Genomic DNA, 54,547 nt, shown 5'->3' with positions numbered 1-54,547 from the left:
GGAACGGATGCTGCTGGCCAGCCACAAGGTCGACCGGGACGCGGCACAACGCCTCCTTACCCGCGCCCTGTACTCCTTTGACGACGCCGCCATCTTCACCATCCACGGTTTCTGCCAGCGGGCGCTGCTGGAGAACGCCTTCGAGAGCGGTTCGCTGTTCGACAGCGAACTGACCGCCGACCAGTCCGCCCTGGTAACCCAGGTGTGCGACGACTTCTGGCGGACCCGGATCATGGCCGACGAAGGGCCATTCCTGGAACGCCTGGTCAGGGCGGGATACACGCCGGACAAGCTGGCCGAACCCTTTGAGGGGCAGTACCAGAACCGGGACCTGAACGTCATCCCCGCAGCGGAGGATGTGGACCTGGCCCGGCTCATGGAGCAACGGGACATCCTGCTGCCGCCGGTAGCGGCCATGTGGGCGGCGGAACGCGCGGCCATCGTCCAGATCCTCAACCGGGCCAACCTGAGCCAGACCAGCTACAAACCGGACCAGATCGAGGCAGCCGCGGCAAAACTCGACATCTGCCTGGGACGCGGGGCTCTGGACAAGGGGGGCGACGGCCTGGCGCTGTTTACCCCGGCCCGCATCGAAAAAGGCATGAAGAAGGGGTCCACCCGGCCGGAGCACCCGTTTTTCGGGCTCTGCGGCAGGCTGCACGATGCCGCTGTCCGGGTCGACGACGGGTTCACCGCGAAACTGATCCATCGCCGGATCGAACTCAAAGGGTGGTTGCGGGACGAACTGGCCCGGCGCAAACAGACCCTCAACCTGCGCTGTTACGACGACCTGCTGCTGGATCTGCACCTGGCCCTGGAGGGGCCGGGCGGGACGCGGCTGGCGGCCGGACTCCGCGAGCGCTACAAGGCGGCCCTGATCGATGAATTCCAGGATACCGACCCGTTGCAATGGCGGATATTCGCCCGTCTGGCCGGGCTGCCGCCAATAACGGGGCTGGGAGCTCACGGCGGGGTGAGCGCCGGGAGCCCCCCCGGGACGGCGCCATACCCGCTCTTCCTGATTGGCGACCCCAAGCAGGCCATTTACAGTTTCCGGGGTGCCGACATCCATGCCTACCTCGCCGCGGCCCGGGCCACGGACGGAGACCGGCGCTGGACCCTGGCCACCAACCGCCGCTCCACCCCGCCCCTGGTGGCCGCCGTCAATGCCCTGTTCGACGCGGACAACCCGTTCCTCAATCCCGATATCCAGTTCGGTGCGGTGCAGGCGGGCCGGGACCGGCGGCAGCAACTCCTGTGCAACGGCAGGCCGGTGGAGAGCCCGCTGCAGTTTTGGGTGTACCAGCGTGCAGACCGGTCAAAAGCGGCAGGCAAAGGCGCGGCCCGTGGGGCAACGGTCACGGCGACCGCAGCGGAGATCGCCCGTCTGCTGGACGGCAGCTACGAGGTCATAGCAAAGGACGGCATCCAACGGCCGCTCAAACCGGGGGATATCGCCATCCTGGTCAAGGCCCACTACCAGGCCGACCAGATGCAGAGCGCCTTGACCGCTCGCGGCATACCCGCGGTCCAGCACGGCAATGCCACCATCTTCGAGACCCGCGAAGCGCTCGACCTGTTGCGCATCCTGCGGGCGGCGGCCGATCCGGCCCGCAGCGCCCTGGTGCGCGAGGCTTTGCTGACCTCCGTCATCGGGCTGTCGGCGAACGAGGTCGTTGCCCTGCGACATGACGAAGGCGCCTGGGAGGTATGGCTGCTGCGTTTCCGGGCGTTGCACGAGGCGGCCCGGGCAGGCGGCGTGATCGCCCTGGTTTCGCGCCTGCTGGGTGAGTGCGGCGTCCGGCGGCAGGCGCTCGCCTCTGCCGAAGGCCCCCGGCGCATGACCAATATCCTGCACTGCTGCGAACTGCTGCACCAGGCGGAGCGGGAGCAGGGCCGCGGCCTGGAGGGCTCCATCGCCTGGCTGGAACGGCGCATCACGGGAGAGTTGCAGGACGACACCTTTCTGTTGCGCCTGGAGACGGACGCCAACGCGGTCACTCTCTCAACCATCCATGCCAGCAAGGGGCTGGAATACCCGGTGGTGTTCCTCCCCTTTGCCTGGGCCCCCCCTTCCGCCACAAGCAGGCAGGTACTCTTTCACGATGCCAGCGGCGGGTTGACGCTCGATCTGGGATCGGACCAGCGGGATACGGACCACAAACGCTTGGCCAGGGAGGAACAGGATGCCGAGGCGGCGCGCCTCCTGTATGTGGCCCTCACCCGGGCCGAGTTTCTCTGCTATGTCACCTGGGGCGCCATCAAGGGCGCTTACGAATCGCCGTTGCGCAGGCTGCTGCACGGTGAGAACTTCAAGGACGCCAAATCGTTCGGCGCCGCCGACGATCAGGAGATTCTGGATGCGGTCGCCGGGCTGGCCGGCAAGGCGGTCCATACCGATGGTCCCAGCCCCATTGCCGCCCGGTTTATGCCGGCGGAGATAGCCGCCCCCCCCTATACCCCAGAACAGGATGCCTCCGGCACCTTTGCCTGCCGCGAGGTGCAGCGGACAATCTCCACGGAGTGGCGCGTCTCCAGCTTCAGTGCCATTACCAGTGGTTCCGAACGCCACCTCCAGCCGCACGATTACGATGCCGTCGCCACGCCCGGCGCTTCCCCGGCCACCGGCGACAGCCCCGTGGCCGGGTTCGGAACGGATCTGTCGATCTTCGGCTTTCCCCGCGGCGCGGCCGCCGGCACCTGCCTCCATGAACTGTTCGAGCAACTCGATTTCAGCGCCGTGGAGGGTGCGTCCCTGGAGCGGCTCTGCCAGGCCGTTCTGCTGCGCAACGGCTATGACCGGCGCTGGCTGCCGGCCGTGCAGCGCATGGTCATGGACATCATCTCCGCCCCGCTCCTCCCCGCCGATCCCGGCTTCTCCCTCTCGCACCTCAAGCCGGGCTCGTGGCAGGTCGAGATGGAGTTTTTCCTCCCCCTGAACCGATTGAGCGGCAGCCGTTTGACCGAACTGTTCGCCGGGCTGCTGAGTTCCGACCGGCATGGCGAGTTCCCGGAGGTCCTGGCCGCACTCCACGTCCAGGAGACCCGCGGCATGCTGCAGGGCTTCATGGACATGGTCTTCGAGCACAACGGCCGCTACTACATCATCGACTGGAAATCCAACCATCTGGGGAACCGGCACGAGGACTATCGCACCGACAGGCTCCCGGAACCCATGGCCCGGCACGCCTATATCCTCCAATACCACCTCTACACCCTGGCGCTCGACCGGGTGCTACGCCTGCGCCTGCCGGGCTATGATTACGCCACCCATTTCGGCGGCGCCATTTACGTTTTCCTGCGGGGGATTGCGACCGGTTCGGTCGAGTACGGCATCTACTACGACCAGCCATCGCCCCTGTTCATCAGCAGGGCAAACGAGCTCTTGCTGGCGAACGGCGAGGCGGGCTTGCGGTAGATGACCGTTTCGAATTCCGCCACAAAGCCGCACAGGCACAGGGAAAACCGTGAGCGAGGTGGACATAGGCGGCACATCCGATATCAGTTTTCCCCAATGTTGTGCCGTTCTCTGGGGCTCTGTGGCGATTTTTCCGGGCGGGAAGGCTTTTCGGGGACTCTGGGCATAAAAAAACGCGAGCCGGGACGGTATCCGTCCGGGCTCGCGCCGCGTTCACGACAGGATCAAAAATTATTTGAACCTCTCCAGGTACTTCCTGATCCCCCCCTCGAAGATCTCTTCGATCTCGTTTTTGGGGTGCCCCTTGGCATAATGCCTGAAATAATCGGCGATGAGCATGGTGATCAGCAGAAAGACGAGGGCATAGACAAGTCGCCTGCCGAAGCGGCCCCAGTTGAACCGGGACGCCTCATCCTGTTCTTCCCCCCCTACCGGACGGCCGTCACGGAAGATGAACTGTTCGCGCAATTGGCGTATCCGCTTGAGCTGGACGTTTGAAATGTGGCTGATGATGGCGTCCCGATCCCGCTCGTCGATAAAGACGAATTGCAGGCCGGTATTGAAGTATTCACGGTCATTGCCGGCGGCGAAATTGCGGTTGGCGGTGATGACCCGCGCCACGATGTCCACGATGCGGCGCGGCATGGGGACAAGGATTTCCAGCAGCACATAGACGCCGCTTTCAAACTGCTGGTGGGTGATGATACGCACGCCGCCGCCGCTGATGTTGGCGGCCAGCGGTATAATGGTATCCCATGAGTCGGCCGGGGCTTCTTCCCCACCCTCGGGCTCTTCGCGCTCCTTTTCCAGCCCGTCGCGCTCCGCTTCCCCCTCATATTCTTCGTCATGTTCCCCGTCGTGCTCTTCTCCCTCGTCCTCATCGACTTCTGCTTGTTCGAGCCGCCGCTCCGGAGGAAGTTCCGAACGCCCCAGCAGCAGGTTGCTGTCCCAACGTTTGTTCCTGAGTTCGGCATCGACGGCCTGACGCTGCTCGCGGCGCTCCACCCACTCCTGCTTGAGAATGTCCACGTTCTGTTCAGAGGAAAGGTAGTACTTGATCGGCAAAAAAGCATCGATGCGGTAGAATTCCCGCAGTTCGTCGGAGACGATCTCGCCGATCAGGCGGAGAAGTATCTCCCGGGCAGGACCTTCGGCAACGATGATGGCCCGGCAACTGTAGCCGCTGTCATCCTTGCCGCCGCGCAGATCGAGGATCTGCCCGACGTGGAGGGAAGCGCCGAGGGGGAGTTGATCGCGGGAAAGCTGGAGGGAGACGAAATCCTCGTCGATCTCGAGAATTATGGCCCAATCGCGGAACACGCCGGCATTCGCCAGGGGAATGCCGACGTTGACCTTCATGCCGGCGGGGAAATAATTGGCGTAATTATCAAAATCATTCATGGGGTGAAATCCGCCAAGGAAATAACCTGCCGGTGATCGTGAGCCGTGGTATTCATTCCAGAGATTTGTTCAATGCTTCGATAAGTTCGGCGATGGCAACCTTGTGAACGCCGGCCCCATGCTCAACGGTTTCCAGATCGGCGATCTGGCATTCGTAACAGTCAAGATGATAGCGCTGGAATACCGACACTGTTTCGGGGTGCTGTCTGATAATATCGGCGATAATCATGTCCCGTGTGATCATGGTACGCACCTCGCTTGCTTGCAAAAAAGGATGGGCTTTGGAGCGCCTGGGTCGTTTTGCTTCGTTGCACGCTTGGTTCCGTTTGGCACCGCCCATTGGCGGTCGTTCACTCGAGTCCGAATTTTGCCCTGAGGGCGGCCTTTACTTCCGGCGGCACAAACCGGTCGATGTTCCCGTTCAGCAGACAGACCTCCTTGACGATGGAGGAGGAGAGATAACCGTATTGCAGCGATGTCATCATGAACAGCGTCTCGACGCCTTGGCCGATCGTGCTGTTCATCTGGGCGATCTGAAACTCGTACTCAAAGTCCGAGATGGCGCGCAGCCCCCGGATGATGACATGTGCCCGTCGTGAGGACACATAATCTATCAGAAGGCCGCTGAAGGTGTCAACAACCACCCGCGGTTCCTCCCTGAACACATCGCGGATCAGGGCGACCCGTTCGTCGATGGAAAACAGGGGGTTCTTCTGGGAGTTGGCGGCCACCGCCACCACCACCTGATCGAAGATCTTCAAGCCGCGGTTTATGATATCCACGTGGCCGTAGGTGATGGGATCGAAGGAACCGGGATAGACAGCGATCTTTTTCATGCGTCCTCCAACATAAAGAACTCCAGTGCCGTGTCACCGTAAACCCGGCGATCGCACTTGATAAGCGTCCCGACCCGTTCGGGCAGGGGCTTGCGCGCCGCGCATTCCACGATCAGCACCCCGTCATCCGCCAGCAGGGACAGGCCGCCTACCGCCTCCGGCACGGTATCGTAAAGGGCAGAGGCGTAGGGGGGATCAAAGAACGCCACATCGAAGCGCCGCCCTTGTGACGCCAAGAGACGCAAGGCTTTGAGACAATCGAAGGTAAGGACCTGAGACCGGAAGGCAAGGCCGGTGGCCTCCAAATTTTTTTCCAAAACCGCCTGTACGTGCCTATCATGCTCCACAAAACAACAAAAGGCCGCCCCCCGGCTGAGGGCTTCGATCCCCAGGCTCCCGGTTCCTGCACAGATATCCAGCACTTGGGCCTCTTGAAGGTCGCGACGGCTCGAAACGATGCTGAAAAGTGCTTCACGGACCCGGTCGGCTGTAGGACGGGTTTGCATCCCTCGGGGCGCCGCAAGCTTCATTCCCCGCACACTACCCGCAATTACGCGCATTTCCGGCGTCACCTTTCCTGTATACTCTATCTGCCGAAAGCTACCTTAAAACAGTATAGGCGTCAAGTCGGAAGCACTCCAGGCAAAAGATGAAACGCCGCGGAAAAAACAGTTGAAAACAAACCATGCTCCAGTACAATGGCGCAGTCGGGCCTATCCTTGAAAATGCCGGGGAATTCAATGTGAACAGAGGACGAGCACTACCATACCGTTTCGTGCGCCTCATGGTGCTGGCGGCCTCCCTGGGCGTTGTTCTTCAGGGAACGGCGGCGGCGATCCAATGGCGCCCCCTGGCCCGTACGGCGCGCCATGACGTCGCCGTTGACATGGATTCCCTGAAACTGACCCCCCTGGGCAGGGTAACCGTCTGGCTGCGGTTCACCCCCTTGGGCGAACCGCAGCGCAAACTGGCTGCCGGCGAATATGGCGAAAAACAGTACCGCCTCCACCTGGAATATTACGAAATAGATTGCAGCGAACAGACGGATGTTCTGGAACTCATCGACATCATCGGACCGGACGGGAAACGATTGGCGAGAATGAAGGGGGGAGGCCCGCTGGCAGCCATCTTCCCCGGCTCGGCTCTCGACCTGGCCGCCAAACAGGTCTGCCCGTCATTTGAGGATGAAACCGTTTCGGACGATGAGGTGGAAACGCCGGACAGCAACGACACGGAGGAGGCCAGTACGCAACAGGTCCCTGAAGAGGTACGCGCACGTATTGCCGAGGCACTCCAGAAAACACAAAAGTCACCGGGCAATCAGGCAGCCTGGCGCGAACTGGGAAATGCCTATTACGACGGCGACCAACCCCAGCAGGCCATTGAGGCCTACGACCGGGCACTGGCGCTCGTCCCCGACGATGCGGACATACTCAACGACCAGGGGGCTATGTACCGCCAGTCAGGCGATTTCACGCGAGCCCTGGCAAATTTCGAGAGGGCGCTCAAGATCGCGCCCTATAACCTGGAAAGCCTGTATAATGTCGGATACGTCAATGCCTTCGACCTGAACCGCATGGACAAGGCGCGGGAGGCGTGGCGCCGTTACCTGGAGCTGGACCGGACCAGCGAGACCGCTCTCCAGGTTCAGGGGTTCATCGAACGTTACGGGAAATAAATCACCATCGCAGTGGGTGGTAAAAACCGGGCAACGCAATCATTTCCGCGCTGTTGCCAATTTTGCATCATGTGATATCTTAGGGCTTTCGAATATGCAGGTGCATGACTCACCACGTGCCATCCTGATACCTGGAGCGACCATCAGCATGGCGGTTCAGTTGTCATAATCTCAGTATGCGCCCGTAGCTCAGCTGGATAGAGTCCCTGGCTTCGAACCAGGTTGTCGGGAGTTCGAATCTCTCCGGGCGCGCCACTTAAACCATCGTTTTTACGGTGGTTTTTCTTTTAAAAAAGGCCAGCAGAAAACCTGTTTATCAATTTTAACAAGTATTATGCATAGTTAGATAAAATGAACGGCCACAAGGGTTTACCCGCTTATGATCGCCTTTCGATTCGTACAAGCACGTCGAACAACTTACACTCTTTTTTGCACTCTGAAACAGATTATCTGTCGACCGAAGACTGAAAAAACACCCCCTCGAATCGGTCTATTTCCTTTTTTTTATGCTCAACGCAAAGGTGTCCGTAGCGGTCCTTAGTGATCTGGATTGAAGCGTGATCAAGCAGTTCCGAGAGTGTAGCAAGGTCGCCGCCGTTCATCAGGAAGTGCGAGGCGAAGGTATGCCGCAGGGTATGAAAGCACACATCTGAAAAGTCGGGCTTTCCCTCCTTCTGCAATTTTTTATTGCATGCCTCCATTAGCTTTTCCCAGCTGGTTTGCATATCAGCCATGTGCTGGCCCTTCCGCGTGGGGGATTGAAACACGAAGGGGCTGATTTTCTTTTTCGCTTGGAGCTTGCGCCATTCGGTCAACAGCACAGAGATTCCCCCCATCAACGGGGCCACGAACACCCGGCCCGACTTCATATCTTTTGGCTGAAATGTGGCAGTGCGGTTAATAAAATCGATCTGCCGCCATTCAAGCCCCATAATCATACCATGGCGCCAGCCAGTAGCGAGGGCAATCTGAATCGCCAGTTTCAGGTGCGGGGCAGTGCAGTTGTCCAACAGTACTTTGGTTTCCTCTACGGTGAGGAACCGCAGCCGCTTATTGTTGTAGTCTGGCATTTCCATCTTAGCCAAGTCGGCGGCCACGGCATGGAGTTCGGGATTTGTCCGGGCAGAGTGCCAACCGCACTGCAACGAATACATCCGTTTCAGCAGCTTGACAGTCTCACACACGTATTTTGTTGATAGAGTGCGGGAAAGTTCGGTGATCATATCCGCAACCTGCTTGACGGTAATGGATTGCAGGTCGTCGTTTAAATGGTTGTCGAGATGGCGCAGACAGAGGTGGTATATTTCCCGCGTCTTGAATGATAGGGCGTATGTATCGTCTTTCTCGTTGAAACGGTCAATCCAGTCTGAAAAATCTTTCTTGGCAGACTCCCAGGTAATGGGTTTTTCTTCCCCCGGCAGTAGAGCCCCGCGGCGGACAGCATCCTTTGCTGCGTGCAGATAATCTATTGCATCTTGTCTGCGGCTGGAAACGGCCTTTACAGACGTTTTCCCGTTTCGGGTAATACGGACATGCCACTTAACGGACGGTTGCATCCTGACGCGGCATTTAGGACATTCCTGTACGGCTTTCCCTGTCGCGTCCGGTGTCCATTTTCTACAATTGGGGCATACCAGTTTTTTAAACACTGATTTGTCGTTCATAACGACCTCACCATCTCCGCTACAAGCTTGCGCTTGGCATCATCCAGCTTTCGTATTTTTTCAATAAGATCCTGCTCATCCCGATTTAGATCAATAGGGGCAATCAGCTTTTTGAGGATGGCCGTTTCGGCAGCTTTCTTCGGCGCATCCTTCGCGTACTGGTCTAAAACCGCCACTACTTGGGCATTCGACAAACCGAGGCAGTGGGCCAAATAGGCCAGAGTTGAAGCGTCCACAACCGCATCTCGGTATAAAACAGCATTGGCTGTTTCCATGGTTTTTGGAAATTTGGAAGTTTTGTGCCAGTGTACCGTTGATGTGTCCATTTTGCGGAATGCGTCCTGTAGTGGTTTATAAGCCTTCATGTAACCCTCCATTTTCCTGTCATAACAGACAACTTACCTGTCTTGAAAGACATTAAACAACATAACTTAACGTTGTCAAGCATATTTTTTTAATGCATTACAAAAATGCCTCGTTTTTTAACTGCGTCGAAAATGCTATTTTCCTGCATGTCTTCTGGTAGGGGGGCGATACTGACAAGGTGATCATCCTTGAATCCCACGGCGTAAAAATTATCGCTACGGCCAAAGGCGTCGTCATTCACCTTGAATATCAGGTATCTCATATTGTCCACCAGCGAGGCGCTGGTGGGCTTTCCCAGTTTCTGGATTACTTCCTGGCTGGTCATGCCAGGGGCAAGATCCGTGGTGGTCATGTGCGGGCCACATCCGGCAAGGATGATGGTCAAAGCAGCCAACAGCACCAAATTCATTGGCTTCAACATAAACGCCTCCTTTATTTTTACCGGCTCATGCTGTATATACATACGTTATGCGCCTCAAGACCGAGCCCGTACAGGTCAGATTCACTCCCATGGAAAAGGCGGATCTCGAAAAAGTTGCTAAAGCGTATTCAATGAACCAATCCGAGCTGATACGCTGGCTTGTATCGAGAGAAGTCGCCCGCCTGTAATCCTGCACAAAGCCCCTCCCACTCTCTTTTTTACTTTCATGTAATGCCACATGGCATTACATTGGTTACCTCAAAATAATAACCATACTGCCCCATGTGGGCCTATTCTGTCAGGCTTGTATGCTACAAAAAATACCATCTTGCACTTAGGAGGCGGATTGTGTCTGCTAAACGTGATCTGATGATTTTTTTGGTTTCTCGTTACGGCTACGATCAAGGATTGCTTGTGCTTCGGCATCAGATAGACCTTTTACGAGATCAACCAGCTCCCGGGCCGCAGGAGAAAGAGAGAACATACCCCCCTTGCCCGTCTTAACCCAATCTTCGGACACCCCAAGCGCCAGGCAGAAAATTTTGATGAACTGGGGAGTGATCCCTACTCCGCCATTTAATATTTTGCTTACTGCCCCCTGAGTGTATCCAGTGATATCAACAAGTTCATTTCTGGATATCTTACAGGCTGCAATCGCCTGTTGTATCCGGTCGTAGACGCTTTCCATAAAAATTCCTTGATATCTTCTTTTTTATTATTGACAGGTCGTTTCCATAGGAATATACATAAAGCACAAATTCACAATAACACATTCTGAACATATTTCTACCAAACGAGTTAAAAAGGGGGTGATCAATTGATTGATTTAGTAGAAACACGAAAACGTTTCGATGAAACCGGCCGCAAAATGGCAACATGGGCAAAACAGCGCAATTTTGACCCGGTACGGTTTCGAAACACGCTGAATGGTACAGTTAAAATCAACCAGGAAGAAATCAATGCTCTCAAGGAAGACAATTTACTTGTGGAAAGGGGCAGCGTGTGAACATTGAAGCACTTATCAGTAAACTTGAGGCGCTTAAAACTATTCACGGCAAAGATATTGAAGTTTTGATCAACCACACATCGATGATAGAGCCGCAGCATATCCCCGCTGATAATGGTTGCCCTGCGTACATTTCATTGGAAAGCGAGTAGATTATGGCAAGAACAGAAGTGCAGAAAATAACCCTGACACAGTTTCAGAACATGGCCCGGGCCAGATCGGGAGCAGTGGCCCACCTGTACGGGCTTGCCCCTCGATATCTTTCGTTGGAATGTCTGCGGGGCAATGTACCAGGGGCCGTCAAGCGCGGAGGGGCTTGGTGGGTCACTCCCGATGGCATGGGCCGACTGTTCGGAGACAAGAAGCGGAAAGCGTAGCGCTATTTTTTTACCTTGTGTAACAGGTATTCTGTTGGAGGCGACAGACATGAAAAGCCAAATGCTGCAAACCCTCGACCGCCGCACCCGCCGGCAGACGGCCCGCGAATACGCCGAACAACTCCGGGGCCTGTTAATCCTGATCGCCCTCGTCGTCTCCTGTGGCACTATCTGCTTTTGCTCAACCGAAGATGCCCCGGTGCTGTCCCCGCCCTCGTCGCTGGCGAAAGCAGCCACCCATGACGAGGCTGAGACAATCCTCATGCACACCCGGGAGCGGAAGGACCGGGCGGAGATGGAAGCGAGGGTACGGCGATGAGCTACGCAGAAGACATCTTCAATAAATGGCTGCATTCAGACCAAAGCACTTCCAACGCTATGGAAGAGCTTGTGGCTTACGCCAAAGGGCTTGAGCATCAGCGGACCACCTTGCGGGACCAGTTTGCCATGGCGGCGCTGGCAGCAATTATCCCCCTCTGCCCAGACGACTCCCGCGGGAATCATTGCCAGGATGCTTACGCTTATGCAGACACCATGCTGGCCGCCAGGGGGCCCAATCCGAAAAATATTGAACGCCCATGACCACATTTATCGTCTTTGGGGTTTGTTGCGGTATCGCGGCCCTGATCGTCTGCATGGGGAGGATGAACGGACGATGATCGCAAATATCACGTACTTCGACGTGCCTCTGGTGGTCGAGTTCGAGTTTACCCCGGCGGACCGCGGCACAAAAGATGGTTACGGCCTACCGATCACGCCAGACAGCCCGGCGGAAATCGACATTGCAACGGTGAAGCACAACGACGGGGATATCACGGAGATGCTGTTGCAGAACCAGCTTGACGGGATCGAACGACAGGTGTGGGCGTTTCTGGCGAAGCAATAGAAAAGCCCCTTTGCAGGGGGGCCACTCCTGAAACGGTGATCGAAGGGATCACAGAAAGGTTACAAGCAAATGGCTAAAAAAACAAGAGTAATTCGACACGGGGATTTAGCGCTGGTGAAAATCGACAAGTTACCGGAAGGGTTACAGGCGGCCTCCACTCAAACCCTTATGCAGGGCAGCGGCGGTAATAACCACGATGTCCGCAATGGCACGGTGTACCTCAAGGGTGTTGACCAGTTCGTCTTTGGCTATCTGATGGCCACTACAGGTTGCACGCTCCTGCACCCGGACCATGGCGCGGGGAAAGGCGCCATCAAGACCGCGAAGCTGCCTGCGGGTGTTTACGAGCTCCGCCGCCAGTTCGAACACAAACATGAGTCCATGACCCAGGTCGTCGACTGAAAGGAACCGACATGCCAATTCGTATCGATAAATTGACGGAAAAACAGAAGGCCGTAATGCCAGCGTTCGCACAGGAATGGATCAATATCGGTCTCAAAACCGGCGAAACCGACTGGGCTACTTTCGACAAACACATGCCGATTTGCTACGAAAAAGCCGGCCTCCCATACCCGTCCCGCGTGATTCGGGTTTCCTCCCCGCTCGTTGGCGCTTTAGCCGCAGCAGTTGCTGAGGGGATTTGGCGTAAACGCCGCGCAAGCGGCGTTTACGCGGTCGGTGGCGCGGTCCGTGACGCGGTCCGTGGCGCGGTCGGTGTCGCGGTCGGTGGCGCGGTCGATGTCGCGGTCCGTGGGGCGGTCGATGGCGCGGTCGGTGTCGCGGTCCGTGACGCGGTCCGTGACGCGGTCGATGGCGCGGTCCGTGACGCGGTCCGTGACGCGGTCGATGGCGCGGTCCGTGACGCGGTCGGTGGCGCGGTCGATGGCGCGGTCGGTGTCGCGGTCGGTGGCGCGGTCGATGTCGCGGTCGGTGACGCGGTCGGTGTCGCGGTCGGTGACGCGGTCCGTGACGCGGTCGATGTCGCGGTCGGTGTCGCGGTCGGTGACGCGGTCGGTGACGCGGTCCGTGACGCGGTCGGTGGCGCGGTCGGTGTCGCGGTCGATGGCGCGGTCGGTGTCGCGGTCCGTGACGCGGTCGATGTCGCGGTCGGTGACGCGGTCCGTGACGCGGTCGGTGGCGCGGTCGGTGTCGCGGTCGATGGCGCGGTCGGTGTCGCGGTCGGTGACGCGGTCCGTGACGCGGTCGATGTCGCGGTCGGTGGCGCGGTCGGTGGCGCGGTCCAATCAGCTGCCAATATTGCCAATAAAGCCGGAGTCTCGATCTCTTGGCATTACTGGATCGGTGGCCAGTTCTGGGTAGGCGGATGGTGGTGGGGCGTGGCCTTCGTCGCTTTTTTCATGGATGTCTGCAAGCTCAAGCTGGCGAAAGATATTGTAGATCGCGCTACCGCTTATCGCAAGGTCTGCGAATCGGTCAACTATATCTGGCCCAATCGGGACTTCGTTATGGTCTGCGCCCGCCCGACCAGGGCTGAAAAGGATAATCAAGGTCGCCTGCACTCATTATCAGACATGGCGATCAAGTACCCTGATGGATGGGGTCTGTACTTCATTCATGGCGTCAGGTTCGACGATGTGAACCTTTGGAGATCAATCTCCGACGGGTCAATTTCCGCTCCTCAGGTATTCGCAATCGACAACATGGAACAACGCCGGGTAGCGTATGAGGTGATGGATAAGTCCAAAATGGCGGGGTTGGATGGTTTGGAGGTAATCCACGAGGTCGCAGATGACGGCCACGGATACCCCATGCGGATCGTCAGTTTCAAACTGCCGGGTATACGGCAGCCGTTCCGTTACCTGAATTGCCATTGTCCCAGCGGAGGCCGGGAATACTATCTTGAAACTCAGGAAAAGGACTGTTGGAAGGCGAAGGCGGCGAGTTTCGGACTTCCTGCCGATGTGGAGTGGTCTGCTGAGTACTAAAAAAGAAAGAGCCGCTAGCACGGCTCGATCAACAACAGTGACTTTGGAGGTCACGAAGGAGAATACCACATGAACGTAATTTTGCAACCCTCAAGACCAACGCATGCGATAGAGGAGCGAATCATCGTAGATGGGCGGGATATTGGTCGGATTTATCCTGGCAATGATGACCCCGATAACCGTTATGGATGCCAACTTAGTTTTCAGGTCGGGGAATACATCAACTGTCACGGTCACGGCCCGACTAAATATTTAGCAGTCCAAGCAGCCATCTACTCCGCCATTTGTGCTGCACGCGATTTGAACGATCAAGCCGCCGCGCTTATGGGCATTGATAAAGAAATCGCTCACCTTGCCGAACTCAACGCCGGGGATACGGAAGAGCCGCAGAAGGAGGCCTCGAATGGATAATGAAATAACCACGATACCGGCAGCATCAATCACACCGATGGACCTAATCGTGAGAGCGCAGCATTCGAACGCGAGTATTGACCAGATGCAGCAGCTTTTCGACCTGCAACTTCGCTATGAGGCGAATGAGGCGCGGAAAGCATATAACGATGCCATGGCAAATTTCCGGGAGAAAGCCCCGGCGATTGCCAAGACTCGTACCGGCCACAATATCAAATATGCGGGCCTTTCGGAGTCCATCGAAGCCATACAACCTTTGCTTTCTCAATTCGGCCTGTCCCACCAATGGAAGACACGGCAGGACGGTAACCTTATCACCGTTGAATGCACCGTCACGCATCGTATGGGGCATTCGGAGTCAACCAGTTTGTCCTCTTCCCCTGACACTAGCGGCAGCAAGAACGCAATCCAAGCTATCGGGTCGACGGTCTCCTACCTCGAACGCTACACCCTCTATGCAATCCTCGGGCTCTCAAGTCGGGACATGGACGATGACGGCAACGGGGCCGGTAAAAAAGATGACGCCCCGATTATCACCGAGGCCCAGGCAAGCGACCTGCTCACCCTGATCGAGAATGTGGGGGCGGACGTGGCAAAATTTTGCGTGTACTGGAAAATTGACGCCGTGAAGTATCTCCCCGCTGCCAAATTTGCCAGTGCCGTAAAGATGCTCGAAAAGAAACGGGGGGCGTGATGGATATCCAGCAGGGTACGCCCGAATGGTTTCAGATGCGTCTCGGCAAGGTCACGGCCTCCAAAGTGGCTGACGTAATGAGCAAGGGACGGGGCAGCGCGGAATCGGCTGGGGTTCGGAACTATCGGGCGCAGTTGGTGTGCGAGCGTCTCACCGGCGCTATGGAGGAAACCTATACCAATGCCGCCATGCAGCGCGGGACCGAGTTGGAACCGTTCGCCCGTGAGTGCTACGAGTTTTTGAAGGGCGTCACGGTGGAGCAGGTTGCCTTTATCGATCACCCAACAATCCCGATGGCCGGGGCAAGCCCGGATGGGCTGGTGGGGGATGATGGGCTGGTGGAGATCAAATGTCCAAACACGGCAACGCACATTGATTACCTGTTGGGCGGTGAACCTCCCGCTCAATACATACCGCAGATGACATGGCAACTCGCCTGTACTGGCCGGAAATGGGTGGATTTCGTTTCCTACGACCCGCGCTTGCCCGAAGAAATGCAATTGTTCGTTGTGCGTTTCCGCCGGGATGATGGCGAGATTCAGAAGATGGAGGCCGCCGTTGTCGCTTTCAACTCTTCCGTTGACCAGATGATTGCCGACCTCAGGGCGCTGCGGGCATGAAGCAGAAACTCACCATATCATCCGAGCCCCTGCGCCACCGGGCCATCGAGATCATCAGGGCACTCCCCTTGGATGTTGCCCATGACCTCGATATCCGGGAGCATAAGACCACTCGCAACCTCGAGCAGAACGCCCGGATGTGGGCCATGCTCACCGACATATCAGAGCAGGTTGACTGGTACGGGCAGAGGCTGACCAAAGAGGATTGGAAGGACGTATTCACCGCCTCGCTGAAGCGTTTAAAGGTTGTACCCGGCATAGACGGTGGTTTTGTGGTTATCGGGGCGCATACGTCCAAAATGAGCGTTTCCGAGATGTCGGAACTGATCGAATTTGCGATGGCCTTCGGGTGCCAACACAACGTGAAATGGAGGGATTACGAATAATGGATTGCCCACATTGCAAAGGGAGGAACGGCTACCGCCTCATAACGATCACTCCGGTGCCGTCCTCCCTCGTAAGGATAAACGACCACGCAGCACCATTTGTCTCAGCATACAGTTGCATCTACTGCGGCCACCATGAGGAACTATTTGCAGATCACCCCCGCATGGAAATCCCCATCTTGCCCCGGCCGGAAATGTCTTTAGCCCAGGTCGTACGGGAGCATTTTGAGGACATAACAACGATGCGGGAAACAGACCCGTGGCCCGACATCTGCCAATGGGTAAAAGCCAAGTTTGGGATTATCTGCTCCCCTCAAACGCTGACGAACACGTATTGCACCCATAAAACCATGATGCGCAAGTCTCTGGAAAGGATGGCGGCATGAAAGGGCATTACGACCGCAAGCCCCGCAAGTTGACGCGGGAACGATTAATAGAGTTGTCCGGCATGCTGCAATCTGATGTCCGGGCTGAAATAGGATGTAGCAAGTCCGCTTTGATCACAGCTATCAAGCGCGAGGGTGTGAGGCACCTTTTCCCGACGCGTAGTGAGGCGGCGGCGATCTACAGGGCCGGGTATTGCGATACCCCCATGCGGCAGATGGCGGGGCAGATATGAGCGACGCCTACCTGGACTTCCTCAAGAGCAAAATAGAAATCGCCCAAGAGAGCGGTTTTGAAGTCCCTGACTCTGCCATATCTCTGGTGCTCAAACCTCACCAGCACGCCGCGGTAAAGTGGGCGATCCGTGGTGGGTGCCGGGCACTGTTCGAGTCGTTCGGCCTGGGTAAATCCATTCAGCAACTGGAAATCTGCCGCATCATCGCACAGCACGAGGGCGGCCGAGCGCTTATCGTTTGCCCCCTCGACGTGCGCCTGGAGTTTGCCAACGACGCCCATAACCTGCTCAATCTCCCGACCCGGTACGTCCGCAATATGGCCGAGATCAAAGCATCAACCGAGCAGGTACTGATCACCAATTATGAGCGAGTGCGCGACGGCGATATTGACCCGAGCTATTTCGCCGTCACCTCCCTGGACGAAGCATCAATCCTCCGGTCGTTCGGTTCGAAAACGTATCAAGAGTTTCTGCCAAAGTTCGCGCAGGTACCGTACCGGTTCGTTGCTACGGCCACTCCTTCGCCCAACCGGTACAAAGAGTTGATTCATTACGCCGGGTACCTGGGGGTGATGGACACCGGGCAGGCCTTGACCAGATTCTTCCAGCGCGATAGCAGCAAGGCGAATAACCTCACGCTATACCCTCACAAAGAGGATGAATTCTGGCTGTGGGTGTCAACCTGGGCGCTCTTCATCACCAAACCCTCTGACCTTGGCTTTGACGATGCCGGTTATGACCTCCCGCCGATGGATATCCGGTATCACGAGATCAAGGTGGACCATGCCGGCGCCGGGGCCGAGCGCGACGGGCAGATGAAGCTGTACCGGGATGCCAGTTCCGGTGGCTTGCCGGCGGCCGCCAAAGAGAAACGGGACAGTATGGTTCAGCGCATTGCCAAGGCCGCTGAGATTATCAACGAGGCGCCGGATGACCATTACCTGATCTGGCATGACCAGGACAGCGAACGTGACGAGATCAAACACACCATTGAGGATGTGGCTATCATCACCGGGACTGGAGACTTGGAAGAGCGCGCCGAACGTCTCCATGATTTTGCCAACGGCATAATCCCCCGCATGGCTACCAAGAAAAGCATCAGCGCTGCCGGGGGGAACTTCCAGCGCCACTGCCATCGGGCAATATTCGTCGGCATCGATCACAAGTTCCACGATTTCATTCAGGCCATCTACCGAATCTATCGTTTCATGCAGCCGAACCAGGTCCGCATCGACGTGATCTATACGGAATCCGAGCGGGCCATCCTGGAGGACCTGAAACGGAAGTGGACGCAGCATGACCGCATGGTCGAAAAGATGATTGCAATCATCAAAAAATACGGGCTGTCGGCCGCTGGGAAAGAGGGCGTCCTGCAGCGTCACATAGGAGTAAAGCGCGTGGAAATCAAAACCGACCTTTTTACCGCGGTCAATAATGACTGCGTTGAGGAAACCACCAGGATGCCGGACAACAGCGTCGGCCTGATCTGCACCAGCATCCCGTTCGCCAACCATTACGAGTACACCCCCTCGTACAACGACTTTGGCCACACCAGCGGCAATCCTCATTTTTGGGCGCAGATGGATTTCCTCACCCCGCAGTTGCTTCGGATACTCCAGCCGGGCCGCATTGCCGCGATCCACGTCAAAGACCGCATCCTGTTCGGCAACACGACCGGCGACGGCATGCCGACCTGCGATTCCTTCCACGAGGAGACGAGCCTGCACTTCCAGCGGCACGGCTTCAAGAAGATCGGGATGATCACTGTGGACACGGACGTGGTGAGGGAAAACAACCAGACCTACCGCCTGGGATGGACGGAACAGTGCAAGGACGGCTCTAAAATGGGAGTGGGCTGCCCGGAATACATCCTCCTGTTTCGTAAACTCCCTTCTGACAAATCCACCGCCTATGCCGATGTGCCGGTGGTGAAGAGCAAGGAGGAATACCCATGTTCCAGGTGGCAGTTGGATGCTCATGCTCACTGGAGGAGCTCCGGGGACCGGTTGCTCACCCCTGACGAGATTGCCGCGCTCCCCATCGACGGCGGGGCCTTCCAGGCGGCCTACCGCAAGTACAGCCGGGACAGCATTTACAATTACCACGAGCACCTGGCCATGGTGCAGCGCCTGGAGGAAAGCGGCAAGCTGCCAAAGATTTTCATGGTGGCGGCGCCAGCGTCAATCAACAGCGATATTTGGGACGATATTAACCGCATGCGGACCCTCAACACCGCTCAAAGCATGAAAGGGCGGCAACTTCACGTCTGCCCCCTGCAGTTGGATATCGTGGAGAGGATCATCACCAGGTACAGCAACAAAGGCGATGTGGTCATGGACCCGTTCGGCGGCATCATGACGGTGCCGTACATGGCCCTCAAACTCGGGCGCCGGGGGTACGGCATCGAACTGAACCACGATTATTTCCGGGACGGCGTCGGGTACTTGAAAGCGGCCGAGGAAGAGATGGCCATGCCCACCCTGTTCGACTTCATGGAGGCGGCGTGAAACTTCTCGATTTATTTTGTTGCCAAGGCGGGGCGGGAATGGGCTACCACCGTGCCGGATTCGACGTGACGGGCGTAGATATCAACCCACAGCCCCGCTACCCCTTTCGATTCATTCAGGGGGATGCATTGGAATATTTAGCGGCCCACGGGCATGAGTTCGACGCTATCCATGCAAGCCCACCGTGCCAAGCATACACCGCCATGAAGACAATGCCAAAATACAAAGATGGGCATCCTGACTTTGTTGGTGCGACCCGGGGATTGCTCAAAAAGATAGGTAAGCCGTTCGTAATAGAAAATGTTCCGGGCTCTCCCCTCAAGGCTCAACTCATGCTTTGCGGGACTATGTTTGGGCTTGGCATTACAGCAGCAGATTTACAACGGCACCGTTACTTTGAAACCTCTTTTGATGTTGGGCTGGTGCCATGTTGCGACCACCGGAAAAGGGCGATAGGGGTATACGGCAATGCTGGCGGCAGAAGTTTGAGAGACGGCATTACTCAGTTCAGCACGGCGGAATGGCGCGAGGCAATGGGAATAGACTGGATGAACGGCAAAGGTCTGGCCCAAGCGATCCCGCCGGCATACACCGAATGGATCGGGCGGCAATTGATGGAGTATCTGAATACCCTGTAACCCAACCCCCGCCCTGATGGGAGAAAGGAGAAGAGAATGAGTAAAAGCCATGCAGAGGAAATTATAGCAGTGCTGTGGGTTATATCATCCGTTCTTGGATTTGGTTTTGGCTACATGATGTGGGGGTGGACGTTCGCATTTATGGGTGCTACCTCAACAATCGCATCTATCGGGTACGCGGTCAAAGAGGTCGGGCGCGAACGGCGTGGGGCTTGACCGCAAATATCCCAACGGTATCCCGTCAATATTTTAAGGAGAAATAATATGCAAAAGTTTGCGAAGCTTTTTGAAACGCAAGAGCACGGCCAGATACTCGTTAAACTTGATAGCGGGGATGATGGCGCACCTGAACTCAGATATTACTTTGCACCCGAAGGGTTGGGCGTCTGTTCCATGGCAATCAACGGGAAGGACACTGATAAGGGGTGGTCGGCTATGGCACAAGTTTTTGACGAGCAGACATCTGAAACGGCTTCTGAGGTAGTAGCTGATTTAAAAAGGCAGATGGGTATTTAACAATCACCCACCACGGCGGAAGGGGGAGAAGGATGATTATTTTGGGGATTGACCCCGGCATCAAGGGGGGCGTGGCGTGGTGTTGGGACAATGGAGAATCGGTCAAATCACATCCTATGCCAGCGACGCGGAAACAGCTTTACCAGCTTTTGAGAGACAACCTTGCCGGCGCAAAACTCAAGGCTGTTGTCGAGTCTGTCCACTCCATGCCGAAACAGGGCGTCGCCAGCACGTTTAAATTTGGTAAAGGGTATGGTGAGGTGCTTGGAATCCTCACGGCCCTTGGAGCCGAGATTATCGAGCCTACTCCGCAAGCGTGGAAGAAGGTGGTACTGGCCGGGACCGACAAAAGTAAGGACGCCGCAATACAGGTTGCGGAGAACCTTTACCCGGAGATCAACCTAGTGCCAAAGGGATGCCGAAAGCCCCATGACGGGATGGCCGACGCCGTATGTCTCATGCACTACGGGCGCACTCTGCCATGATGCTACCCAAAGACAAACCAGAACGCAGCCCGATGTATCTGTCCTTCATCCGCCGCCAGCCCTGCGCAATGTGTGGCCGCCTGGACGGTATCAATTCACACCACACCGAGGGCGGGGGCATGAGCACCAAGGGGAGCGATTTTAAGACCATCCCGTTGTGTTACCTCTGCCACCATAGGCTGCATAACCAGCATGGCAAGCGCGGCCCGTGGGGTGCTGATAAATTGGCGGAGATGATCGCAGGGTACAATGAGCGATTCAGGGCGCAGCAATAACCCAGTGGCAGATTTGCCACAAAATTAACAGCGGGGCAGCACTGAAGGACGCGCAGCGGTAGCGCAGGTAACAGGCATCCGTAGAGATGGCCCACATGATCTGATAGCCGGTATCAAGCCCGGCCCCCGCTAACAATTAACAGGATGGAGGAGACCATGCAGGAAAAGCCGACCGGATACATAGCGAGATGTAGATGCGGGGCTATTGTTGGGGCCCTTGATTATGGCCGCACCAACCGCAACGATGCTGGCAAAATATTGGGGAAGTGGTTAGCTGGCGGCAACACGGTAGAGCCAAGATTTGGCACGATTTGGATGGTAAAAATAGAGTCATGCGGCTGCGACAGCCCGACTCCCGCCGCACCGGAGGGGATGAAATATCCCGTTACCGTGACGTTAAATTTTGGTCTGGATACCCAAAATATCGAACATATCCAGTTGATAGAAAAACAACTAGATGTGGCGCTACTGTCATGCGGGTATGCACGGTCAACAAGTAGCAAAACCGGCGCCCAGGTGGTTTTTAACTATTTGCAATGCGGGATTATCTTGGAGGTACCCCATGAACAATAACGAAGAGTTGAAGGAAAGAGCAAGGGCATGGGTTCGGTCGAAATACTGTAACTCGATGGCGGTTCCGGAAGCCGACAAGATCATACAAGGTCTTCTCGCGGCCCTGGAAGCGGCAGAATTGGACGCTGAATGCAACCGGATACAGGCGGTTGACAGGGGCAATAGTTTTGCCGCCCTGCAAGCCGAGAACGCCCAGTATAGAGAGGCACTGGAAAGGATAGCCAAAATGGATGGAGAAAATTTCCCTATCGTGTTTGCAAAATGTGTCGATGCTGCCCGCGCTGCTCTCAAGGAGGTACAGGGGTGAGCGAAATAATGCTGGAAGCAGTTTTAAGGATGCCTATTGAGTTGTGGAACAATGGCCCAATAGACCAGATGCAGCGGCATTCCCGGTATATCCAGGCCGCTGACGAGATCGCCCGCCTCCGCGCCCAGGTATCCGAGCTTACCAAGGAGCGGGACGCGCTGAAACAGCAGTTATCACTCTTAGGACCCGTATGCGCAAAAATCGTATTACCGACTGACCCAGATTATATGCTGATGATGACAAAAGCCGATTACGACAAATCCCTTGAACAGGCCCGTCAAGAGACGGCGCGGGAGATCATCCAGTATATCATCAACCAAGGGACTGTACCCGACGCTATAGGATCAACGCATATTTACGATATCCAAGATTGCGATTTGGATGAGTTACGCGACAAGTACGGCATTAAGGAGGACGTATGACCGGCAAGGGCCAAGAAAGCAACAAAGATGTATTAACCCGGTTGGCAAAAGGTCTTTCAAAATTAGGGTATTCGTAAAAAGTCGTTGACGCATCAAAAATGTACTCAATAAAGTTACACATATTTAACGGCCTGGGCGCTGACCGCCGTCTTTGGGCGGCATCCTGGTTAAACCGGCGAACCACTAATTTACGGGAGGAATTATGCAATTATTGGATCAGTACCTTGACCTGCAAAAACAAATTTTCGACTACTTCGGATATGTCGAGGACTGGCGAGCAATCCCGATTGATGACGCCAGAGAGTATTTCTGGCACTTGACCGGAGAGGCCCACGGTGATGAAGTCAAATTCGCCAGGGAAGAAAAAAACCTCTTCGGCGGTACGAAGGATGATGGATATTCAAACGAAATCTACACTCAGCGGTTTCTGCCAAAGTGGGTTTACCGTGGCAAGGACTACACCATGATCTGCGTGGACACTCACACGGACGGCAACAAGTTTTTACAAATATTCGATAATGCGAAAGAGCGACCATAGTCGGCTTAACATCTGGTTATACCGCCACAATGGCGGTATAACCAGATTGACAGTGAGTAGTTATTTTACTCATCCGTCAACGACTTTTTACGAATGCCCCAAAATTATCTTGCGGCTGCTGTTTTTTACGAATATGGCGACCAAATAATTGACTGTGGACAACATGGGGGGAGATGGGCATGAGCAAGACACCGGAGGAACTGTTTGAGGAATGGTTTTACCAAGAAACAGGCGCTTGGCGGCATACGGCAAATGTTGACCCTGATCACGCTAAAATAGCCTTCCTCGCAGGTCTAGCCACCGCCCATGAATGGCAACCATTACCGCCAGCGCCAAAGGGTTGAGCCAAATTAAGCCAATAGGCCGAAGGGAGAGAATAATGGAAGAATTGCAAGAAGAAATAGCTCTTTTGCTTGAATCGACCGCCAACATGCTCAGGGGTATGACTCTGGACCCCGCGATACCCCAGCATGCTAAATCTGCGATGTCGGAGAAGATACGGCTTCTAGAGGAAATGGTCGAAAGGCTGGTCTGATTAACCAACACCACCGGGAAGGATAGCCCCCTATCCGGGGGCCACGATCTTTGACAACTCCATACGTATTTTTTCGAGTGTGCCGGCGCGGATGATCTCAGATGGAGGCCGATTCATGGCAACAGCGGCGGATTCAATTTCCCGCTGCTCTTCCTCGGTCCACCTGACCGGCCATCGTACTTGGCGGTTGCTTGAGCCGGGTTTGCGCCCGGCCCCCTCTCGTGCGCCGCCCCTCATCACCATAACCCGTTTGCTTTTTTGATCTCGTTGGCTTCCTGCATCTGAACGCCGAACGATTTTGAGATGCATTCGACCATGGAATAGGAGCGGTCCCCGGTATCGGCGTTGATGAACTGTTTGCTGCCACGCTTCAAAACATTGAGGGTCATTTCTTTGCCGCGCACCTGAGCTTTAATCGTGGTGGTTTCGTTCGCGTTCATGGTGTGGCCTCCTGGTTTGATGTGTTCCCATCGTTGATTTAACAATAACACCACCAATGATATTTGTCAACACAAAAATCAAATAAAAATACGTATGGAGAAAAATAATTGAAATCGAAAGGGTGGATATGCGCGAATTTTCAACCGGGGCAACCCGGGATGGCGATGATGACAAAATTGATTTTGAGGGTTTTCTCTCCCCCGCTGTGCTTGAACGGTATGCGGCATACATGAACCAGCACCGTACCCAGGCCGACGGTAATCTGAGGGAATCCGACAACTGGCAAAAGGGTATCCCGCTGAACGCCTATATCAAGTCAGGCTGGCGGCATTTCTTCGACTGGTGGCGCGATCACCGCCGGGGAGTATGCAACGAAGAGGCTCTGTGTGCTCTCATTTTCAACGCCATGGGCTATCTGCACGAAACACTCAAGGCCAAAAAAACAGTTGGCTACTTAAAAAAAGAGATAACGAAGTAGAGACAAAAATGTCTAGATATGATAGGGTAGCTCAATATAAAATTACTAGTTCAGCCTGTGCAGGGGTTCGGCTAGTTTACGGTATGGCTTTTAGCCAGAAGCAAAACCCCCTTTTCCAAGTGGCTGCATCCATGAGGATTGGGGGTTTTGTGTTTACAATGGTGATATAATGGCACAAAAAGACGTTAAAAAGGTCGAGTGCTGCGATATAAAACTTTTTGGTGTGCTGATAGACCCGGAGAGCAAAGAGGAATATCTGGCACCGTTGCATGCCAACTACTGCCCCGTTTGTGGGACTCCATTGCTTGTCCACGCGGCGGGGTGAAATATGGGGCCACAATGCGAAGACGGCTACACCAAGATTGCAAATGAGTTGCTTGATGCGTTATGTCTTACTCGTATCCCAGGTGAATCAATGCAGGTTTTTATGACCATCATGAGAAAAACTTATGGGTATGGGAAAAAGTCGGATGTGATCGCATTGAGCCAGCTTTCGGACGCTACGGGCATTGTAAAAACCCATATCTCGAGAGCCATTTCGAAGCTCGAAAACATGAATATGATAGTTACCCAAAAAGGTAACGCAAAAGGCACAAGTTATGGAATTAACAAGAATTACAATACATGGTTGTTGTTACCCAAAAAGGTAACGTTACCCAAAAAGGTAATAATCGTTACCCAAAAAGGTAATTTGCCGTTACCCAAAAAGGTTAATACAAAAGAAAGAGAATCTTTTAAAGAAAAAAAAGAAAGGGAGATGTTCGAAATCTGTATCGCTTGGAAAGCATACGTAGAGATGAGGGTTAAAATTAAAAAGCCTCTGACTCCTTATGCCATGAAACTACGAGTAGGCGATTTGATAAAATTACAGGTGCAAGGGCAAGACCCTATCGCGGTGCTCAACCAATCAACTGCGGCGTGCTGGCAAGACCTTTACCCCCTGAAAAAAAATGATGCCCAGCTGGTTGAGGAAATTAAACAGGCTGTAGCCCCTGAAATGTCTGATGCAATAAAACGAGCAAGGGAACGCTATGCAGGATCAGAAACTACCGCCGCAGGATGCGGCTGCTGAAATGTCGGTACTTGGCTCGATCTTCCTCGACAACGAGACGGTGCATACGGCCCTCTCCATCCTGTCGGGTGATGATTTCTACCGGGAGCCGCATCGTAAAATCTTCGGCGCCATGGTGAGCCTGTCGGATGCAGATAGCCCGATTGACGCGATCACCCTCAATGACGAGCTGCGGCGCCGGGGAGATTTGGAAGCCGTTGGGGGTATGGCCTACATCCTCACCCTGGCCGATTACACTCCAACCGCAGCAAACTGCGCCTACTACTGCCGGATTGTCAAAGACCGGGCACTGAACCGTAGGATGATCACAGTCGGCAACGAATTGACGGCGTTGGGGTATGCCGAGGAACCTGGCGCTGGGGAATTGCTCGAATCCGCGCTGATGAAACTGTCCGTGCAGCAGAAAAACGAACCGGTAGCTGTCACCGACTTACTGAGAGACGCCAATAAGCGGTTACAGGCCCGGCATGATCGCAGGGGACAGGTGCAGGGTATGAGTTTTGGCATCCCCGCCCTGGACAACATCACCGAGGGGCTTCATCGTGGCGACCTCGTCATTATCGCTGGCCGGCCCTCAATGGGCAAATCTGCCCTTGCATCGAACATCGCGGAAAACATCTGTGGCGCCACCAACGATGCGGGGATGATTTTTAGCCTCGAAATGTCCCGGGAAAACATCATGGACCGGATGATAACGAGTCGGGGGAGAATCAACTACACCCGGATGCGCAGCGGTCAACTCCACGACACTGAATGGACAAAATGTGTAAGGGCGCAGGAACAAATCAGCCGCATGCGCCTGTTGATAGACGATACCCCGGCAATCTCGCTGCGGGAGATCCGCTCGAAATGTCGGAAACAGAAACGCTCTGGTCTGGATTTGGTGGTAGTAGATTACCTGCAGCTGATGAGGATGAGCGAGAAAAACAATAGGTCGCAGGAAGTGGGGGAGTGTTCCCGGGGGTTGAAACAACTGGCGAGGGAATTGGATTGCGCTGTTGTTCTGCTTTCCCAACTGAGCCGAGCCGTGGAAAATCGCCCCAACAAAAAACCCACAATGAGTGACCTGAGAGATTCGGGCGAGATTGAGCAGGATGCGGACATGATTTTGTTCCCGTTCCGCCCGGCGGTGTACTGCCAAAAATGCATAGACCGAGTGGACGATGACCACCACAACCTCTATGAGCACATGTCGGTGGCTGAGTTGATAATCGCCAAACAGCGCAACGGGGAAGCCAACAGGTCAATCCCCCTGATATGGCTCGGGGAGTTCCAGCGTTTTGAAGGTGTCGAGTAACAGGTATTTTGTTGACAACAACAGGCATTTTGGGTTATAGCGGAATTAATAGCCGGAGGGCGTGGCCCGCGCCCCCAAACGACCCCTGAGAGCGCAGGGGCATGAGATATAGGATGAGCGAGGCGGCAGCGCCCCCAAAACCCCATATACTCCGGCCAATAACCGCAGCGGAACATTGTACGCAGCCAACATATCCGCAGATGGCCCAAACCCACGGGCCAAAACTGCATAACCAAGCGCAGCGCCGGCCAGCGCCGCAAGCGCGCCCAACCAACGGGCGGGAGAGCACCGTGGCGGAACCCACCGAGAAAACCACCAGGAAGAAAGACCCACGCAAAGCTCCAAAGCATACCCCTATCAAGAGAATTGTGGCCCAACTCGCTGCTGGCAATAACAAAACTCAAGTCGCCAAAAATCTGAATGTTTCTCCAAACGCGGTCGGGCAAATGCTTAAGAGATATGGGATTACCGACAAACACTTGGAATCGTTCAAGATAAACAGGGCAGATATATTTGCAGGGCTACAAGAGACGGTCGCCGGGTCATTCAGCAGGGCCGATATCAAAAAGGCAAGTGTCCGAGATCGCACGATTTTACTCGGTACGCTCTACGACAAAGAGCGGTTGGAGCGCGGGCAATCTACCCAGAACATAGCGGTCCGGATGGCCTCGGCAGTGCTCGAAAGCGACGAAGATTGATGCTTTTCTTTGCACTCGGGAAAGCCACTACGTGATAACCATAATTATTCCATAGCGTTGCAGCACTAGACAGCCTAGCTATGGACTAGGGAGGCACCACGCAAGGGGCCGGGGACTGGCTCCAAACCTGGCCGGGCCGGGCCTCCTCCTCCCCAGCTGGGGCCAGCGGCAAAACCATCCACGGGGGGGTGGGATGGGACGCCCCCCGGTTTGTTTGTATCTCCCCTCTCCGCGCAACAAAAAATAAAGGGGCCTTTTGATGAGATTCTACTCCAACCAAAATATTGCCGAAGGTTCTCTGTGCCCCGACGCATGGATATGGCGTGGCAAAGTGACCCCACTGTCCACCGGTGCACCAGTAGGGGACGTCCTGCGTATAATGCTGCCGTGGTGGTGCAGACGGATCGACCCGTTTTCTCACTCGCGGAAAGAAACTACTCACCAGCTTTGTTTTATTGCAGAACATTATGTCGGACCTGGACGTTATTATTTGTTTTGGCAACCAGCAAGGGGCGGCTTGTGACCCCCGAACAACAGAAATCAAAAGAAGCAGCCTCCTACCGTCATTGGCGCACAAAGCCTATCGATTGGGTCTATGACAAATTCCCATCCGTTAAACTCTCTTCTCAACAGGTTTGGTTTTTTCTTGAACTCGGCAAGCTGGTCAACGCAAAAATAAAAGCCTGGAACGCCAATAAACCCGGTTATGACGGCCCGCCTTTGACCGACGAGGAACTTGAATACGCCTCGAAGATCGGTATTTCCATCATGGCCGGCCAGGGTGTCGGCAAGGATTTTATTGCGGCACTGACGATTTGCTGGATGCTTGATTGCTGCCCCAACGCTTTGATAACCGCGACTGGTGTCACCGGGAAGCACCTGCGGAATATCCTCTGGCGCGAGGTTTCCAAGGTTATGCGCCTGGCTGTGGCGTCCAATCCTTCGGACCCGCGTTCTTCGACGGTATTAGAAGACGCCTTGGAGTGGCAGACTGAGAAGATTTTTCACAAAGGGGCGAAACGGCCGGGGGCGGAATGGTTTGCTGAGGCGGTCACTATCAACCCCCATGCCCAGGTGGAGGAACAGGCGAAGACCATTTACGGGCGCCACGAAGATTGGCAGATGATTGTTGTTGACGAGGCCGCCGGTTGCCCCGAGCCGATCTTTGAACCTTTGGAAGGTACGCTTACCCGCAAAGTCAACTTTGCCCTGATGATCTTCAACCCGATCAAGGCAAAAGGGTATGCTTACGACTCCCACCACAAATATGCCGATAAGTGGATCACCGGAAGATGGAACGCCGAAGAGTCCGAGCTTGTCACCCCTGAACACCTTGAGAAGATGGCGAGGTATGGGAAGGATTCCAACACGTACCGGGTCAAGGTTTTGGGTCTTCCGCCCCTTGTTTCTGAGGGTGGGTTTATCCCTTATGACCGGATTATGGACGCCATCGAAAGGGAATTTGAGACAACGGGAAGTGAACCTGTCATGTGCGGGGTTGACTGCGCCGGCGGGGGTGATAAGTCGGTAACGGTAGTACGGGAAGGCCCGGTGGTCCGGTTGTTTAAAAAGCAGACGCACGATTCCGAGGAGCTTGAAGACTGGTCTGCCAGCGTGCTCAACGACGAGTCGGCGGATGTGGCCTTTATCGACAATATCGGCCTGGGGTGGTATCTCCCCGCGAAACTCAGGACACGGGGGCTGAATGCCCGTAAAGGAGATTTCAGGAGTTCGGCCAGCCAGTCGGATAAATTTTTCAACAAGCGGACGGAATGCTACTGGCGGATGTGTGAGGAATTTATTCAGGGCACGATATCGATCCCCAACGATGAAGACCTGATAAACGCCCTGGGGGCTGTCAGGTTTGAAACCTTATCTGAAAACAGGCTGAAAATGCCCGACAAGAAGGAAATGAAGCGGAAACTGGGGGGGCTTTCCCCTGACGAGGTTGATGCTCTCGCACTGTCATATTACCAGCCTGATCACCTATTCCGCCGGGGTGGGAAGAAAAAAGGCCGGGGCCTGGATTTCACAGAGGTTTTTTTACGTTGACGTCAACAACTATTCTGTGATATTTGACAAATAATCTGTTTATTTAACTTTCCTGCAATGGGCGGGGAGGCTTGTAAAGACCGGACGAGTCAAAAAGGGAGACTCCGGCATTATGGAAAAAGGCAGCGCTTCGGGAAAATTCGAAGATATCGACGACGATGATCTGTCGCGGCCCTTGCAATTAAAAAGGTCGTTTGACAACTGGTATGACTTTCATCTCAAATCGATTATCGATGACTGCCGCAACCGGTACATGATGATCCTGGACGATGCTCAGGATCGTATATCCCGCGGGCTTTCCGCCCTACCCTCCACCAAATCAACTTCCATCGTTGATGGGTTTGTTGAAAACGCCATCCTGGAATACAACCAAGACCCTGACGCTATTTCTTTCACTTCCCGCACGGCCACCGACCCGGTCAAAGACAAGCGCGCGCAAATTCTCACCGAAGATTTCATTTACCGGAAGGACAACACCTCCAACTACCACCTGTGGGAAGAATCCAGCCTGAGGGCCGGCGCCACTGATGGACTTGAGGCCGCTTTTGTCCATTGGGTCAAGGAAGCCTACGAGAAACCCCTTCCAGATCGCCGGGTGCTCAAGGCCACCGGGGAGGAAGTGCCAGAAGCCATTTACGGCGCCTTGAAGGACATTTACGAGTTTGAGACGGTGAAGAATAGCCAGACCATCACCGTTCGTGACACGTGGGTTATCGACAAGCTCATGCCGCGCCGTGACTGTTTTTGGGACCCGAAGATCCCCTACCTCGATGTGAACCTTGGCACCTACGCCGGGATTATGATTCCGGTCACTGCGGAGGAAATTGAGAAGTTCAAGGAAATCGGCGTTTTTGATGCTGACTTCGACATGGGCGAAGCCCTCGGGATGCTCTCTTCTACCCGTGACGGCAACGACGCGGCGATGCAGCTTTCCAACTACGACTTTTCCGATGCGGAGCGTGTTGATTTACAGGAAAAGAACCGCGCCGAATTGATGATTTTCTTCGAAAAACGGGACTTCCAGTGGTTTGTGCAGTTTTCATTGCAAGGCACCTTCGAGTTGTCCACCTTCCAGCCGGTCAACGATGTGTTCTTCAACGGTCGCCCGGTCAACCGACTGCCGATGGTTGTTGGGTACTGCAAATCCAGGCTGTGGGATGCCACTGGTGTTGGTTTCCCGGAAGTTATTGCTCCCATCGAAGATGAACTTTCCGATCATCGCAACAACGCCAACGACATTGCAAAACAGATTGCCCAGGGCGGGCGTATTCGCCTTTCCCCCGACCACAACGTCAACCTGGATGACGTCCTGAACGCGAGGGCGTTTGAAGCTGAGAAGGATGAGGTGGAGTTTATCCAATACCCCACAGGGCTGTTGGAATCGATGCGGATGGACGATGCCCGGACCCAGGATATCGCCTCACTGGTCCCCATGGGTATTGCCGACCGGTCCCGCCAGCTCGCCATGAAGGGTTCCACCAAGGGGCTTGGTCTTCACCAGATGGCCGAACAGGACAACAACGCGAAGTTGGGCGTCAACCTGATGATCCGCAACAACACTTTTTTCAAACCGGTGCTGGCATTGATCGCCCATCTGACCATGGCGTTTGAATCTGACGAAGTTGTGTTGAAGATCGCCGCCCGGAACGCCGGAACACAATTCCCCACGACCTTCCACAACGGCCGGCAGATCATCGACCTCACCATGTTCGACTTTGAGTTTGATGTGCAGATCAACGCCGGGCTGGGGGCCACTCCCCGCTATAAAAAAGCCCAAAATATCCTTGAAATCGCCAAATTCCGCAAAGAGTGGAACATCCCGACCGATTGGGGGCAGATCGCCAGCCAATTGAACGTGCTGGCCGGATTCAATGCCGACCAGTTCAACGCCCAACCCCCTCCCCCGCAACCCCCGGAGGTCGATTACAAGGCGAATATCAACATCGACCTGGCCCAACTGCCGCCGCAAGCACAAATGGTGCTCCTGCAGAAGATGATGGCCGGCGGGATGAGTATCACCGCTAAAGTGGACGGCAAAAACCCCCAGATGCAGAAAGCTATCAACGAGTCGAAGCAAAACGGTGGGATCGGACTTCCCGAGCGGTCCGGAATGGCAGCGCCGGACATGCGGGGCGAGATGGGCGCGGCGATGAGCGCGGGAGGCCAGCAAAATGCGGGAATCGCTTGACGACCTCGAACGGTTGATTAAGGAACGGGAGTTGATGCGCGAGTGGGTGCAGCACCCCGGCGCCGCCCTGATTGCCGGTAAGCTGCGCGGACAAGCCCGTATGGCCCTGAAACGCCAGCTTGACGCCGATCCGTACACGCAACCCGACGAGATCAAGCGCAACCAGCAACTGCGCTACGTGCTGACCGTCATGCTACCGGGGATCATCGAAGGGATTGTGAATTACGACCCCGCAGCGGTGGATAAGAAAGTCCCGCTGAAAAAGCGCTGGTCGATTTTCGAATGGTTCAGGAAGTAACCCCGTAAGGGAGAAAGTGAGCACCACGACATGAATAAATGGATCAAAAAAATTATGCTTTTCCCCTTCTGGATGATGATGGGGATACCCGAAGGACTGGACGCCGCCGCCGATGGCGAAGCTGCTGATGCGGATCAGCAGGGCAATCAAGGCGAAGAAGCCGACTATGGGGCCGATACCCAGGATGATGAGTCCAATCTTGATGCGGATCAAGACGAAGAAGGCGATGCCGACGAAACCACCGATCAAGAAGCCGACCAGGCTGCGGAGGAAGAGAAGAAAAAGGGGCTTGTTCAGACCCCGTTGGAGGAACGCGCCGCCCAAATTGCAGAAAAGAAGGTGGCGGAAGCCCTGACCAAGGAGCGGGAGCGGATCGAGAGCGAAACCCGCGCTCGTCTGGAAGCGGAGCAAAAACCATTCGTTGATCTTTCGCCCGAACAGACCACCAGAATCAACAACGACTACCTGGCGGCATGTGAGCGTCGCGAGGAGTTGCGGGAACTGTTCCGGCTCACCGAAGATCCCGCCGACAAGACCCAGTACCTCAGCGAGTTGCGCCGTACCGAAAAATGGATCAGCGACACCGAGGCTTGGTACGCGGACAACGAAGCGAAAAAGGCCGAATGGACAAAAAAACAGGAATCCGTTACCGCCCTGCAACGGGATAACGCCGAACGAGGCAAACGCCTTGAAGCCACGGCTGAAACCTTCCGTGAGGCTAAGGGCATCCCCCAGGATGCGTGGGACGAATCCAGCAAGTGGTTTGCCGATCAGGTCAAGATCGACAAGTTACTAGGGGCCAAATTTGCCGACGTCTACCGGCTGCACGGAGATGTGGCGGCGGTGGAATTCGCCTTCAACTACTGCAACGAGCACATGGGCAAAGCAGCACAAGAAGAACTGGACAAAAAAGAACAGGCAAAAAACAAACTTTCCCCCGGAGTATCGGCGGTGCCGCAGAAATCAGGCCCAAACCCGGAGTTGAAGAAACTTCTGGCAAAGGCGCAGCAATCAGGCAGCGAAGAAGACTACCTGAACTATGTGAATGCCGCACGCAAAGCCGGGGTGAAACGCTAAAGGAGAGTCGCCATGGGCGTACCCGCAAATACTGTACAAACAACCAATATGGTGGGGGTCAGGGAATCTCTGTTGGATGAGCTTTCCATCATCACCCCGGCCATCGCCGTTTTTTACCATGACCTTGGGCAGGGCAAAAAACCCGGCGCCAAAAAACACGAATTTCTCACCGATGTCATCAGAGCTTCGGCGGACAACGCGCAGCTTGAAGGCGCGGACCCGACCATCCAGGCATCCACCCAGCCATCCAGGCTGTACAACTTCTGCCAGATCCAGGACGAGAGCTATTCTGTTTCGTCCACCTCGGGAGCCGTCAAGATCGCCGGTCGTTCTTCCGAACGCGACCTCCAACGCCGCAAACACATGGAGGGGCTTTCCAAAGATATCAACCGCGCATTCCTGAAAAGCACACTGGTACAGGGCGACGACGCCGCCACGGCGTACAAGATGAAGGGTGCCCTGAACTGGATACTCACCAACCTGAACATGGCCGGCGACGCCGTGCTGAACGCTGACGGCACCGTGACCGGCGGCACCCCCCGGCTCCTGACCGCTGGCCTGATCAAACAGACCATGCAAAACATGTACACCACGGGGTCCGTTGACAAAAACAAGACCGTCAAGGGGTACTGCAACGCCGTACAGCAGGCCCAGTTCGACAACGTAGCAACAGCCGGCGGCAACAAACAGCGGTTTGTTGAAGGCTCCAAGGTGGACGATTACGTCGACGTGTACGTTACCGCCTTTGGCAAGGTCGTCACCGAGTTGGATGTGGAAATGCCGGTTGATGTCCTGGCCCTCATGAACATGACCTACTGGCGCAAGGCAACCCTGGAAACCATCGGGGAAACCAAACTGGCGACTTCTTCAGCCCTGAACGAGAAATACCACATCACGGTCAACCATACCCTGGAGGCGAAGAACGAGGCCAGTTCCGGCAGGATCACCAACCTCGACACGAATGTCCAGTACACCTAACCGGGCGGGGGCGAAAGCCCCCTGTTCCAAGGAGTGAACCATGCCGGCAAGTAATGACACTAAAGTGGTCCTTTCGGACAGCGAAGCACATACCATGCTCTATGGCAGCCTGATTGATCGCACCAACAAGGGTGCGCCGTCCATTCAGGTCAACCCGGCCCATGTGGCGGTAGTTACCGCGCATCACGGCCCCGCGACGAGAGCATAAGGAGACCAGTATGAGCAAGGTTATTTTGCCCGATGGAGAAACGCGTCGGTTTCTGTATGGGGCGCAGGTTCAGGAAGAAGATGGGGTGAAGTTTGTCGAGATCGGTGCACCGTTCGACAAGTCCATCGTCGATCAATTCGGCGGGAGGATTGCAGCCACCCCGGCCCCCGAGGCACCGTGACAGACACCCCCGGGCGAACAAACACCACAACCCCCGGCACCCCAGGAAGCCACCCCGGCCCCCGAGGCACCGGCAGGAGGAACCCAATGAAAACCAGGATATTTTCTTTCGCCGCGGTAATCATGATCGCGGTCGCAGTTTCCATGATCGGCACCCACAAGGCATCCGCTCTCGGGGACGCCCCCGGAGGGTTTGTCTTCGGCAACATTTCAGCAGCCGGGGCCACCAACATCAAGTATTCCGGGGCATGGAACGTCCAGGGGTACAAGACCAAGACCCTCAACGTCTCCGGGGTTACGCTCACCAGTTCCGCCAGCAACCCGGTATTCCAGAACATGAGCGGCACCGCAGTGGCACAGTGCGGCCCGACCTCCAATGGCCCGTGGGCATCCTGCGCACAAGCCCAGACTTCGGCAGGGGCGGCGGTGTCTATGACCAGCAACGGTATACTTTCCTGGCAGGACGCCGTGAATTATATTCGGCTTCAATGGACGCCGTCCGCCGCCGGCCACAAGATCAAAATGTGGTTGCAGACGCTCGACCGTTAATCCCAAAAGCGGCGGGGTAATACCCGCCGCAGAGGTCCCCATGGAAATCGAAGTCATCAAACCGGAATTGCTCGTTTACCAAACTGATGGGCATGAAATGTTTGCCACCCACGGCCAGGTTGTCGGGCGCATCATGAATTTCAACGAGGAACAGCGCAAGAACAGCGAAGAAAACTGGAATGCCGCCGATCCTGATATGAAACCGGTGGCCAGGATACCCCGTGTGGTTGCCATAAAGCTTCAACAGTTGGGCATTCTGGAAGATGCTGACGAACTTGGGAAATGGCTTGAACGCCATCCCGAATACAAACGCACCGAAAAGCAAATTGGTGAAAAACCAAAGTTATTTGTTGATTTAGCCCGGTAGGGCGGAAAGCGAGAACCAATGACCACCCAGGAAGAGATCTTAAGCCGTTTCGTCGTCAAGGTCGTGAAGCCGGAGCCCGATACCCGCATTACCATCGCCGGGCAGTCTTTTATCCATCCCAGCGACAACCACCACGACGGCACTGCCGTGCTTACGGAATCGTTCATCAGTGACGGGAAACAACACAAGTCTACCGCAATCTTGATGCCTGCCGACAAACGCTACAGGGACGCGGAGCCGGCCCCTTACGCCATTGTCCCGTCACATACGGCAGATCATCTAAAGGCGACAAACAAGACATACCTCTATTCCGATCCGTTCCTGCCGGACGAGGTAAAAAAAAAGTAACTTCTGAATCGGTTGCCTGCCCAGAGTGTGGGCGGGAATGCCCGAGTAAACTCGCCCTGAGTGCACACATGCGGAGCCACAAGTGATCAACGTAGGTACGGCCATAACCAGCGCATTGACGAAGATCGTGGGGAACCAGCCCCGGCCCGTGTTCGTCGCGTGGTTCAATGAAATCGTCCAGGATATCCTCCGGCAACCGAGGGAATGGAAGTTTTTGGACGAACCGCTGACGCTGGTGATCACCAACAACCAAATCACCCTGCCAGCTGGTGTCTCGGAAATTGTATCGATCCATGCGGGCACGTTCTTTTTCTCCCGCAAAAACCAGCTTTCCGACGAAGAGGCAAACGCCATTGACAATTCAGGGGTATCGCTTCTTGATCAGACATTTGGAGAACCTATCCCCCCACAGTACCAGGGATATACCTTGGATGCGGCGGGGAAGGTTGTAACGTTTCACCCTGCGATTCAGACCGTGGCATCAGCAACCGTCACGGCCATGGCCGACATTACAGCCCCGTATGCCGACAACCAGGACACAATTTTCCCCGATGCTTTCAGTAACCTCTTTATTACCGGATTGCGCATGAGCTTCTACGATCAGGACAAGGACGGGAGGTACACGAAAGAATCCATGCTGTACCAGTACCAGATGTCCCAGATGAAAGCATGGGACAACCGGCGCAAAGCTCTCCCGAAGCTGAATAACCATGGCTATATCAGAGGAGTGCCTTGAAACCCCTAGCTCTCAAAATACTGCCCGATGACGCAGCGAGCGTCAAGGACGGCTGGCAAATCCACCGGCAGAGGGATTTCCGAGGCTGCGAGACCCAGGCATTATTGCCGGAAGCCGTAGGACGTAACCAACTGCTGCGGATGGAGAATGTGCTGCTCTTCTCTACCGGATATTTGTCGTCGTTCTTCGAACTGGATGCCGCAGTAATAACCGGAGCCACCCCCGGAGTGTGCCTTGCTTTGGCATTTGGCGGCGCATACAACGCTTATTTTGCCCCTGGGGACGGCAACGTCTACACAAGCGCGTTGGACACCTCCAACGATCTTCCGCTCAACGTGTCGGCCGGAACCGCCCGCGCCGTTGCAAACGCGTACATCAGCGGCATCGAAAAGCCGGTTATGTTTCTGGGTAAACAGTATTGCACCAACCCGAACCCGGACAACACGAAAAACGGCATCCTTAACCTGACGGACTTCACAACTATTTCCATCCCCGGCAAAACGATCAGGAAGCTGCGGGTGTACACCAACAGGTTGTGGGCGGTGAACAGCGACGGCACGATCCAAATTTCAGATAATGGTGATGCTACCGTCTGGAACCCGCTCAATATCCTCTGGTTGCCGAACCAGGAACCGGCGCTTGATTTCGTCCCGGTACAGGGTGGGGCCATCGTCTACGGTGCCAGTTCGATCTATGCCATGTACGGCGCTGATTACCGGGACATTACCTTTGTCCCGTTGCAACTGGGTAAACGGCTCACCGGGGCCAACGCAGAAAGCAACGGCGTTGTCTACATCCTCAGCACCGAGGGGATTTACGCCACCACCCTGAATGCGGCCGCGCTGCAACCGCATAGTCAACAGGAGTTTTTCAAGTCAATTTTCCCGATGCTGACAGCTTCACCGCAGAGCATCACCGCCGTCCATCTGCAAAAATTCTACGCCATTTTGTACACGTGGCCGGTGCAATATGGTGGGACTCAGAGCCTGTTGTACTACTACCTGAACAATGGATATTCAAAGGGCAATTTGCTGCTCCCACAAGAATGCCCCATGACCCTGGCCCTTAATGATATCAATACCGATTTTCTGTTTGGCCAGAGCGCCGGGACGCTGGTTAAAAGCACCTACCCTTCCAGGGATCTACAGAAGCCGCACATGGCAGTTTTACAGACTCGGCATGAAGACGCAGACTCCACACGGCAGAAGGAATGGAAGGAATTTGCCGTTACGGTGCATGACGCGGTATTTGGTGCGAGTATCGATGCGTTTCTTGATTACTCCCCCTATCCAATCGCAATCGCGTCAAATGTGATTCTCAGCGCCGGAGACAACATCTTTGTCCTTAACAACGCATCCGGGCTCACCCCCGGCAACAACTTTCCGAGGGCGCGCACCATCAGCATCAGATTGACATTCAACAACGGAGCGACGGTTTCCACCATCCTGGCGAATGACACCACTGGTAATCTGTTGAAAAGCGAGACCACGGGGAATTATCTGACCTTCGATTCCACCCCGGGTGATTTTCTGATTCAAGAACTGCGCCTGAAATACGCGTTAGCGGGGCCTGACGTATGAAGGCCCGCAAGCTCGCAAATTTTCAAGACCGTGACCTTGACCGCCAGGTTCAAGAGATATGCGACAGCTTCATCCTGCGCGACCTTGGCGGCAGTAATCGGAAATGGATCATCAATGGGATAAATATCGTCATGGGCACTGACACCCTCGGCAACCCCGTTGAATACCCAACCCTGAGCATTATGGAAATAGCACCATGACTGACTTTGAAGCAGCGGAGGCCCTACGACAGGAAATCATGGAATTCATGCAGTCGTGTGGCGGGATTTACGAGGGATATTCAAGGCGGCTGGAAGAACGCGTAATCATTTCGCTGGCGTCCGATCAATACATTCTGTATCGGGATGCTGCGGGTAAAATCGAACATTATCTGTGCTACTGGAAGGTACGCAGCGACGAAATACAAGATGTGCTTGACGGGGTTACTCCCGTAGATATCTACTACGGTTCGGTGCTGTTCGTGGCTGAACATGGGAACAAGGCAGGGATGAAGAGCATGAGGCGTGCAATCAGAGAATTACGGCACCGGGCGAAGGGATGCCAAGGTTTGATATACAACCACGCTGGCGAAGGGTTCAGAATCTTCGCAGGGCAGAAAGGAGCATAGTATGGGGGGCGGGACAACAAGTTCAAGTACTGAAAACAGGCCATTGACCGCAGCAGAGCGGCAGGACATTTATAACGGTGCCGTTGGGAATATCAAAAACACCTACATCGAAAGCGGGTTGCCGGTTGGCGGCCAGGGTAGCATGAACACCACTGCAGCAACTTTTAACCCGAATGGTTCAACTCTCGGATCGGGGACCGGAGCAATAGGTGCCGCCTCCGGCAATCTCTATAATGCTGCCGGGTCCGCATCACAGGATAGTAACCAGAGCGGGATGAAAAGTCTGAATCCGTTCGGGCTTGCTGATACACCAAACATGCAAATGCCGACCGGATCGGCAAGTGCCGGCGGTATTAACTTCCCGACCTACCAGACGCCCACGTATCAGTCCGCCGGAGACTTCCAAAAAGGAGGATACACTGCCGGGCTTGACTACGCCAAGGCCCAGGACGCCAGCAAATTGAATAGTGACCTGGCCAGCAGGGGGATTTGGTCGTCAGGCTTGGCGGAACAGGCCACTAAGGATTTGAACTCGGCATATTCCGGGGCATACGAGAAGGCCGGGGCTGATCAAGCGACTGCGCAGAATCAATATAACCTCAACGCGGCCAATCAGGCAAACCAGTTCAACCAAACGAATGCCCAGAACCAGTTCACCTCCGGGTGGGCACCGCTCAATTACCTGTCAAGCATCTGGTCTGGTACGGCGGGGAATGTCGGCGGAAGCAACAGTTTTGGCGCTAACATCAACATCTAGGGGGCTGTAATGGCAAATTGGGCAGATGCATACAGCACTATTGCCGGGGCAAAAGACCCGAATCAATTGCAAAATACGCAATTTGACCCTCCCAGTCTGTGGGATGTGTATGGCACTAAATCCTCCGGAAGTTACGATCCCCAAGGTATTGAGGCAGCCAGAGCGAAAAAACTTGCCGAATTGCAAGGCAAGGCGGCCATACCACTCTTAGCTCAACAGGCCGATTGGAAAAATAGGGGGTGGAGCAGCGACCCGTCGTTCACCGGGTCCGAGTGGGAAGAAGGTTTGCGCGAAAACCCGGTTTTCAACACAACCGGTGTGCCACAAGCGAACCTGTCCAGCCCGGACATGAGCAACCCGAACATCCTGGCGGCGGTGACGGGTTTCGGTGGCCAGGCGCAGAATGAGAAAGGGTATGCCGATCAGCTACAGCGTATGGGCACTCCGGTGCAAGACGCCGGCAGTTTGTCCCGGTTCGCGCTTAACTCGGAGATGCTACCTCATCTAACCTCTTTGGAAAAGGCCCCAGCAGCGTTCGCGCCTCCGACACCTGATACCGTAACACCAGCTAACAGGAACTTCTTTACAGCCGCCGGCGAAGCAGTCAAGACGGCAAAAACCCCGGGCGACGTTTTATCCGCCATCACCGCAGCGGCCAAACAATACAACCCGGACATGCCGACCTATGAAAAAGCCGTGTCGCAATTCACGGGCAATAACTTTTTTGCCACGGATAAGGAACCGACCAGCACAGAGGGCAATTACCGGAAAGGTCTGGAGTCTGAACTCCAGGCTAAACATCCCGACTGGAAGCCCGAAAAAATCCAGTACGAAGCAGCCAAACAGGTTCGGGCCGAAAACCAGCAAGCGGCCACGCAAAGGATACAAACTACGATCACGCTGCGTGAAAAGGCAAAAGCCGAGAACAGGGCTCACAACCTGAACATAAACGGCCTTTCCGAACAAGAAAACGAAGCTCTAGGCCGGGCCATAGACAACGGGCTTGATCCGTACAAGGTGAACAGCCGAACAGCCAAGATTTATGCACAGCAGGAATTGAGACAGCCAGGCCGGAGGTGGAACGATCTTGGTGCACAGGCGGCATTCGGTCGCAATGCCGGTGTGATGAACACCAAAGCCCTGCTTAACACCATCGATCCCCTCCTTGACGCTTTGGAGCGGGCGGGAGGAGTGTTGGGCAACTCTTCATTGCCGGGCTTCAACCGCGCTAAGAACTACCTCAAAGAGGCCACCGGCCAGTCTGATATTGTTGGGTTCAACAACCTGCGTGACGATGTTGTTGCCGAAGTGGAACGCGGGTTGATGGGTTCAGGTGTTCTGTCCGACTCCAAATACAACCGCGCCATCAAGAACATCAATAGCGCTCAGAGCTTATCACAGTTGAAAGCAGCAATCAAAAACACCAGACTTGTTATCAGGGCACGTCTTGATTCTTTGGCACAGGGGCCGGCCCCAGGAGCGAGAGGCGGCAACGTCGCCCCATCCGGCGGACGTTTCAAGATCATAGGGGTGAAATAACATGGCAAATTACACCGTCCAGGATACTAAGACCGGCAAGAATATCACCTTCCAGTGGGATGGTGAGGCGCCCCCCACGGATGAAGACATGGCTCATATTGCCGGCGCCGGGGCCAGCCAAGCGGAGGCACCGAAGGTAAAGCCTCAACCCTACAACGCCAATGAAACGGTTGACGGTGTACCGAAGTGGGGCCGCGACAATCCAAACCTATACGCCGGGGCCATGACCGCGCTTGACCTCCTCCCTATGGCGGCCAGCCCCTTGAAAGCCACCGGCCTTGGTATGGGCGTGGCCGGCGGGCTAAACGCCGGGGCAAAGTACCTGCAGCGCAAAATTGCCGATGAGCCGACCACCGGCGGGGATGTAGCCGGGGATTTTCTCAAGGGTGCTACCATTGAGGGCGGTGGTCGGGCCGTTGGGGGGTTACTCAAGGCTGTCACCGATATTGCCCCGGTTAAGAACGCATTGGGCGGCGCTGCCAACTGGCTGACCAGATCCGCCGGGAAATTCGGGACAGGCGGGGGGCTTACTCCGACCGAGCAAAAGGCCATGGCCGATACTGTTTTGAAGAAGGGCTACAACTTCGATGAATCTAACTGGCAAAAGATGTTGGACACGATCAAGGGCAACACCTCAAAGGTTGACGATATTTATGCGGGCGGAACGCGGGCGGGCGATACCTTCCCGGCGCAGGATGTTCTTGCTCGGGGCGATTTTGGGCGGCTGTTGAACCGTGGGGAGAATGTCCGAGGCGTGGCCCCTGATTATACCGGCCGGGTGCATAGCGTCCTGGGTAAGTTCAAACAGGGTGCCGCCGGAGAACCAGAGAAAACCATCGAATCGGCCATACTCGGGGTAGACGGCCGCCCGGCATCGACTACTACCATCCCGGCCGTGCCGAAGCCTTACACCCCGACCGAGTTGAACGTGGCAAAGCGTCAACTCTACCAGGACATCAGCAACAGCTACAAAAACCACTCTATCAATGACGCAACGGAGAGCGCGCAGAAGACGCTTGCCAGCGCCATCAAGCAGACTCTTGACGAGAAGTACCCCGGCGCCATTCCGTACAACATGGATTCCTCGGAATTGCTTGCTTTGGAGCCGTACTTTGCCCGCGCCATCAACCGCATCAGCCAGAGGGATATTGTCGGCTTGGGGGAAAAAGCCATGCTGGCGCCCATCAAGAGCTCAGTTGATTCCGCGCCTGGGGCTGTCGGTAAAATGGTTGCCGCAGTGTGGGACCGGCCAGAAATCAAATCACGAGTGGCGCAGTTGCTTTTCAAAGCAAGCCAGCAAGGCACAAAAGGCCCGACACGGCAGGCACTCAAGAAAATAGGCAAAGTTGCGGCGCCGGCGGCAAGGGCCGCATTTGAATCGGCCTTGCTTACCACAAATGACCCTCTGGGGATACGCTGATGCTTGAAGACTTCCGCCAACAATATCCGCAGTACAGCGACATGCCAGACGACGCGCTCCTTGCTGCCCTTAGTAAAAAAGGATTGGTAAACGCCAATCACGACAATTTAGAGGACGGCGTAAGCGCTGAAACGTCTCACCAGTTGCAAGCGATAGCCCCGGAGATCAAACCGGTTGTGAAGGGGACAAAGGCAGAGGTCTTAAAATTGAAGCAGACCGGCCAAATCGCTCCGGGGAACGTGATCCATATTGGCAAGGGTGGCGAAGCCTACATAATCAATGCAAAGGCCGTACAGGAGCTTTACGGAGTCTCCCCGGCGCAGTCGTTAAAGATGGCGAAGCAAGACTTGGAAGCTGGGGGGGAAATCGAATCAACCTTGCTCGGCTATCCGAAACGAGACGTAGAAAATCCCGTGACCATGGCTGTTGACAATGGCGGCAATGTGCTCACCGATATGGGAGATATTGCGACCGCCCACGACCAGGGCGGCGTGATATGGGCAGCAGAAGGCGAAAACGCAGATGTACAGAGGCACGCTGAACGTGTCGCACAAAAATGGAAAACCATCGGGGAGGAAATCAACGATGAAAGCACCGAGAGCGGGGAAAGCGGCATTGACGGGCAAGGGCAAACCGGGGATGAAACCGGGCAAGCCGATGACAATGTCCAGCGGCAAGAAGGGCGGCAAGTAGAGGCGGGGGGAGCTCAACTGCGCCCCATCGTTTTCCACAACAACAAACGCATGATCGGAGAGGCCGGCCAGACCCACGACGAGGTGTTGCAGGACAAGGGCCTTCCTACCTCCATCAAGACCCGTGGGTTCATAACCCCGGACGGGACGGTATTGTCCCGGAAAGCCGCCGTGCTGTGGTTGAAGAAAAATGACCCGCAGACCGCGGCGAACCTCCGGGGAGTTAAGCGGCTCCACACTGAACAATATAACGAGGCGGCGGGGATATGAACCTTTCCAGTAAGTCCATACTGATCGTTGACCGGGGCCTTTACAGCTTCATGGCTGAGTTCATGGCCAGGTACTTCGGGAGTGTTTATTACCACAATCCGGCAAGCGCCAGCTACCCGGAGGCCGCCGTGTCCATCATCGGCCAGGGCCTCAAAGGCGTGACGTGGGTGGAGCACGAAGAAGACGCCATCGACAAGGTAGATATCATCTGGTATCCCGACTGCATGGACGGCAGACACCAGGTGTTCTTGAGGTCCAAGGGGTATAAGGTGGCCGGTTCCGGCCACGGTGAGCGCATGGAGTTGGACAAGATATTTTTTCTCGATCAACTGGAGGAGGCCGGGCTACCGATCCCGAAGACCTACCGGGCCGAAGGCCTTGACGACGTGTGGGAACACGTCAGAGACCGCGGGGAATGTTACATGAAGTGCGCGGACAAATACCGCTCCGACTGGGAGACCACGGCGCACCGCAACAAGCACCAGACGGAAATATTCCTCAACTCGAAGCGTCAGATCATGGGGATCAAACGGGCATCGGAGATCGAAATACTGATCCAAGATCCGGTCCGGTCGGCTTGTGAAATCGGCATCGACGGGTTCCGGCTGAATGGGAAAATGGCAACTCCGGTTGCTATAGGCTACGAGATCAAGGACAAGGGTATCATCGAGCGCATCGTGCCAGAGATCCCGAAAGTGCTGCGTCCTACCCTTGATGCATTGTCCCCGGTTTACGATAAGTTGGGGTATCAGGGGGCATACAGTGATGAAAACCGGATCACCTCCGGCGGCAAGGTCTATACCATTGACGAAACATGCCGGTGCGGCTCTCCTCCTTCCGCCGTGCTCTGCGAGATGTACGGGGAAGCATACGCTCAGGCCATCTGGTCGCTTGCCCATGGGGAAATGCCGGACCTGAGCGGCTACGAACATGAGTACGGGGCGGAAATCGTCCTGGACTCGAAATGGCACGCTTGCGAGGAAATATTCATACCAGTGCCGAAGGGGCTGGAACAGTGGCTGAAGCTAAAAAACCATGTCGGAAAGAGTGGGCGCTACTACTGCATCCCGAACGACAATGACGGGATATTCGGCAGCATCGTGGCTGTGGGTGCCAGCATGGAGGAAGTAACCAAGCTGGTCATGGAGCGCGTGGAACAACTGGAGATTTTCAAGCTGGAATATGACCGGGGCTTGTTTGATAAGGCAGGGGAAGCCATCAAGGAAGGGGCGCGTTTTGGGATATTCTTTTAAACAGATTAATATCCGCATCATCCCGCACAAACACCAGCGGTATGATACCTATGGCGATTATTACATCAACGACGATGGCACCCTCGTTGTGTTGGTATCCGAATTTGCAGATCCGGACGTGGCCATACGTATCGCCATCCATGAAGTGCTTGAAGCCTGGCGCTGCAAGAAGCGGGGGCTTGATTTCAAAGAGATTGATAATTTCGACATGGCCCACCCGGCGAGTGACGACCCCGGCCTGTTGAAGTGCGCACCCTACCACCTGGAACATATGCAGTCCGACCAGGTGGAGCGCCTTCTATGCCATCAGGACGGTGTGAAGTGGGAGGACCATTACAATGCCGAGCCATTACCCAAATAAGGAGGCCTGAACATGGCCGATGAGCCCTTTTCGACATACGTTTCCAGCCGCCCCGGTGCCACTCCGCCGGTGGGTTCTGACTTGCTTTTGATTTCACAGTCGGGGGTGATCAACGCGATTCCGTATTCCAATCTGGTAGCGAATATCCCGAAAGTGCTTATCAATGCCAGTTCTGGGCCAGTAAACCAGTTATTGCCCATCAGCGGCATAGTGGAATACATCCGCGATGATAATTCCGGGAACCCCGTGACTATAACCCCTGCTATAGCGGGGCAAACGGTAATACGCCAGCCTTCAACCGATGGCCCATCTGTCCAGGATGAGTTTATGGTGTTTCAACTGATCGGGACCAACTGGTATCGCGTCGGATAACAGATATTCTGTTGAGAAAAACAGACAATAACGATAAAATAATCATACTCATGGAGAACACAGGCATGAACATTATTGATTGGCAAGCTGTCGGCAATGCTGCGGGTTCTCTTGCGGGTTTCGCTATCATAGGCAAATGGCTCATGCGCGGGGTGGAGCGCAGTAATGCAATGTTGCCGGCCATCAGCGAGTCGTTGACGACGATTAACCAGGGGCTAAAGGAACTGTTTGAAAGCCGCAACGACCACAGCCGGCGAATTGAACGGGTCGAAACCATACAGGACATACGAGGGTGTAACGAGCCGATCAGGAGAAGATCAACGGATACCACACATGAATAAATTATTGATCACAGCGGTCACAATCTCCGCGACATTGGCGGCGCTATGCGCCGGGTTCGCCGCTCCGGGTGCTGTAACCCCTATCGGGCCATCCTTTGGTTTTGGGAATATTTCCACACCTGGAGGGAAGATCACCGCCTCCCGGCCCAGTGACACGTTTACTCTCAATGGTGTCAACGGCACTATCACCCACTCGGGGAGGACAATCACCATCACCGGGGCCGTGAGTACCACGGATGTTTCTGCAAAGTTGGATAAAGTACATTTCACCGGCTACTCCACTGACCGCCAAGGGGAGATTGCGGCGCTGCAAGCGGGGAAAGTGGATAAGTCCACCACCGTCAATGGACAACCGCTCTCTGCGAACGTGAATATCACCACGATCACGGGAAACGCCGGGACGGCAACGGCTTTGCAAACTCCACGGAATATCAATGGGGTTGCCTTCAACGGCACCGCTGACATCACTGTGACGGACTCCACTAAAGTCCCGACTGCCACCACCATCAACGGCCACGCTCTGACCAGCAACGTCACGATATCGGCCAGCGACCTAACCACCGGCACTCTTCCTCATGCACAACTCCCGACACTGGCGAGCGGGGACATCCCGAACAATGCGGCGAATACGACCGGCAGCGCCGCGAAACTGGCTACGTCTCGGAACATAAACGGAGTGGCATTTGACGGATCGGCAAACATCCAAACGGCAACATCCGCCACAAGCGATTATGCGACTGGAACATGGGCCCCTGCCGATATCAGCGGTGCCAGCCTCACTTTTTCCGGGGCAGCCGGGGACAACACTTACATCAAAATCGGCAAGGTCATGTTCGCGACATTTCATTTTTCTTACCCGACCACAGTGAATGCTTCAACGTCGGTTATCGGGGGACTGCCTTGTTCTTCTATCAACACCCCATCAGCGAATTTTAATGGGTCATTGATAGGCGGGACTGATTTTAATTACTTGGTTGCCCCGAACAACACAGCTTATTACATATCAAATAGCAGCGCAGTCCTTTATGCAAACAGCCAATTGTCAGGTAAATCTATATTTGGAACAATAATTTATCAATGTCAGTAACGAAATTCACTGTGGAGTTAAATTATGAAAAGTTTCTTGTGTGCACTTTTATTTTTATTGGGACTGGTCGGTTACGCCAATTCATCTGTAACAGTTTTACGTCCAAACGGCATCAATACCACAAAACCTGATCTTGCTACAGCGGCAACATCAGCAGATTGCGCGGGGAAAACGGTGGTTGTAACCTCACCATTGTCAGCAGTGCAAAGCAATATATCCAGTGCTACCGTCCATGGCTGGCCCTCTGACAGAACATTGGAGTTCAGGGATGGCGGCAGTATCGGCAATACAACAAAATTCGTTTATTCAGGGGATACGTCGCAATGGCCGACCAGGCAGCTTTTTACCGGGTCAGGGACTGTCGTAATTAACACAGACGTCATAGAAGTGGCTTGGTTCCCTGGCACGGATGCATCAAGCAAGTGGGCGGCTTGCGCCAAGGGCATCCAAAACACGAACGGGTTGAGCAAGGTGGTGCGGTTTTCAACTCCCAACTCAACAGATGCTTGGGCAACCACCTTTACAATGAGTGGTTTTGGCGTATGGGGGCCCCGGTGGCGGGTTGACTCCCCGATTATTATTGACTCCCCCCAACAGAATACCACAATCCTGACGCCTGGCGGTTTTGTCTGCACCGCGTCTATCCCGTGGATGTGGCAGATTGGCACGTCTACCGGGGCGAATAAAGTTGATTACATCCACTTCCCCGACAAGCTTTCTATTGAGGGGAATAACGGCCTATGCCAGCGCGCCGGGATCATGTACGGCTCAAGCCACATGCGCATCCCCTACCAGGAAATTTACAGAACTGCAGGGTGGCTTTTACAACCGACTCAAAATAAGCAGGTCAGTGACGTGAAATTTGATTTTATGGATTCAGGCGGGTTGTATGGGCCTATTCTTACGCTTGACGGCTCTGCAGGAGCAAATAACAGCATTACCGATTTTGTGGTGGATTTTATCAATTCTACGGGCTTTGCCAGCGGGCACGCTCCCAATGCCCTTGTCCAGATGAATAGCAATTACCACGGGATCACGATCGGCAAGATAGTGCACCGAGGCCTTTCGTCTACCGGGTCAGTAGACGCCACGGGATCGGTGGTTTCGCTCACCAATGTTGGGGCCACCGCCCCCGGAGGGGCGTACTACCCCCCGCGTTACGGAATCAACATCGGGCCCATAACCAACGGATCGAGCCCTATCGTGGCGCAGGCGGTTATCACTTCTGATGGCAGCGGCGGAGTAGCCAATAAATTTAAAGGGATCACCATAGGCGCCGGAAGCATCGTGGATGGGGGCGCTCTCACCGCGGACATTTCATTGTTTTACACCGATGGTGCTGTTGTCCAGGGGCTTACCAGAGAAAGAAAACTACTCATTTCTAGCGATTCTATCGATACGCAGGTGTACGGGGTCCAACCAGCCGATGTGATAGATGCCGGTTCAGGAACATTGATAAATGGTAAATCAGGGGCAGGCAGCAACGGTATCCAAACTTTATCGCTTGTTTCATCCCCCACAACTTGGATCAATACCTACAATTATGATGTTGATCTTTCGATTATAGGCGGGGCTGTCACGGGGGTGACGTACACGCGGGGGGGCACCAGCGTGGCGTACCCTACAACCTCTGGAGTTTACAGGGTGTCACCTGGCGACAACATATCATTTTCGTACACGACTGCCCCCACTGTAAAAATTATAGGTAGGTGAATCCATGAAAACCCTCAATGAAAGTTTACGAGAAATTATTAAGCGAGACGAAATTGGCAATGCCGACCCCCTGGCGTTTGACGATCCTGACGGCGTGCGCTCGGGTAAATCCGGGTGGAGCTTCGGAGCGGTACAGTGGGACACCAGGAACAACACAACAGCATTGGCATGCCTCCGCGATTGTGGTTTTACTCAGGACGAGATCCACGGCATCGTTGACCAGACCATCGACGTGCGACCCCTGGCCGCAAAGCTGAAAGCCCACGCGGATGTGGTGGAGCGGTACGACGAGGCCCAGTTACAATACTGTCTCGATGGCGCCGGCCGGTTCCTGGAAAACTACGGCCTCCCCTGCGACGGCAACGGGGGCTTATTGGCCCTGGCCGATTACATCAACCAGTACGGCATGCCGGGCCTGGGTTCGGCGTCGTATTACCGCTCCCAGGGGCAACCGATCACTGCGGAAATGGTGTTGGACTTCAAACTGAAGATCACGAAGTACGGCAAAGATCACCCGGCCGACTGCCTGCGCCGGTATAACAACCTGATCGATGTACTCAAGACAGAAAACGCGTAACAACCGAGTGGAAAAGTTGCAGCAAGGCGTAACCCGCCTATCAAACAAATGGAGAGTGAGAAATGAAAAAGCTGATTCTGTTGGTAACGATGCTGGTTGCATGCATGGCCGTTGCGGCCTTTGGTGCTGATCCCGTCGCAGTGGTGGCCCCCGCCACCGTAACCCCTGCCGCCACCGTCGGCTTCCTCGATTGGTTCAAACAGAACACATCCCTGGTGCTGGGTGTGGCCCTGGCGCTGTCCGAACTGCTGGCGGCCATCCCGGCGTTCAAAGGTAACGGTATCCTGGATTCGATCATCAAGGGCCTTGTCGCGCTGTCTGGCAAGACCCCTCCGCCGGCGGCATGATCGCCCTTATTACTGCCATACTTGGGGTAGTTTCTATCGTACTTGAGCTATGGGTGCAGAACAGCCCGGCAAGGGCCACGGAGGAAAAGAACGATGAGGACGCCATATTCCGGCAAGAATGCCTTTCTCTGGATGCTGATGCTATCAATGAGCGTATTGATAACGTCTTGCGCGACAACCCCGCCGGTGATCCTGCCGGAGTCGGCAACGGTAGCGCTCAAGCAAGGGCAGACAGCCCCAAATGATGGTTTTTTGGTATCGCCCGCCGGCATGTACAAGCTGTTGAAAGCATGCCCGGCCAAACAGTAACGTCGGCCCCCGTAACGGGAGTACCTCCTTCCTGCCCGCCGATGTGGAAGCGCCCTCAGAAAGGGGGGCGCTTTTTAAATGTCGTTTAAACCCATAACTGCGCTTGCACTTTTTCTTGCACTCGCTATTTTAATCTAGGTGATTATTTAATAATACTAACACTTTGCAAAACAGACGGCATAGCTTCGAACCAGGTTGTCGGGAGTTCGAATCTCTCCGGGCGCGCCATTTAAATAATAACCATTGAAGACAGTTATCCGCACAGAGCCCTTGGCTTTGACCAAAACGGTGACCAACAGCTATGGTAAGGTCAGTTTTTTTGCTATCTGGGACGGAATTACCGGCTCGGCCATCTTTTTCTGATAGCGGCCCGGAAACGCGCTTTTCAACTCCTCAAGGGACAGGAAGTCGTCGCCCGGGCAATCCAGAATGCGTTCCCGTTCGTCGATCTGCCCTTTGCGAGACCTGCCGTACACCCCGTCGATCATCTTTTTGGTGCTGTGTCCCATCATTCTTGGCCCCCACCAGGAGCGCCCACTGTACAACGGTGTGCCGCGACGCAGAGGGAATCCTGCGGGGCAGCCCCGTCCGCTTCATTGCCTTGTTCCATACCGTATCCCTGAAAAAATCATAGTTGAACGGCCTACCGTCCAGCATGGTCAGCAGGAATGCCTCGGCAGGGAATTCCATCCCTCCTTCAAAGCGGATCATTCTGGTAGAAGTCGATTTGGCCACCGTTTTTGTCACAAGCGGTTTCATCTTGTCGGTGAGCGGGATTTTCCGTTTCCCTGAGATTGTTGTTGTCTCTTGGACAAGAAGGAGATGGAAGAAATTTAATGCTTGCGCAATGGGTGACATGGAGCGATTATGCGACGCAACACATTGAAATAATGTGTTAATATTTTTAACATCGGTTTTGAAATGTATCATTATGAGACAAAGAGGGGGGATGCGTGAGAAAGAAAGACATTCCTGAGTTCATTGCCCGGTATCGGCAACCGGACGGTACACCACAGTGCACCAGCCCAATTCGAGCTGGTGGGGATTGAAACGGCGTGCTGTTCGGGTTGAACTCAACACCCGGAGATGCCAGGCACAATTTCCAATAGCATTGGCGGCATGCGATTCAGACTTAGCCATAATCTTCGTATCTGTAAATTCCCGTGTTACTGAAACGGGTGAAGCTGATGACTGTCTATGAATTCAAAGGAGCTTAAAATGCAGAAGTATTTTGATGCCACAACATCCGCTGTCAGAAAGCAGGATGGTTTTATATATAGATTAATATCAGGTACTTTATTCATAAATATCTTTGTATATGCAATATTTGGCTATTCACTCTCTACGAGTCAATTACATTATAACAGACTTGCTGAGATAGCAACTCAGAACATGGCAAAAGCCTTGGACACAAATCTGTGCGATATATTCGATAAAATTGATATCGGATTGTCGGCAGTAGGTTTTGAATCTGAGAAACAAATAGCTCGTAACGGTATCAATAAAGAAAGTCTAAATGCCTATATAGCAAAACAGATTCATCAACTCCCGGGATTGTACGGCATACGTGTTACTGACATACAGGGAAATTTGCTTTATGGCACAGACATACCTGATGGCAAGCCAATAAATGTCAGCGATCGGGACTATTTCCGACAGTTGCGCGAAAATTCACATCAAAAGCATGCTGTATCCAAACTGATACAAGGACGGATATCTGGCAAATGGAATCTTACCATAGCCAAACGCATTAACAATCCGGACGGTTCTTTTGCTGGAATAGTCCTTGGAATGTTCGATGTTAACTATTTTGATAAACTATTTTCGCAAATCGACATTGGTAAGAATGGGGCTATGGGAATTCGCGATCCGGATTTTAAGCTTGTTGCCCTACAGCCGAAGGGGGAGGAGCCGGGAAGCCAAATTGGTTCTGACGTGATATCAAAAAAAACGCGTGACATGATCCGAGCGAATCCAATTACCGCAACCTATAAGACCGTATTTGCACGTGATAAAAAGGAACGGATGGTAACGTTCCGCAAAGCTACCAACTATTCTTTCTATGTCTTCTCCACCATTGCCCCCAGTGACTATTTGTCGGCATGGCGTAAAGAATTGATAATTGCGCTGATACTGGCCATCTGCTTTACGCTGACCACGGTAACTTCGGCTTATATGATGTTAAAAAGCAATGTAACCACATTACTCCATGCCGAGGCGCAACGATATGGCGAGGAGATGCGTCAACAGAACGAGGAACTTATTGCCGCAATGTTAAGAATAAAACGGCTTGAAGGAATCATTTCTATTTGCAGCCACTGCAAAAAAATTCGTACTGAGCAACAAAACTGGGAACAGTTGGAGAAATATATAACCGAACATTCTGATGCAATGTTCAGTCACGGCGTGTGTCCTGAATGTGCTAAAGCCCATTATGGCATCAGCGTATGATTTCCATATTTTTCTCTGCCGCGGCATCGCTCCCTGGCGTTATTATGAGCGCCTAGATTTGTCCATACTTGGGACAAAGCCGAACTCGAACCATATACACTAAAATACAACCGGACTTCAAATAGACCAATGAGCAGCTATATCCGGCTGATGTCAAGACATATCCCCCGGTACTGTTTTTCATTATTACCGAGCGCGCCAATAATTACAACGACTTAGCTCAACAAAGCTAAGTCGTTGTCTGTTATCCACAGCTACTGTTGCCGCTTTGCCGTTTTTTGTTTTATCAGCGTTAGAAATGCAGATTGATCCCGCATGAAGCAGCACAAAATATATATTTAATTTTCAATAGGCTTTAAACATTGCATCTGAATTATGCATACGTCAATAGTCCAAATTATGGGCAAACCGCCTCTCTTATGGACCGAAAATAACCGCTCGGCCTGTACCAAACATCACCTTTTTTTGGCAACAATCCCATTTTTTTATTGACAGCCTCGCAGAGACGGAATAATAATCTATAAAAAATACAGATTAAATATGTTCTTGCAGTTTTAACAAACCGTATCCACCGAGGCGAGGTGGAGGCCAACCGGAAAACCGGACGCCAGGGCCCTTGTCATACAAAGAGGTTTTGCTGTTCTTTCCCGGAGGCACCCCGAAAAGATAGCGACCTTTTCAGCAGGACAACAAATCAGGCAAAAAAACATGAACTTGCTGACCAGACACACTGGAGGCCGGGGGATGTATCCCCCGGCCTTTTTTTCGTTTTTGACCATTCCAAGAACCGGATTTCAAACCTGAAAGGAGCACACAGCCATGGCTGCGAAAAACCACCTGTTTACCTCAGAGTCGGTCACCGAAGGGCATCCCGACAAGCTTGCCGACCAGATATCCGACGCGGTACTGGACGCCTTGCTCGAGAAGGACCCGCTTGCCCGTGTTGCCTGCGAAACGAGCGTCACCACCGGCTTAGTGGTGATCATCGGCGAGACATCCTCATCCGGCCAGATCAACGCGGTACGGGTGGCGCGGGACACCATCGCCGACGTCGGTTACACCAGCGCCGAACTGGGGCTGGATTCTGAGCACAGTGCGATTCTGGTATCCCTGGATCAGCAGTCGCCCGACATCGCCCAGGGTGTCGACACCGCCCTTGAGCACCGCAGCGGCAGCAGTCACGACGGCTACCTTGATTCGGTGGGAGCCGGCGACCAGGGCATGGTTTTCGGCTACGCCACGGACGAAACCGAGGCATACCTGCCCACCAGCATCGCCCTGGCCCACGGCCTGACCCGCAGGCTGGCAAGCGCCAGGAAATCGGGCGACATCCCCTACCTGCGGCCGGACGGCAAGAGCCAGGTCACGGTGCAGTTCGAGGACGGCAAGCCGGTGCGTATCGACACGGTGGTCATCTCGGCCCAGCACAATCCCGACGTTGAACTGGAGCAAATCCGGCAGGACATCATCGCCAAGGTGGTCAAGCCCGTCATCCCGGAAGGGCTGTTGGACGATACGACCCGCTACTTCATCAACCCCACCGGACGCTTTGTGGTCGGCGGTCCCCACGGCGACGCAGGCCTGACCGGCCGCAAGATTATCGTCGATACCTACGGAGGCGTGGCTCGCCACGGCGGCGGCGCTTTTTCCGGCAAGGACCCCACCAAGGTCGACCGTTCGGGCGCCTACGCAGCACGTTATGTGGCCAAGAATATCGTTGCCGCCGATCTGGCCAAGCGCGTGGAGATTCAGATCGCCTATGCCATCGGCGTGGCGCGGCCGGTGGCGGTCTTCGTGGAAACCTTCGGTACCGGGAAGCTCTCCGACGACAAGCTCGCGGAGCTCATCAACCGCCAGTTCGATCTGCGTCCGGCAGCCATCATCGAACAGCTCGACCTGCGGCGGCCGATCTACCGCCAGACCGCGGCCTACGGCCATTTCGGCCGCACCGACCTGGACCTCCCCTGGGAGCGCACGGACCGGGTTGCCGCACTGGCCAAGGGGCTCTGACGGCTTCAGTTCCCGACACGCTGGCACGGCATGAACGGAAAACACCAGCAATTCAGGAGAAGCCCCCATGTCCGCCTGCCCACTCGCACCATGAGAAAAACCTGCCAGCCTTCGAGCTGGGTCGCGCCCCATGGCATTTTCCCATATCGGGTAGAGATGAGGTAAAAAAAGTCCTTGACGTCGGGGTATATTTATTTTATCTATAGTTCAACTAGATATGATATCGAAAAAGACCAAATACGCGCTCAAGGCGCTCTATCATCTGGCCGGGCAGCCCGCCTCCCAGCCGGTATTGATTTCCGACCTGGCCAAGGCCGGGAACATCCCCAAGAAGTTTCTGGAGTTCATCCTCCTGTCCCTGCGCAAGGG

The 54,547-nt window shown here is 54.7% G+C and carries 70 protein-coding genes and 1 tRNA gene (1 of these 71 cut by a window edge); 60 read left to right on the top strand and 11 right to left on the bottom strand.

The genetic code is table 11. The annotated features are described in order from the left end of the window. Positions 1-3,418 carry the 3' portion of an exodeoxyribonuclease V subunit beta gene (gene recB / locus F6V30_RS14225; protein WP_151157619.1) on the top strand. The gene continues 254 nt to the left of window position 1, outside the view, so 3,418 of the gene's 3,672 nt are visible here — the last part of the coding sequence; its start codon lies off the left edge, out of view; its stop codon occupies positions 3,416-3,418. Between the two features lie 231 nt (positions 3,419-3,649). On the opposite strand, the gene F6V30_RS14220 is transcribed toward recB, so the two are convergent. The 4 genes from F6V30_RS14220 to rsmD form a co-directional block, all read right to left on the bottom strand. After that, a complete protein-coding gene (locus F6V30_RS14220; RefSeq protein ID WP_151157618.1) occupies positions 3,650-4,819 on the bottom strand; it encodes a PilZ-like domain-containing protein in 1,170 nt (389 codons plus the stop codon). Positions 4,820-4,871: 52 nt separating this feature from the next. Continuing rightward, positions 4,872-5,063, bottom strand: a complete 192-nt coding sequence (locus tag F6V30_RS14215) for a DUF1858 domain-containing protein (protein WP_149309393.1) — start codon at positions 5,061-5,063, stop codon at positions 4,872-4,874. A 106-nt stretch (positions 5,064-5,169) separates the two neighbouring features. Then, positions 5,170-5,655 (bottom strand): pantetheine-phosphate adenylyltransferase, encoded by a 486-nt coding sequence (gene coaD, locus F6V30_RS14210; protein ID WP_149309391.1) that lies wholly within the window; start codon positions 5,653-5,655, stop codon positions 5,170-5,172. After that, positions 5,652-6,215, bottom strand: coding sequence for a 16S rRNA (guanine(966)-N(2))-methyltransferase RsmD (gene rsmD, locus F6V30_RS14205; RefSeq protein ID WP_151157617.1), 564 nt, complete (start codon positions 6,213-6,215; stop codon positions 5,652-5,654). Before rsmD ends, coaD begins: the two co-directional genes overlap by 4 nt. Positions 6,216-6,397: 182 nt before the next feature. Here rsmD and F6V30_RS14200 point away from each other — a divergent pair, with 182 nt between their 5' ends. Both F6V30_RS14200 and F6V30_RS14195 read left to right on the top strand, forming a co-directional pair. Next, positions 6,398-7,333, top strand: a complete 936-nt coding sequence (locus F6V30_RS14200; RefSeq protein ID WP_191965714.1) for a tetratricopeptide repeat protein — start codon at positions 6,398-6,400, stop codon at positions 7,331-7,333. A 178-nt stretch (positions 7,334-7,511) separates the two neighbouring features. Beyond that, positions 7,512-7,588 (top strand) — tRNA-Arg (locus F6V30_RS14195). Between the two features lie 191 nt (positions 7,589-7,779). Here F6V30_RS14195 and F6V30_RS14190 read toward each other — a convergent pair. From F6V30_RS14190 to F6V30_RS14175, 4 genes are all read right to left on the bottom strand, one after another. Next, positions 7,780-8,997: a tyrosine-type recombinase/integrase gene (locus tag F6V30_RS14190; RefSeq protein WP_151157615.1), complete on the bottom strand. Its 1,218-nt coding sequence runs from the start codon at positions 8,995-8,997 to the stop codon at positions 7,780-7,782. Beyond that, positions 8,994-9,362: a hypothetical protein gene (locus tag F6V30_RS14185; protein WP_151157614.1), complete on the bottom strand. Its 369-nt coding sequence runs from the start codon at positions 9,360-9,362 to the stop codon at positions 8,994-8,996. The genes F6V30_RS14190 and F6V30_RS14185 overlap by 4 nt, the downstream gene beginning before the upstream one ends. An 89-nt stretch (positions 9,363-9,451) precedes the next feature. After that, positions 9,452-9,784, bottom strand: coding sequence for an outer membrane protein assembly factor BamE (locus tag F6V30_RS14180; RefSeq protein WP_151157613.1), 333 nt, complete (start codon positions 9,782-9,784; stop codon positions 9,452-9,454). 355 nt (positions 9,785-10,139) lie between these two features. Next, positions 10,140-10,472 (bottom strand): helix-turn-helix domain-containing protein, encoded by a 333-nt coding sequence (locus F6V30_RS14175; protein WP_151157612.1) that lies wholly within the window; start codon positions 10,470-10,472, stop codon positions 10,140-10,142. 129 nt (positions 10,473-10,601) lie between these two features. Here F6V30_RS14175 and F6V30_RS14170 point away from each other — a divergent pair, with 129 nt between their 5' ends. The 6 genes from F6V30_RS14170 (at position 10,602) to F6V30_RS14150 (ending at position 12,455) form a co-directional block, all read left to right on the top strand. Then, positions 10,602-10,790, top strand: a complete 189-nt coding sequence (locus tag F6V30_RS14170; RefSeq protein WP_151157611.1) for a hypothetical protein — start codon at positions 10,602-10,604, stop codon at positions 10,788-10,790. Then, complete coding sequence (locus F6V30_RS17175; RefSeq protein WP_191965713.1) at positions 10,787-10,942, top strand: hypothetical protein; 156 nt, start codon at positions 10,787-10,789, stop codon at positions 10,940-10,942. Before F6V30_RS14170 ends, F6V30_RS17175 begins: the two co-directional genes overlap by 4 nt. A 274-nt stretch (positions 10,943-11,216) precedes the next feature. Continuing rightward, positions 11,217-11,486, top strand: coding sequence for a hypothetical protein (locus F6V30_RS14165; protein WP_151157610.1), 270 nt, complete (start codon positions 11,217-11,219; stop codon positions 11,484-11,486). Beyond that, positions 11,483-11,749, top strand: coding sequence for a hypothetical protein (locus F6V30_RS14160; RefSeq protein WP_151157609.1), 267 nt, complete (start codon positions 11,483-11,485; stop codon positions 11,747-11,749). The genes F6V30_RS14165 and F6V30_RS14160 overlap by 4 nt, the downstream gene beginning before the upstream one ends. Positions 11,750-11,822: 73 nt before the next feature. Beyond that, on the top strand, positions 11,823-12,053 hold the full coding sequence (locus F6V30_RS14155; protein WP_151157608.1) for a hypothetical protein: 231 nt from the start codon (positions 11,823-11,825) through the stop codon (positions 12,051-12,053). Between the two features lie 69 nt (positions 12,054-12,122). Then, positions 12,123-12,455, top strand: coding sequence for a hypothetical protein (locus F6V30_RS14150; protein WP_191965712.1), 333 nt, complete (start codon positions 12,123-12,125; stop codon positions 12,453-12,455). Between the two features lie 212 nt (positions 12,456-12,667). Here the strand turns inward: F6V30_RS14150 and F6V30_RS14145 are convergent, their stop codons facing one another. Continuing rightward, positions 12,668-13,297 (bottom strand): putative RNA-binding protein, encoded by a 630-nt coding sequence (locus tag F6V30_RS14145; protein WP_151157606.1) that lies wholly within the window; start codon positions 13,295-13,297, stop codon positions 12,668-12,670. Between the two features lie 93 nt (positions 13,298-13,390). Between F6V30_RS14145 and F6V30_RS14140 the strand changes: the two genes are divergently transcribed. The 17 genes from F6V30_RS14140 (at position 13,391) to F6V30_RS17160 (ending at position 23,525) form a co-directional block, all read left to right on the top strand. Continuing rightward, entirely contained in the window at positions 13,391-13,999 is a 609-nt protein-coding gene (locus F6V30_RS14140) for a DUF6745 domain-containing protein (protein WP_151157605.1), read from the top strand. Between the two features lie 69 nt (positions 14,000-14,068). Beyond that, positions 14,069-14,410: a hypothetical protein gene (locus F6V30_RS14135; protein ID WP_151157604.1), complete on the top strand. Its 342-nt coding sequence runs from the start codon at positions 14,069-14,071 to the stop codon at positions 14,408-14,410. Beyond that, on the top strand, positions 14,403-15,104 hold the full coding sequence (locus tag F6V30_RS14130; protein ID WP_151157603.1) for an ERF family protein: 702 nt from the start codon (positions 14,403-14,405) through the stop codon (positions 15,102-15,104). The genes F6V30_RS14135 and F6V30_RS14130 overlap by 8 nt, the downstream gene beginning before the upstream one ends. After that, on the top strand, positions 15,104-15,724 hold the full coding sequence (locus F6V30_RS14125) for a lambda exonuclease family protein (RefSeq protein WP_151157602.1): 621 nt from the start codon (positions 15,104-15,106) through the stop codon (positions 15,722-15,724). Before F6V30_RS14130 ends, F6V30_RS14125 begins: the two co-directional genes overlap by 1 nt. Continuing rightward, a complete protein-coding gene (locus F6V30_RS14120) occupies positions 15,721-16,110 on the top strand; it encodes a recombination protein NinB (RefSeq protein ID WP_151157601.1) in 390 nt (129 codons plus the stop codon). Before F6V30_RS14125 ends, F6V30_RS14120 begins: the two co-directional genes overlap by 4 nt. A 615-nt stretch (positions 16,111-16,725) precedes the next feature. Next, positions 16,726-19,236 carry a DNA methyltransferase gene (locus F6V30_RS14115; RefSeq protein ID WP_151157600.1) on the top strand — a complete coding sequence of 837 codons (2,511 nt, stop codon included), beginning with the start codon at positions 16,726-16,728 and terminating at the stop codon, positions 19,234-19,236. Next, positions 19,233-19,874, top strand: coding sequence for a DNA cytosine methyltransferase (locus F6V30_RS14110; RefSeq protein WP_218043333.1), 642 nt, complete (start codon positions 19,233-19,235; stop codon positions 19,872-19,874). The genes F6V30_RS14115 and F6V30_RS14110 overlap by 4 nt, the downstream gene beginning before the upstream one ends. 36 nt (positions 19,875-19,910) lie before the next feature. Further along, positions 19,911-20,090, top strand: a complete 180-nt coding sequence (locus tag F6V30_RS17170) for a hypothetical protein (RefSeq protein ID WP_191965711.1) — start codon at positions 19,911-19,913, stop codon at positions 20,088-20,090. Between the two features lie 48 nt (positions 20,091-20,138). After that, positions 20,139-20,390 carry a hypothetical protein gene (locus F6V30_RS14105; RefSeq protein ID WP_151157599.1) on the top strand — a complete coding sequence of 84 codons (252 nt, stop codon included), beginning with the start codon at positions 20,139-20,141 and terminating at the stop codon, positions 20,388-20,390. A gap of 32 nt (positions 20,391-20,422) precedes the next feature. Further along, positions 20,423-20,875: a RuvC family protein gene (locus F6V30_RS14100; protein ID WP_151157598.1), complete on the top strand. Its 453-nt coding sequence runs from the start codon at positions 20,423-20,425 to the stop codon at positions 20,873-20,875. Next, the gene (locus F6V30_RS14095; RefSeq protein WP_191965710.1) at positions 20,872-21,150 is read left to right on the top strand and encodes a DUF968 domain-containing protein; all 279 of its coding nucleotides are present in this window, start codon (positions 20,872-20,874) and stop codon (positions 21,148-21,150) included. Before F6V30_RS14100 ends, F6V30_RS14095 begins: the two co-directional genes overlap by 4 nt. Positions 21,151-21,306: 156 nt before the next feature. Beyond that, positions 21,307-21,723: a hypothetical protein gene (locus tag F6V30_RS14090; RefSeq protein ID WP_151157596.1), complete on the top strand. Its 417-nt coding sequence runs from the start codon at positions 21,307-21,309 to the stop codon at positions 21,721-21,723. Further along, a complete protein-coding gene (locus F6V30_RS14085; RefSeq protein ID WP_151157595.1) occupies positions 21,713-22,030 on the top strand; it encodes a hypothetical protein in 318 nt (105 codons plus the stop codon). Before F6V30_RS14090 ends, F6V30_RS14085 begins: the two co-directional genes overlap by 11 nt. Further along, the gene (locus tag F6V30_RS14080) at positions 22,027-22,452 is read left to right on the top strand and encodes a hypothetical protein (protein ID WP_151157594.1); all 426 of its coding nucleotides are present in this window, start codon (positions 22,027-22,029) and stop codon (positions 22,450-22,452) included. Before F6V30_RS14085 ends, F6V30_RS14080 begins: the two co-directional genes overlap by 4 nt. 202 nt (positions 22,453-22,654) lie before the next feature. After that, positions 22,655-22,990, top strand: coding sequence for a hypothetical protein (locus F6V30_RS14075; RefSeq protein WP_151157593.1), 336 nt, complete (start codon positions 22,655-22,657; stop codon positions 22,988-22,990). A gap of 179 nt (positions 22,991-23,169) precedes the next feature. Continuing rightward, on the top strand, positions 23,170-23,334 hold the full coding sequence (locus F6V30_RS17165; RefSeq protein ID WP_191965709.1) for a hypothetical protein: 165 nt from the start codon (positions 23,170-23,172) through the stop codon (positions 23,332-23,334). A gap of 35 nt (positions 23,335-23,369) precedes the next feature. Continuing rightward, on the top strand, positions 23,370-23,525 hold the full coding sequence (locus F6V30_RS17160) for a hypothetical protein (protein WP_191965708.1): 156 nt from the start codon (positions 23,370-23,372) through the stop codon (positions 23,523-23,525). 236 nt (positions 23,526-23,761) lie between these two features. On the opposite strand, the gene F6V30_RS14070 is transcribed toward F6V30_RS17160, so the two are convergent. After that, positions 23,762-23,965 (bottom strand): hypothetical protein, encoded by a 204-nt coding sequence (locus F6V30_RS14070; protein ID WP_151157592.1) that lies wholly within the window; start codon positions 23,963-23,965, stop codon positions 23,762-23,764. A 128-nt stretch (positions 23,966-24,093) separates the two neighbouring features. Here F6V30_RS14070 and F6V30_RS14065 point away from each other — a divergent pair, with 128 nt between their 5' ends. The 31 genes from F6V30_RS14065 (at position 24,094) to F6V30_RS13930 (ending at position 49,408) form a co-directional block, all read left to right on the top strand. Then, the gene (locus F6V30_RS14065; RefSeq protein WP_151157591.1) at positions 24,094-24,444 is read left to right on the top strand and encodes a hypothetical protein; all 351 of its coding nucleotides are present in this window, start codon (positions 24,094-24,096) and stop codon (positions 24,442-24,444) included. Between the two features lie 169 nt (positions 24,445-24,613). Beyond that, on the top strand, positions 24,614-24,769 hold the full coding sequence (locus F6V30_RS17155) for a hypothetical protein (RefSeq protein ID WP_191965707.1): 156 nt from the start codon (positions 24,614-24,616) through the stop codon (positions 24,767-24,769). A gap of 3 nt (positions 24,770-24,772) precedes the next feature. After that, positions 24,773-25,516: a replication protein gene (locus F6V30_RS14060; RefSeq protein ID WP_151157590.1), complete on the top strand. Its 744-nt coding sequence runs from the start codon at positions 24,773-24,775 to the stop codon at positions 25,514-25,516. Next, positions 25,476-26,813, top strand: coding sequence for a replicative DNA helicase (gene dnaB / locus F6V30_RS14055; RefSeq protein WP_151157589.1), 1,338 nt, complete (start codon positions 25,476-25,478; stop codon positions 26,811-26,813). Before F6V30_RS14060 ends, dnaB begins: the two co-directional genes overlap by 41 nt. Positions 26,814-27,103: 290 nt before the next feature. Beyond that, entirely contained in the window at positions 27,104-27,511 is a 408-nt protein-coding gene (locus tag F6V30_RS14050) for a hypothetical protein (RefSeq protein ID WP_151157588.1), read from the top strand. Between the two features lie 519 nt (positions 27,512-28,030). Further along, positions 28,031-29,563: a hypothetical protein gene (locus F6V30_RS14045; RefSeq protein WP_151157587.1), complete on the top strand. Its 1,533-nt coding sequence runs from the start codon at positions 28,031-28,033 to the stop codon at positions 29,561-29,563. Positions 29,564-29,675: 112 nt separating this feature from the next. Further along, the gene (locus tag F6V30_RS14040; protein WP_151157586.1) at positions 29,676-31,751 is read left to right on the top strand and encodes a hypothetical protein; all 2,076 of its coding nucleotides are present in this window, start codon (positions 29,676-29,678) and stop codon (positions 31,749-31,751) included. Beyond that, positions 31,735-32,049: a hypothetical protein gene (locus F6V30_RS14035; RefSeq protein WP_151157585.1), complete on the top strand. Its 315-nt coding sequence runs from the start codon at positions 31,735-31,737 to the stop codon at positions 32,047-32,049. Before F6V30_RS14040 ends, F6V30_RS14035 begins: the two co-directional genes overlap by 17 nt. Positions 32,050-32,079: 30 nt before the next feature. Then, on the top strand, positions 32,080-33,126 hold the full coding sequence (locus tag F6V30_RS14030; protein ID WP_151157584.1) for a hypothetical protein: 1,047 nt from the start codon (positions 32,080-32,082) through the stop codon (positions 33,124-33,126). Between the two features lie 12 nt (positions 33,127-33,138). Further along, a complete protein-coding gene (locus F6V30_RS14025) occupies positions 33,139-34,104 on the top strand; it encodes an SU10 major capsid protein (protein ID WP_151157583.1) in 966 nt (321 codons plus the stop codon). A gap of 40 nt (positions 34,105-34,144) precedes the next feature. Next, on the top strand, positions 34,145-34,312 hold the full coding sequence (locus tag F6V30_RS17150) for a hypothetical protein (RefSeq protein ID WP_191965706.1): 168 nt from the start codon (positions 34,145-34,147) through the stop codon (positions 34,310-34,312). Positions 34,313-34,322: 10 nt separating this feature from the next. Beyond that, the gene (locus tag F6V30_RS17145) at positions 34,323-34,493 is read left to right on the top strand and encodes a hypothetical protein (protein ID WP_191965705.1); all 171 of its coding nucleotides are present in this window, start codon (positions 34,323-34,325) and stop codon (positions 34,491-34,493) included. 86 nt (positions 34,494-34,579) lie between these two features. After that, a complete protein-coding gene (locus tag F6V30_RS14020; protein WP_151157582.1) occupies positions 34,580-35,041 on the top strand; it encodes a hypothetical protein in 462 nt (153 codons plus the stop codon). Positions 35,042-35,081: 40 nt separating this feature from the next. Then, the gene (locus tag F6V30_RS14015) at positions 35,082-35,408 is read left to right on the top strand and encodes a hypothetical protein (RefSeq protein WP_151157581.1); all 327 of its coding nucleotides are present in this window, start codon (positions 35,082-35,084) and stop codon (positions 35,406-35,408) included. 18 nt (positions 35,409-35,426) lie between these two features. Further along, positions 35,427-35,756: a hypothetical protein gene (locus F6V30_RS14010; protein ID WP_151157580.1), complete on the top strand. Its 330-nt coding sequence runs from the start codon at positions 35,427-35,429 to the stop codon at positions 35,754-35,756. 82 nt (positions 35,757-35,838) lie between these two features. Beyond that, a complete protein-coding gene (locus F6V30_RS14005) occupies positions 35,839-36,492 on the top strand; it encodes a phage adaptor protein (protein ID WP_151157579.1) in 654 nt (217 codons plus the stop codon). Further along, positions 36,489-38,072 carry a hypothetical protein gene (locus F6V30_RS14000; RefSeq protein WP_151157578.1) on the top strand — a complete coding sequence of 528 codons (1,584 nt, stop codon included), beginning with the start codon at positions 36,489-36,491 and terminating at the stop codon, positions 38,070-38,072. Before F6V30_RS14005 ends, F6V30_RS14000 begins: the two co-directional genes overlap by 4 nt. Continuing rightward, positions 38,069-38,272, top strand: a complete 204-nt coding sequence (locus F6V30_RS13995; protein ID WP_151157577.1) for a hypothetical protein — start codon at positions 38,069-38,071, stop codon at positions 38,270-38,272. The genes F6V30_RS14000 and F6V30_RS13995 overlap by 4 nt, the downstream gene beginning before the upstream one ends. Further along, positions 38,269-38,679: a hypothetical protein gene (locus F6V30_RS13990; RefSeq protein WP_151157576.1), complete on the top strand. Its 411-nt coding sequence runs from the start codon at positions 38,269-38,271 to the stop codon at positions 38,677-38,679. Before F6V30_RS13995 ends, F6V30_RS13990 begins: the two co-directional genes overlap by 4 nt. A 1-nt stretch (position 38,680) precedes the next feature. Continuing rightward, a complete protein-coding gene (locus F6V30_RS13985) occupies positions 38,681-39,436 on the top strand; it encodes a hypothetical protein (protein ID WP_151157575.1) in 756 nt (251 codons plus the stop codon). A 9-nt stretch (positions 39,437-39,445) separates the two neighbouring features. Further along, positions 39,446-40,975, top strand: a complete 1,530-nt coding sequence (locus F6V30_RS13980; protein WP_151157574.1) for a hypothetical protein — start codon at positions 39,446-39,448, stop codon at positions 40,973-40,975. A 1-nt stretch (position 40,976) separates the two neighbouring features. Next, entirely contained in the window at positions 40,977-42,395 is a 1,419-nt protein-coding gene (locus F6V30_RS13975) for a hypothetical protein (protein WP_151157573.1), read from the top strand. Further along, positions 42,395-43,357, top strand: coding sequence for a hypothetical protein (locus F6V30_RS13970; RefSeq protein ID WP_151157572.1), 963 nt, complete (start codon positions 42,395-42,397; stop codon positions 43,355-43,357). The genes F6V30_RS13975 and F6V30_RS13970 overlap by 1 nt, the downstream gene beginning before the upstream one ends. Beyond that, positions 43,354-44,610, top strand: coding sequence for an ATP-grasp domain-containing protein (locus F6V30_RS13965; RefSeq protein ID WP_151157571.1), 1,257 nt, complete (start codon positions 43,354-43,356; stop codon positions 44,608-44,610). The genes F6V30_RS13970 and F6V30_RS13965 overlap by 4 nt, the downstream gene beginning before the upstream one ends. After that, entirely contained in the window at positions 44,594-44,971 is a 378-nt protein-coding gene (locus F6V30_RS13960; protein WP_151157570.1) for a hypothetical protein, read from the top strand. The genes F6V30_RS13965 and F6V30_RS13960 overlap by 17 nt, the downstream gene beginning before the upstream one ends. Positions 44,972-44,983: 12 nt before the next feature. Then, positions 44,984-45,343 (top strand): hypothetical protein, encoded by a 360-nt coding sequence (locus F6V30_RS13955; protein ID WP_151157569.1) that lies wholly within the window; start codon positions 44,984-44,986, stop codon positions 45,341-45,343. A 65-nt stretch (positions 45,344-45,408) separates the two neighbouring features. Continuing rightward, positions 45,409-45,684 carry a hypothetical protein gene (locus F6V30_RS13950; RefSeq protein WP_151157568.1) on the top strand — a complete coding sequence of 92 codons (276 nt, stop codon included), beginning with the start codon at positions 45,409-45,411 and terminating at the stop codon, positions 45,682-45,684. Next, positions 45,677-46,771 carry a hypothetical protein gene (locus tag F6V30_RS13945; RefSeq protein ID WP_151157567.1) on the top strand — a complete coding sequence of 365 codons (1,095 nt, stop codon included), beginning with the start codon at positions 45,677-45,679 and terminating at the stop codon, positions 46,769-46,771. Before F6V30_RS13950 ends, F6V30_RS13945 begins: the two co-directional genes overlap by 8 nt. A gap of 24 nt (positions 46,772-46,795) precedes the next feature. Beyond that, positions 46,796-48,484, top strand: coding sequence for a hypothetical protein (locus F6V30_RS13940; protein WP_151157566.1), 1,689 nt, complete (start codon positions 46,796-46,798; stop codon positions 48,482-48,484). A 4-nt stretch (positions 48,485-48,488) separates the two neighbouring features. Continuing rightward, the gene (locus F6V30_RS13935) at positions 48,489-49,061 is read left to right on the top strand and encodes a hypothetical protein (RefSeq protein WP_151157565.1); all 573 of its coding nucleotides are present in this window, start codon (positions 48,489-48,491) and stop codon (positions 49,059-49,061) included. A 62-nt stretch (positions 49,062-49,123) separates the two neighbouring features. Continuing rightward, complete coding sequence (locus F6V30_RS13930) at positions 49,124-49,408, top strand: hypothetical protein (protein WP_151157564.1); 285 nt, start codon at positions 49,124-49,126, stop codon at positions 49,406-49,408. A 608-nt stretch (positions 49,409-50,016) separates the two neighbouring features. On the opposite strand, the gene F6V30_RS13920 is transcribed toward F6V30_RS13930, so the two are convergent. After that, complete coding sequence (locus tag F6V30_RS13920) at positions 50,017-50,229, bottom strand: hypothetical protein (RefSeq protein WP_151157562.1); 213 nt, start codon at positions 50,227-50,229, stop codon at positions 50,017-50,019. Between the two features lie 706 nt (positions 50,230-50,935). On the opposite strand from F6V30_RS13920, the gene F6V30_RS13915 reads away from it, so the two are divergent. From F6V30_RS13915 to F6V30_RS13905, 3 genes are all read left to right on the top strand, one after another. After that, complete coding sequence (locus tag F6V30_RS13915) at positions 50,936-52,168, top strand: cache domain-containing protein (RefSeq protein ID WP_191965704.1); 1,233 nt, start codon at positions 50,936-50,938, stop codon at positions 52,166-52,168. An 819-nt stretch (positions 52,169-52,987) separates the two neighbouring features. Further along, entirely contained in the window at positions 52,988-54,178 is a 1,191-nt protein-coding gene (gene metK, locus F6V30_RS13910) for a methionine adenosyltransferase (RefSeq protein WP_151157560.1), read from the top strand. Between the two features lie 217 nt (positions 54,179-54,395). Beyond that, positions 54,396-54,547 (top strand): Rrf2 family transcriptional regulator (locus tag F6V30_RS13905; RefSeq protein ID WP_191965703.1); only part of this gene is annotated, 152 nt, incomplete at its 3' end.

This window comes from Oryzomonas sagensis, assembly GCF_008802355.1.
In the GTDB taxonomy this organism is placed as follows: domain Bacteria; phylum Desulfobacterota; class Desulfuromonadia; order Geobacterales; family Pseudopelobacteraceae; genus Oryzomonas; species Oryzomonas sagensis.
The sequence above is the reverse complement of the archived record's forward strand: the minus strand, read 5'-3'. Positions and strand labels throughout refer to the sequence as shown.

What these genes read in the sequence shown, in the direction of transcription:
- F6V30_RS17145 (WP_191965705.1), top strand. Translation starts at nt 34,323, where the DNA reads ATGAGCAAGGTTATTTTGCCCGATGGAGAAACGCGTCGGTTTCTGTAT.
- F6V30_RS14185 (WP_151157614.1), bottom strand. Translation starts at nt 9,362, where the DNA reads ATGAAGGCTTATAAACCACTACAGGACGCATTCCGCAAAATGGACACA.
- F6V30_RS13920 (WP_151157562.1), bottom strand. Translation starts at nt 50,229, where the DNA reads ATGATGGGACACAGCACCAAAAAGATGATCGACGGGGTGTACGGCAGG.
- F6V30_RS13965 (WP_151157571.1), top strand. Translation starts at nt 43,354, where the DNA reads ATGAACCTTTCCAGTAAGTCCATACTGATCGTTGACCGGGGCCTTTAC.
- F6V30_RS14135 (WP_151157604.1), top strand. Translation starts at nt 14,069, where the DNA reads ATGAACGTAATTTTGCAACCCTCAAGACCAACGCATGCGATAGAGGAG.
- F6V30_RS13945 (WP_151157567.1), top strand. Translation starts at nt 45,677, where the DNA reads ATGAATAAATTATTGATCACAGCGGTCACAATCTCCGCGACATTGGCG.
- F6V30_RS14120 (WP_151157601.1), top strand. Translation starts at nt 15,721, where the DNA reads ATGAAGCAGAAACTCACCATATCATCCGAGCCCCTGCGCCACCGGGCC.
- F6V30_RS14010 (WP_151157580.1), top strand. Translation starts at nt 35,427, where the DNA reads ATGACCACCCAGGAAGAGATCTTAAGCCGTTTCGTCGTCAAGGTCGTG.
- F6V30_RS14215 (WP_149309393.1), bottom strand. Translation starts at nt 5,063, where the DNA reads ATGATCACACGGGACATGATTATCGCCGATATTATCAGACAGCACCCC.
- F6V30_RS14130 (WP_151157603.1), top strand. Translation starts at nt 14,403, where the DNA reads ATGGATAATGAAATAACCACGATACCGGCAGCATCAATCACACCGATG.
- F6V30_RS14180 (WP_151157613.1), bottom strand. Translation starts at nt 9,784, where the DNA reads ATGTTGAAGCCAATGAATTTGGTGCTGTTGGCTGCTTTGACCATCATC.
- F6V30_RS14060 (WP_151157590.1), top strand. Translation starts at nt 24,773, where the DNA reads ATGGGGCCACAATGCGAAGACGGCTACACCAAGATTGCAAATGAGTTG.
- F6V30_RS14165 (WP_151157610.1), top strand. Translation starts at nt 11,217, where the DNA reads ATGAAAAGCCAAATGCTGCAAACCCTCGACCGCCGCACCCGCCGGCAG.
- F6V30_RS17155 (WP_191965707.1), top strand. Translation starts at nt 24,614, where the DNA reads ATGGCACAAAAAGACGTTAAAAAGGTCGAGTGCTGCGATATAAAACTT.
- F6V30_RS14065 (WP_151157591.1), top strand. Translation starts at nt 24,094, where the DNA reads ATGCGCGAATTTTCAACCGGGGCAACCCGGGATGGCGATGATGACAAA.
- coaD (WP_149309391.1), bottom strand. Translation starts at nt 5,655, where the DNA reads ATGAAAAAGATCGCTGTCTATCCCGGTTCCTTCGATCCCATCACCTAC.
- F6V30_RS14095 (WP_191965710.1), top strand. Translation starts at nt 20,872, where the DNA reads ATGATGCTACCCAAAGACAAACCAGAACGCAGCCCGATGTATCTGTCC.
- F6V30_RS17165 (WP_191965709.1), top strand. Translation starts at nt 23,170, where the DNA reads ATGAGCAAGACACCGGAGGAACTGTTTGAGGAATGGTTTTACCAAGAA.
- F6V30_RS14030 (WP_151157584.1), top strand. Translation starts at nt 32,080, where the DNA reads ATGAATAAATGGATCAAAAAAATTATGCTTTTCCCCTTCTGGATGATG.
- F6V30_RS14090 (WP_151157596.1), top strand. Translation starts at nt 21,307, where the DNA reads ATGCAGGAAAAGCCGACCGGATACATAGCGAGATGTAGATGCGGGGCT.
- F6V30_RS14040 (WP_151157586.1), top strand. Translation starts at nt 29,676, where the DNA reads ATGGAAAAAGGCAGCGCTTCGGGAAAATTCGAAGATATCGACGACGAT.
- F6V30_RS14115 (WP_151157600.1), top strand. Translation starts at nt 16,726, where the DNA reads ATGAGCGACGCCTACCTGGACTTCCTCAAGAGCAAAATAGAAATCGCC.
- F6V30_RS13935 (WP_151157565.1), top strand. Translation starts at nt 48,489, where the DNA reads ATGAAAACCCTCAATGAAAGTTTACGAGAAATTATTAAGCGAGACGAA.
- F6V30_RS13975 (WP_151157573.1), top strand. Translation starts at nt 40,977, where the DNA reads ATGGCAAATTACACCGTCCAGGATACTAAGACCGGCAAGAATATCACC.
- dnaB (WP_151157589.1), top strand. Translation starts at nt 25,476, where the DNA reads ATGCAGGATCAGAAACTACCGCCGCAGGATGCGGCTGCTGAAATGTCG.
- F6V30_RS13950 (WP_151157568.1), top strand. Translation starts at nt 45,409, where the DNA reads ATGAACATTATTGATTGGCAAGCTGTCGGCAATGCTGCGGGTTCTCTT.
- F6V30_RS13930 (WP_151157564.1), top strand. Translation starts at nt 49,124, where the DNA reads ATGAAAAAGCTGATTCTGTTGGTAACGATGCTGGTTGCATGCATGGCC.
- F6V30_RS14075 (WP_151157593.1), top strand. Translation starts at nt 22,655, where the DNA reads ATGCAATTATTGGATCAGTACCTTGACCTGCAAAAACAAATTTTCGAC.
- metK (WP_151157560.1), top strand. Translation starts at nt 52,988, where the DNA reads ATGGCTGCGAAAAACCACCTGTTTACCTCAGAGTCGGTCACCGAAGGG.
- F6V30_RS14155 (WP_151157608.1), top strand. Translation starts at nt 11,823, where the DNA reads ATGATCGCAAATATCACGTACTTCGACGTGCCTCTGGTGGTCGAGTTC.
- F6V30_RS17170 (WP_191965711.1), top strand. Translation starts at nt 19,911, where the DNA reads ATGAGTAAAAGCCATGCAGAGGAAATTATAGCAGTGCTGTGGGTTATA.
- F6V30_RS14220 (WP_151157618.1), bottom strand. Translation starts at nt 4,819, where the DNA reads ATGAATGATTTTGATAATTACGCCAATTATTTCCCCGCCGGCATGAAG.
- F6V30_RS13985 (WP_151157575.1), top strand. Translation starts at nt 38,681, where the DNA reads ATGGGGGGCGGGACAACAAGTTCAAGTACTGAAAACAGGCCATTGACC.
- F6V30_RS17150 (WP_191965706.1), top strand. Translation starts at nt 34,145, where the DNA reads ATGCCGGCAAGTAATGACACTAAAGTGGTCCTTTCGGACAGCGAAGCA.
- F6V30_RS13970 (WP_151157572.1), top strand. Translation starts at nt 42,395, where the DNA reads ATGCTTGAAGACTTCCGCCAACAATATCCGCAGTACAGCGACATGCCA.
- F6V30_RS14025 (WP_151157583.1), top strand. Translation starts at nt 33,139, where the DNA reads ATGGGCGTACCCGCAAATACTGTACAAACAACCAATATGGTGGGGGTC.
- F6V30_RS13995 (WP_151157577.1), top strand. Translation starts at nt 38,069, where the DNA reads ATGAAGGCCCGCAAGCTCGCAAATTTTCAAGACCGTGACCTTGACCGC.
- F6V30_RS14150 (WP_191965712.1), top strand. Translation starts at nt 12,123, where the DNA reads ATGGCTAAAAAAACAAGAGTAATTCGACACGGGGATTTAGCGCTGGTG.
- rsmD (WP_151157617.1), bottom strand. Translation starts at nt 6,215, where the DNA reads ATGCGCGTAATTGCGGGTAGTGTGCGGGGAATGAAGCTTGCGGCGCCC.
- F6V30_RS14085 (WP_151157595.1), top strand. Translation starts at nt 21,713, where the DNA reads ATGAACAATAACGAAGAGTTGAAGGAAAGAGCAAGGGCATGGGTTCGG.
- F6V30_RS14015 (WP_151157581.1), top strand. Translation starts at nt 35,082, where the DNA reads ATGGAAATCGAAGTCATCAAACCGGAATTGCTCGTTTACCAAACTGAT.
- F6V30_RS14125 (WP_151157602.1), top strand. Translation starts at nt 15,104, where the DNA reads ATGGATATCCAGCAGGGTACGCCCGAATGGTTTCAGATGCGTCTCGGC.
- F6V30_RS14105 (WP_151157599.1), top strand. Translation starts at nt 20,139, where the DNA reads ATGCAAAAGTTTGCGAAGCTTTTTGAAACGCAAGAGCACGGCCAGATA.
- F6V30_RS13955 (WP_151157569.1), top strand. Translation starts at nt 44,984, where the DNA reads ATGGCCGATGAGCCCTTTTCGACATACGTTTCCAGCCGCCCCGGTGCC.
- F6V30_RS14160 (WP_151157609.1), top strand. Translation starts at nt 11,483, where the DNA reads ATGAGCTACGCAGAAGACATCTTCAATAAATGGCTGCATTCAGACCAA.
- F6V30_RS13940 (WP_151157566.1), top strand. Translation starts at nt 46,796, where the DNA reads ATGAAAAGTTTCTTGTGTGCACTTTTATTTTTATTGGGACTGGTCGGT.
- F6V30_RS17160 (WP_191965708.1), top strand. Translation starts at nt 23,370, where the DNA reads ATGGAAGAATTGCAAGAAGAAATAGCTCTTTTGCTTGAATCGACCGCC.
- F6V30_RS13980 (WP_151157574.1), top strand. Translation starts at nt 39,446, where the DNA reads ATGGCAAATTGGGCAGATGCATACAGCACTATTGCCGGGGCAAAAGAC.
- F6V30_RS13915 (WP_191965704.1), top strand. Translation starts at nt 50,936, where the DNA reads ATGCAGAAGTATTTTGATGCCACAACATCCGCTGTCAGAAAGCAGGAT.
- F6V30_RS14190 (WP_151157615.1), bottom strand. Translation starts at nt 8,997, where the DNA reads ATGAACGACAAATCAGTGTTTAAAAAACTGGTATGCCCCAATTGTAGA.
- F6V30_RS14020 (WP_151157582.1), top strand. Translation starts at nt 34,580, where the DNA reads ATGAAAACCAGGATATTTTCTTTCGCCGCGGTAATCATGATCGCGGTC.
- F6V30_RS14070 (WP_151157592.1), bottom strand. Translation starts at nt 23,965, where the DNA reads ATGAACGCGAACGAAACCACCACGATTAAAGCTCAGGTGCGCGGCAAA.
- F6V30_RS14100 (WP_151157598.1), top strand. Translation starts at nt 20,423, where the DNA reads ATGATTATTTTGGGGATTGACCCCGGCATCAAGGGGGGCGTGGCGTGG.
- F6V30_RS14175 (WP_151157612.1), bottom strand. Translation starts at nt 10,472, where the DNA reads ATGGAAAGCGTCTACGACCGGATACAACAGGCGATTGCAGCCTGTAAG.
- F6V30_RS13990 (WP_151157576.1), top strand. Translation starts at nt 38,269, where the DNA reads ATGACTGACTTTGAAGCAGCGGAGGCCCTACGACAGGAAATCATGGAA.
- F6V30_RS14035 (WP_151157585.1), top strand. Translation starts at nt 31,735, where the DNA reads ATGCGGGAATCGCTTGACGACCTCGAACGGTTGATTAAGGAACGGGAG.